We start from the raw sequence: 40802 nt of genomic DNA, 5'->3' as shown, positions 1-40802 counted from the left end.
TGCCGGTCACGGCCCTGGTCACGTCCAGCACCAGGCGGTAGTCGTCAGGCGGCACGACCCCGAGGGCACGGGCCAGCCGCTCGTTGCTGACCTCGATGCCGCGTGCCGCGGCCTCCTCCGCCACCTCCGCGAAGTTAATGAGCTGGTACAGCCGGGCGCGGGAGAGGCCGAAGACCTCCAGCCCATACGCCTCGAAGGAGGCATGGGTGCTGCGGTAGAGGCGCTCGCCCTGGAGGGTGCGAAGGGCCTTCCCGGCCATGATGCCCGCGCGCACGCCGACGTAGACCTGCTCCTCCAGTTCGGCGCGGCGGGCGCGCTCTTCCGGGGTGAGGAGGTGGAGGACTTCAATTTCAGCGGCAGTCACGTGACTTCCTCTGCTTCTTCCGTCTCTTGGCACCGCGGCTTCCTCTAACCTGAGTGGACACCGTGACCACGGAGCCGTCGCAAACATGGGCCACACGAACGAGACCATCAGCAACGGACAACATGAACTTGAGACAGTTCTCGCCCGGCTTGATCTCTCCCTCGGCGAGCACCTGGCGAATAGCAGCTTCTGCGGCTTCGGATGGGGCGATGCCCCACCGCTGGGCAGCGCGGTCGAGGGCATGAAGGGTCACGGTGGGGGTTGCGGGAATCACGCCGGACCTCCGTCCTGCTCTGCCAGCGTGGCGAGGACCGAGCGCACCAGGGCCTCCGCAGGGTGCTGGCCGCCCTCCCCAATGTCCGGCACGGTGGGCCTGTAGTGCGCCAACGCACACCACTGCACGCTGTTCAGCCACAGGTGCGGCTGCCAGCCCTGCTGAACGCACCAGGACACCAGGGCGGCCTGGAAGATGGCGAGGCCGCCCCAGTTCCAGCGAATCTCACCGTCCGTGACCTGCGCCACCACGTCCCGCCGGTCGTCGAGCGTGACCGCGATCCAATGGGCTTTGACCTCCAGCAGCTCGGGGCAGCGCTCGGCCAAATCTCGCACCACATCCGGGAAGGGAGGGCACTCGCCACTCACAGCGGTCCCCCGTGTCCACTCACCATCTCGTCGCCCGCGTTCGGCAGCGGCTCCGGGCAGAGTGCCTCCAGCAGGGCGTCAGCGTGTTCCACGGCCTCGGCGGCGACATGCCGGGGTTCCCGTTGTGGTCCGGCGAGAATCAACGCCTGCTGGGCAGCGGAGGCCAGTTGGGCACGCGCCGACAGCACGGGCAGCACCGGGGCCGATTGCGGGTCGGCCATCAGTTCCACCACCCCTCGGCGTAGTCGGGATGGATGATCACCAGTTGGCCGCGCTCCTGCACTTCCGCCTCGCAGGCCAGCGTTAGCGCCTCAGCGTAGGCGTGCAGGTCAGTGGGGCCTGTGGCGACGGAGATGCCGCGCTGGACCCACACGCCCTCTTCCAAATGCCCGCGCGACACTGTGAAGGTCCGGGCGGTGAAGGGGGACTGCCTCCCAGTTGCATGGCTGTGGAGGTGCGACCAGCCCAAGCCCATGCGAGTGCGGTTGACCTGTTTGAGGAGGGCGAGATGGCCGCGCATCCAATCCTCGTCGCGGAGGGTGGCACCATCCACCGTCCACTCGACGAAGCTCAGGAAACTGGGCTGGCGGCTGCGCATAGTCCACCAGGGATGCACGGCGGCGAGGCGCTCGAAGATGGGTGCGAGGGGCGGCAGAGCGAGGACGGTCGGACTCACCCACCGGACAATGTCACCGTACTCGCTGCCGATTCGCCCCACGCCGTCGCTGTGGCCGCGCTGGTAGGCCTCGTCCCAGATCTCGCTGGCGCGGGGGTGGTCAGGCAGGCCGTGAACGCGCTCCAGCGCCGCACGCAGTTCGTCATCGGCGGGCAGAGGGTCCTTGCCCGCGTTGTCCCAACGCGAGTAGGCAGCGTCGCACTGTTCAAGGTGGGTGGCAAGGGCGTCGGGGGTCAGGAACTGATCGAGGTTCGTCATGGTCAGGCATTCCTTGTCAGGGCGTCGAGTTGCGCGTTCACTTCGGCCAGCACGTCGGCGGGCAGGTTCCAGAAGCCCAGGCCACCCGACACGGGCACAGGCCGAGGCAGCACGCGCACGTTGTCCAGCACCAGGGCCACGCTGCCGAAGTACCACTGCCGCTGCCCACGCGGGCAGGAATCGCCGGGCAGCAGGAGGCCGGTCACCTTGACCACGCTGGTGACGGCCTTGCTGGGCACGTCGCGGCGGCCGTACAGCACGCCGGTCAGCGACTGGATGTACTCGGCCCCCTTGCTGTCATAGGTGCCGCTGCTGTGGATGGCGAGGTCCTGGCCGACGATGCGGCGGGCCTGCGCGATGAGGTGGGCATGCGGCTCCCAGCGTTCGCGGTTCTCGACGCGCTTGCCGTACTTCTGAATGGCCGTAGGCCAGGGGGTAGAGAGAGACAGGGCTTTCAAGAGGGCATCCCTTCGTTGTTGATAAGGAGGGAGTCGCCTAGGGCGGCTCCCAGGACGGGTTCAGGTGGTAGCCGGAACAGGGAGGCGGGAGAGCAGTGCGGCCAGTGCCTGTGCCTCGGTGATGTGAACTGCGCCGCACTGCTCTCCGGCGGCGTGGGCGACGGTGACACGCCACATCCCCGCCTCGGCCTGGCTGTAAGTCACTGTCCAGCCCAGCGCGGCGAGTTGCGCGCGCTCGTCGAGCGCTAGAGCCTGTGCCGTCTCCGGGGCTTCTACCAGGACGGGCTGCTCTGGCTCGGCAGGTGCCTGCCCCCGGTCCAGCACCCAGAGCAGTTCCTTCTTCGCGCGGGTGAGTGCCACGAACTTCACGCACCGCTCGCCCTCCATCTCCTGGGGCGTGGCGGCCCGTGGGTGCGGCAGCAGCTCGCCGCGCAGGATGGCCACCCGGTCCGCCTCCAGTCCCTTCGCGCGGTGGACCGTCGAGAGGGTCACGGCGGGGCGGCTGTCGTCGAAGATGCCGTTCAGGGCCGCAATGAATTGCGCCGTAGTGCTGGGGGTGGCTTTCGACTCCACAATGCGCAGTACTTCCAGCTTGTCGTCGAGGTCTTCCAGCGCGCGGGCCACCTTGTCGACGTCGCCGTCGTAGCGCCGCCGCAGGCTCGCCGTCTGCTTGTCGCGATAGGCCGTCAGTCGGGCGGGGAACACCTCCATGTCGGCCCGCTTGCCCATGATCTTCTCGATCAGGCGAATCAGACCGGCGGCGATGTCGCGGCCGCGCACGGCTGCGTTGACCCCTTCCGCAATCAGCTCGTAACAAGTGGCAATGAGGGGAGCTGTGACGCGGCAGAGAATCAGGTCGCCGGGGGCCACGTGCTTGTGCAACTCCTCGCGCTTCACGTCGCGCACGACGCCTTCCGGCGCACCAGGGGCGGGCAGGATGTCTTTGGTCACGGTCTGCGCCAGGCGCACGTGCGAGACCGGGCAGCGGTACGTCACCGACAGGGGCAGCTCTACGGCTCCGAGCCGCTCCTTGATCACGTCCATGCTGTGGTGGTCCGCGCCGGCCCAGCCGTAAATGGCCTGGTTCCGGTCTCCGATGGCCATCACGCGCCCGCCGCGCTTCACGGCGGAGAGCACCACCTCAAGTTGTGCGGCATTCAGGTCCTGGGCCTCGTCCACGATGACGAAGTCGTAACCGCGCGGCCGCAGCTTCCACTTCGTCGGCAGGTAAATCATGTCTGTGAAATCGATCAGGCCCAGCTCGCGCGCCTGCTTCTCGCTCTCGGCCAGCACCGCAGGCAGCAGGTCCAGCACGGTGTCCTCGCACTCCACGTCCAGTTCGATGCCGTAGCGCTCAATCATGGCGCGGACGGCCTCACGGGCCGCTGGGTCAGTCAAGGTCAGACGGCAGAAGTCCGCGAGCTTGACCACACCCTCGTGGACGCACTGGTACGTGTCGGCATCTTGAATCAGCAGTTTGTCCACGAACGGCTGGGCGACTGCCTTGAGCTTGTCGCCCTTGATGTTGGGCTTGCCGCCGGGCAGGGCGCGGCGCAGGGCCATGTTGCCCAGGCTGTGAATTGTGCTGGAAGCGCAGCCGGTGGGGAGGCGGTCTTTCAACTGCTCTGCGGCGTGCTTGTTGAAAGCGAGGAAAAGGGTCTGCTGACCCTCGAGCAGGGCGGCGCATTTCACCGCCGTGGTGGTCTTGCCCGCGCCGGCGGTAGCCGCCACGATGGCGTGACCCTGGCCGCTCTGGACCCACTGGAAAATCTGCTGCTGGTATTGACTCGCCTGGAACATGATCGGTCCTTCTGGAGCACCTCTGGCGGCACTCCGGGCCTTGAAGAGGGCAAAGGGTTGGTCGAGAAGCCGTCGCGGCTTCCATCGGCAACGCTGCTGCGCTGGCTCTACGCGGTGTTCCAGGGGGACGTGCTGCTACGCTGTTCCATGTCTCTGACCTCTTGGGATGGGGACTTCAGGGGGGGCGCACTCGTTCTTGGCGGTTCGGGAAGCGCCCTTTCCTGATGCGCCCATCATAACCTATACGTTTATAATTAGCAATACGGTTATATGGATGGCAGGGACTTCCCGTTGCGGCTCTAGTCGGGAACCGGCGACCTCCTAGCCGTCACGCGCCCACCTCGTTCCAGCCGGGGCCGTACTTCTCGATCATCTGTTCGTCTGCCCGGGCGGAGAACTCGCGCCCCTGAGCGCGCCAGTCCTCGGCGGTCGGTGTGGTGCGGCTGGGGGCCACTGCGCTGGCTGCGCAGGTCCATGCGGGCATTCCAGCCATCACGCCAGGCCTGCGCGTGAAAAAGAGTCCGGCCTTTGCCGACAACCTCGCCGCTGGGCAGGGCGAGTTCGTGCCGCTCGGGGCGGGAGGGGGACGGTGCCGGGGTGATGGTGAGGGTGGTGTTCGGTCGGTGCTGGGTGGTCATAACGCCCTCCGGAGAGGGGGCCGCGCTGGGCGGCCCCACGTGGCTTCAGTCGGCGGCGGCCTGCTCGGGGGCGAGTTCCTGGGCCAGGCGCTTCAGGGCCTCCCAGCCACGCAGCTCCTCGATGTCCATGGCGTCGATTTCCTGCCGGACGAATTGCAGGTTGCTCGCCGCCGCGTTTTCAGCGGTCGGGTCATACCCCAGGTCTTCGAGCAGCTCGCCCGCTTGCACGTCGCTCAGACGCAGGACCAGGGCTTTGGCGTCTTCGCGGTACTGCACGTCATCCGGGTTCGGCCCGGACAGTTCCGGGAAGCGGGCGATGGGTGGCACGTACCCGCGCGTGGCCAACTCATCGGCGTATTCGAGGATGGCCGCGCGAATGTCCTTGTTGGTGCTGAAGTTCGCTACGTTCTGCGCGATGTAGCCCAGACCCGCGTCAGCAGCCAGATCCAGCAGGCGGTCGCGGGTGTAGGCCTTCAGGTGGTCGTCGGTGAGCCTGAACTTCACGACGGCCCGTACGTCCGCAGCGAGGCGTGTGGGGAACTCGCGTGCAGGCTTCTCCGGCGAGTACTTGTCCCAGTTGCCGTACGCCTGGGCGATCAGGATGCCCTGCAAGTCCAGAAGGTCTTCCAGGCTGAGGGTCAGCAGTTGCGACAGGAACTCGTACTCAGGAGCGTCGCTGCGGTTCCACATGCCCGCCCAACGGGACCCCAGCAGCGGCTGTCCACTGACGGGCTTCGCGCTGGGTTTCAGGTTCCCGCCGAGCTTCTCGTCCAGCTCCAGCAGCCGGGCACGCACCTCGGGCAGTTCCACGCCCTCGACGTTCTGCCAGTTCACGCTGATGGCCGAGGCGTGGGCGCTGAGCAGGGTCAGGATGGTGAGCGCCACCGCACGTTTGTGGTCCCCCAGCAAGGCTGTCCGGAGGGCTGCTGCCCGCGCCGCGTGCCCATCCACCCAGCCCGATTTGCGGATGGCTCCGCCCTCGCTGCCGGTCGCTTCTGCCGCTGTCTCCTTCCGCTCGGCAGCGCGCTGCTTGGCCTCATGGCTTTTCAGGTCTGCCGGGCGAACCCGACGGCGTTCACTCACCTCGCCGGTCACGGTGCTGATCAGAATCAGCGTTCCACACAGTTCCTTGAGGTCGCTGCGGTCAGCGTAGTTCTCCAGGTAGTAGGGAAAGTGGTCACGGTCTACCCGCATCACATCGACGAACCGCTGTTCCTTCTTGCCGCCGAGTTCTTTCTCGCGGGCCTTCACCCAGTCCATCTGTCGGGCAAGTGCGGCCTTGGGGTCAGCAAATCGGGCGGGCTGGTCACCGTAGAGGTCCTCAACGATTTCCAGGCCGCTCGCCGCCACGTCAAACTTCGCGTACTCCACCAGGAAGCTGCCGCGCTTGATCAGGTGGTGGAGGCTGCTCACGCCATCGCCCCGCTTGGCAGCCTCCAGCACGTGCTTCCGCAGCGGACCACCGGCCTGCGCGATGACCTGCGCCTGCCCCAGCCCGATCTTGCCGTCCGCAAACAATTTCCGCCCGTCCTCGCCCAGTCCCTCGGCCAGCACCAGGCGCTGGGCCACGGTGCGCCCGCTGTACCCGAAGCGCAGGGCGATGTCCTCCGGCGTCGCGCCCAGGGCCACCATCTGCGCGAAGGCGTCGGCCTCCTCGATGGGCGTCATGTTGCGCCGTTCGACGTTCTCGGCGGTCGCCAGTTGCAGCGCCTCCAGGTCGCTGAGGGGTTGCACCCGCACGGGCACCGGGTAGTCGGCGGGAATGCGGCCCTGCTCGGCCAGCAGCTTTAGGGCGCGAAGGCGGCGGCCACCGGCGACGATTTCCACGTCACGCCGGTTCTCGGTCACCCGGCCCACCAGGTTCTGCATTAAGCCTTTGTGCGCGATGCTCTCGGCCAGCTCCTCCAGCGCGCTCTGCTCGAACACTTTGCGGGGATTCAGGGGCGAGGGCACGAGTTCATGGAGTCGGAACACGTTGGAGGTGCTGTCGGCCAGGATGGACATGACGGCGGGCGAGAGAGCGGGCTGCTCGGGCAGCAGGACGGGCGTACCCGGCAGTTCGGCAGGCGTCGGCGCTGCCGTTGCCTCGTTAGCCACAGGTTCGGACATCTCGGCTACCGGTCCGTCCAGCAGGGTGAGGTTCCGGAACTTCACGACGGTGCTGTGTCCGTCGTCCTCTACCGTGCAGCACTCGCTATTGCCCGGCTCGTGGCTGACGACGACGCCAGGGAACTCCTCGACTGCCCCCGGCTCCACGCCGCTCGCCGCCTGGAAGCGGACGCGTGCGCCAACGGGGAACTGGGTACGCCACTCCTCCAACTGGGTCAGCCATTCGGCAGATACTTCATCGCGGGCCTGCTCCGGCTCGGGCTGCGCCCAGGTCGTGGCCTTCTCCAATGCGGTGATGGGCACCCACAGGCGGGTGTTGTCGGCGTACAGCAGTTGGGCATCGGTGGCCTTCAGGCCAGTGATGACGGCCAGGTCCGGACGGCCGGTCCGCACCCGAACGTCATCGCCCAACTGGAAGTCCGGCGCGGCAACGGCCGGGGCTATGGCCGCTTCCACGGCCCCCTCGGAAACGTCAACCCGCCGCAACTCCTGCAACGTCCGAATCCATAGACGCCCAGCTTTGTGGTTGGGCACCATCGCAATGCCTTTGAAGGGCACTTCCTGCTGATCGACTTCGGCAATCTGGCCGCGCATCGTCTCCCCGTCGATCTGGTACTCGACCCACTCGCCCACCCGGAACGTCTCGCCGGTCACGCGGCAGGTCGCCTCCTGCTGCGCTGCCGCTGCCGCTGCTCCGGTGGATGCGGTGGCCTTCTTGCTGCTCTTGCGGGGCTTCTTAGGCTGTTCGGCGGGTGCGGGCATGGCGGCCTCCTCAGGCTTGGCAATGTGAATCAGACAGGTGGCGACGCTGGTGCCGCTCGCCTTGAACGTGTCGGGGGCGAACTCGTGCAGGGGGCTTTGGGCGTGCTGCTCACAGAACTCGCGGAACGCGGCCACGCGCTTCCGGCTCAGCCAGGCGAAGCCGCCGGGCACGACGGCCACCAGCTCGCCGCCCGGGCGCAGGCACTTCAGGGCGTGTTCGATATGGGTGATGTACGTCTGGGTGTCACCGTCCACCGTGAACGGCGGATTCATCAGCACGTAGTCGTAGGGTGTCTCCGGGGTGAAGGCCAGGAAGTCGCGGCCCACGACGCGGTAGCCCTTCTTGCGGATGACCTGCGCCCGGTCCTCGTCCAGCTCGATGCAGTCCGGGTAGACGCCGTGCCGGTTCCACAGGTCATCCGCGATGGCCCCTTCACCGGCGCTCGGCTCCAGGAAGCGCGAACCGTTCGGCCACGGCCAAATGCGCTTGACCATCTCGGCAATGACCGGCTCGGGTGTGGGGAAGTAGGCCAGGGGGTTGCGCTTGGGCAGCTTGTCCCCGTCCAGCACTCCGGCAAGGACCTGGCGCACGTCGCTCTGGAACAGGTGCGCCTTCGCCTTGCGGTCCCACTTGCCGCCCAGTGCTTGGAGAGCCTTTGCGGTGGCCTGGTAGGTGGCGCGGTCGAGCTGGTCCGCGAGGGTCAGCGCCAACCCGTCCTCGCTGAGCGTGGCGGCGCTCAGGGCGTCCTGCACAGTGGGAGCGAGGGCGCTCACAGCCGCTCCGTATCGACGCCGCCCTGGGGGCGGTTCAGGCCCGAGACGCGGCTCTCGATGTCGGCCAGGATCGCCTCGTGCGTCGCCAGTTCGCGCAGCAGCGCCGGGGCCGTGATGCTCTCCTTCAGGGCCGCGTAGCGGTCGGCAGCCTCGACGCGCTCAGTGGGGTCGTTGTTTGGGTTCAGCGCGTAGTGCAGGGCGTTCTCCGCCGCGTCGCGCAGGGCGGGCTGGCAGCAGTCCATCGGCTTGCGCCAAAACTCACGCGGTCCGTCCTTTGTGGGCAGCGTCAGGTACACGATGCCCGGAGCGCCGCAGTGGGGGCAGTCCATCGGGGCCGCGAACTTCCGGGGGGTGCGCCGCGCTTCGCGCTGCTGCTGCTGCCGCTCGATGCTGCGCTGAAGGCCACGCTTCGCATTCGGGTGAGCGTTCAGGAGTTGGGCGAGGCTGAGGACCTGGGGGTCCACCTGCGTAGGGGTCATGTGTTCGGTGGGGTTCGTCATGGCTTCGCTCCTTGCAGGCGGGCACGCACGAGGTCGTTCACGCTCGACTTCGTGGGGATGGTGGCGGGTTGGGCAGGGACAATCTCCGCGTCCAGCAGCGCGATGAACGGCGTGCGCCACTTGTGGAGCTTCCTGGCCTTTGCATCCGCCTTCGCGGCCAGGCGCAGCTCCGCAATGCGCGCCGGGGGTAAGTCACCCCAGGCCACACGGTCGGGGTCCTCAGACAGCAACTCTTCGTAGAAGGAGTGGCCCATCTCCCGGCGCAGAACCACCTCGCCCGGCCGCGCTGCCGCCGCGTCCGGAACTTTTTCGGTGCTGGTGGCATTGTCTGCCCCAGCGTTCGCCGTGGCATTGCCCTGACCTGTGAACGTCAAGGCGTTCGCCGGGCTGGCCCCGTCAGGGGCCCCGGCGCGTTCAGCGCCGCTGGGGTTCCGTCTCCCTGGCTTTTCCTGATGCCCTGGGACAGCGGCGGCGGTGGACGAGAGTGACAGATTCGTGGCACTGCCCTCTTCTTCTTCTGTTTGTAGGCTTTGCGTAGGCTCTGCTGTGGGCTTTGATATAGATGCAGGGTTTTCCGTACGACTTGCCGTGGGGTTTCCCAACGTACTGTCGCGGGGTTTGTCCGCATCCAGATGTTGGGTTTCCCCACATCTTGTCGTTGGGTTCTGGCTTTCAAACGCCAGCCTCTCCAGGGCTTCCGCGACCGCTTCCCGGTTGGCGCGGTAGTAGTTCCTGGCCGGCACACCCTTACGCTTGACCTCGATCATGCTCGCGCAGGACTTCACGCAACGGCGCACCTGGTCCGGTGAGAGCAGCAGTTCCTCGGCCCACTCCTCGTGACTCTTATGGAACCAGCCGTCAGCATCCGTCGTCCGGTCGCCCCAGTACAGACACTGCGCGAGGAAGGCAGCACTGGTGTAGTCGCCGGTGAGCTGCACGAAGGGCACCGGGATGGGGATGGTGTTCTGGCGGCCCAGGAATTGGGCGACGAGGGACATCGCGGTGTTGCGGCTCACGCCGCCCTCCTCGGCAGCCAGCGCCCGCCCACCGCCATACAGCGGCAGTTCGGCGTCAGCAGCGGCAGCGGCACACCGGCATGTCCGGCAACAGCGGGTACCCACTCGGCCGCCTTGCCCCGCTTCCCCGGCTCAGGCTTCTCGCCCCGGGATTTGGTCCAGACGTCGTCGTGGGCCTCCCAGCCCAGCGTGCAGGCCACCATGCCGTCCCACTCCGGCTCCCCGTGGCGGCACAGCCCGCACACCTCGCCGTGCAGCGCCAGCCGGTCCTGCGCGGTGGCCGGCTGGCCGGTTATCTCGGCCACCAGCGCAGCCCGCGCCTCCTGGTCGAGCGTGCTGGGCATCGGCCCGGCCACTGTGGCCGCCAGATAGACCGCCTCGCTGACCTCGTGGTCGTTGTAGAGGTAAGTCGGGGCCTTCGCGCGTTTCTTGTGCCAGGTCGAGGCGGTGGTGCCGCAGCGTTTGCAGGTGCGTGACGTGCCACCCTCCTGCCGCCCGGAGAGGAACACCGTCCCGCCCCACTCGTGGGTGCAGGGGTGCTGCCAGTCCGCCCGGTCGCGCAGGTGGAAGCCGTCCACGCCCTCACACAGCCAGGCCTTGAACACCGGCTCAACGAACCCCGCGTCGCGCGCCACCACGTCGCACTCCGTCCGGCTGGGCAGTCGCGAGGCGTTGCGCCACAGCAGCAGTTCACGCCGCCCACTCCCCCGCACGACCACCTTCAGGTGCAGGCCGCGCGCAACGGTGTGCCGGACAATGTGTCCCTGCGTGGCCTGCTCGAACATGCTCGCCAGGACGTCCGTGAGGGGGGTCATCTCAGTCCGCGGCATGGGCCACCTCCTCCGGAGACACGGAGATGGAGTTCAGCCGGGCGAACACCCCGAACAGCGCGATGGCCGCGCCGTTGTATGCCGCCGCCGCGAGGTCCAGCGTCGGGAACAGCCCCAGGTACACCTGCTCGCCGTCCTTGTGGATGACGGCCCGGTACTTCCCCCGGTAGCGGCTGACGCCCTTCACCCGCGTCTTGTTGTTGCGGTGGACGCAGCGGTTGTAAGAGTTCTCGCGCTGCGTGCAGGGGCGCAGGTTCGCCCGCCGGTTGTCCAGCCGGTTGCCGTCGATGTGGTCCCGGTAGCGCCCGCCCCTCTCGTCGGCCAGCAGCTGGTGCATGGCGACGGTCGTACTCCGGCCCTGCTCCAGGGCGCGGTACGTGCGGGCGTAGCCGCACTTGTCCAGGTGCCAGCGGTGCTGCGAGAGGAGGGCATGGTCCGCGTCGTCGCAGAGCGCCACCTTGCCCTCACCCCGCTTCCCGTGCAGCTTGATCTCGGCCATCTCAGCCCACCGCCCCCAGCGCTTCCGCCTCGCCGGGCAGCCCGGCGGGATTCTCGCGCCACTGCGCCAGCAGCGTCTTGGGCTTCAGGCACCGCTGAAGGGCGTTCAGGGCCTTGCGGCCCTCCGCCTCGGTCAGGTCAGCGCTCGTGGCGAGCGGCACGTCCCCACGCTCAGCCAGCCAGGACGTGAAGGCGAGGCGCTGCTCCCGGTCCAGCCCCCAGCGGGGGCCTTCCAGGTGAGCGGCAATCTGGCCCTTGGTGGCCTTGCTGATGGGGTCAGTAGGGGGCGTAGGCGGCAAGTCGCCCTCCGCTTCGACTTCACGGGGCGTCGTGGTGGACTGCCGTGGGGGATGCACGCTGTTCAGGGCAGCCTTGAGGCACTTATAGACCTCGCGCTGGAGGTCCAGGTCCTCGGGCAGCTCGTACCGGAGTTGCTCCATCGCCTGCACGATGTGCGCGCCGCCGGGGGTACGCTCGTGCTCAGTGCGCGCCCACTCCGGCAGTTCGGGCACGCGCACCGGCTCGCGCTTCTTGTCGTCCCAGTCCACCCACTGCCGGGGCAGGTCGTACAGGTAGCGCCCGATGCCGAAGTGGACTGCGCAGCGCTTCAGCGCATCGGAGGCCGCGGCCTTGAGCGTACCCGCCTCGCTGGCGGTGTCTGCCTCCCCGATGTCCGAGCGGGAGACGCCCAGCACGGTGAGCGTGCCCTTCACGGTAGGGATGGGGGCAGTCGGGACGACCTCAATGTCGAAAGCCCACAGGTCCGGGCAGATGGCGTCCAGCCGGTCCATCACAGCGCGGGCGTCGATGTAGGCCATCAGCAGGGCGCGGCTGCGGTCCTTGGTCATCGCGCCGGGCTTCCAGTTCACGAGGTGGGCGGGGAAAGGCGCACTCAGGCGCTTCTGAATGTCAGAGAGTTTCACGGCAACTCCTGGGGCACGGCGGCCTGAATGCGGCGGACGACGAACAGCGCGGCCAGCGCGCCGGCGTATTCGGTGGCAGCAACCAGCAGCAGTTGGGGGTGGTCGGCGGCAGCCCAGGCCATATGGAGGCCCAGCACTGCGAACGCAGCGGCCAGCAGCACCAGCGGCGTGACCAGCAGCAGGCCCAGCGGCCCGAAACCGAGCTGAGAGCGGAGGTAGGCGCGCATCACAGCCGCCGCTCGAGGCAGGACGAGCAGATGAGGCCTGTGCAGGCCGTGCCACAACCGGCCTCACTGCACGTGCCCAGGGCCGGGGTCTGCTGCACCGGCGGCGTCTGTGGGTGGCCGCATTCCGGGCAGCAACACTCGCCCACGTCGTAGGGCGTGCTGCAGTTCTTGCACCAGGCGCTGGGGCGGTAGCCCGAGCCGACCGTGGGGCGCAACGGGGCGGGCAGGGCCTCGCGCAGCAGCTCGAGCTGCTGGAGGTTTCGAGAGGCGTGGTCAGTACTCACGATGCCCCCTCCCCTTCTCCCAGCAGAAAGTTGCAGACATCCCGCAGGGCCAGCAGTTCGATGCGGCTCAGGTTCTTGCACCCGTGCGGCACGTCGTCTTCATGGACGTTGGTTTCCGGCTCCCATAGGGTCAGGCGGTAGGGCTGTTCAGGGGCATACATGAGGGCATGGGGGTCGCGCTCCAGGCGCAGCACCTCGACCTGCCGGTAAACCTTGCCGCCGCTCACGCCGCCACCGCCTTAAGGAACGCACGCACCTTCGGCACGTTCAGCGCCCAGGCTTTGTACGCCACCTCCGACAACCTGTCGTTCTCGCGCGGCCAGGTCGTCGGGACCTTGATGGGCCGCAGCCACAGGTGGACGCCATGCTCGATCTGCACGCGCTCGATGGTCTGGTGGAGTTCATCTTCCAGGCAGGTCATGTGCCGCATGAGGCAGACGCGGCCGCTCTCGGTGTTGCCCAGCCAGCCGGGCGAGAACACCAGGTGCAGCCAGCCAGGGCAGGCGCGGTCCGCGTGGTACCAGACGCTGTGGCGGAAGAGGCGGCGCGTGTTGTCCACCAGGGTGGACACGGGCACCTTGAGCGCCGGGGGGATTGTGGCGCGTGGGCCACAGAAGTTACTCTGCATACGTACCTCCTGCCTTCGCAGAGCCGTGGCACCGGCTATGACGCGAAGGCACTTTCTTTTCAGCTCGCCCGCTTCCGGGGTTCGAGCTGCTCAACACGTGCCTGAGGCGCGGGGTGAGTGGGGATAAGGGCGGCCACCGCCCGCAGTTCTGCCTGCTGTTCGCGGGCCAGCGCCGGAGACGCGATCCGCTGGATGACGACCGGCACTTTCACGCCGTCTCCAGCAGGTCGTCCACGCTCTCGGCCCCGAGAGCGGCAGCCAGTCGGCGCAGGACAAAATGGTCAACGCGGCGGCAAGGCTGACGTTCGAGCTTGCCCAGGGTCATGCGGTTGACCTTTGCGGCCTTTGCAACGGCTAACTGGCTCTGCTTGCTGGCCTCACGGAGCGCCAGGATTCGCTCCGGGCTGGTTTGGCTGGGGGTGGTGGCCATACAAAAAGTCTAATGATTAGACTTTAAGCAGTCAAGATGGTCTATCGTTAGCCACCCGAGAAATGACGATACCCCCGATGGAGGGGGCGGGGCTGTCTCTGGGCACCCTTGACCCGCCCGCTTATCTGGCTAATGATTAGGCAATGAGCAACGAACGCGCCAAGATCACGCGGCGGCGAAAAACTCCTCGCCCGCCAGTGGTCCATGACGCGGTCACACGGGGGCAGATGGCAAAGCATCTGCTCGACAAGCTGGAAATCCTGGTCAGCGACTTCGCTCAGGCCACCGGCATTGGCCGCTCGACACTCCAAGGCTACCTGGCGGGTCGCCAGGACATCGCGTCGATGTTGCGGCCCAATGCCCACCGGTTCCTGACCGGTCTGGGCATCAGCGACGCCGAGGGGTGGGAGCTGTTCAGCATCCCCGAAGAGAAGCGGCCGGAATGGCGGAGCGATCGGCCCCCACCGCTCGGGCACGGACCGGCAGAAACAGGCGAGCGACCCGACGAGCAGATCGTGCTCGAGGGGCCGCTGTTTGGCGAGATGAGTTTGCCTGCCGACGTGACCATCTACTACGCCCCGGAGGGCGAGGGCCGGTTCTACCTCATGCAGTTAGCCGATGGGACGATGTTTGCGACGAGTCGGAGCGTAGCTCCAGCGGGAGGCCGGGTGCTGGGTGCCCTGACAGGCGCGCGCTTCGGGCGCTCGCCAACCACAGCGCCACCTGGTGCCGCCGGGCTGAAGAGCTGAAGGTTGCCAGCCAGCCCTTGCCGCTCTCCGAGCGGCGCTTTTCCATGCCTGCAACGTCGCGCAGTAGCTGCGCTTCCTGGTCAGTTAACACCGTGCCGAGCGGGTACAAATGGAACACCTCCGATGCCTCCACGATAGCCGTGGCGCGCGCCGGAGGCGTAACAACTGCGTAACAGGGTTCAGCAGCCCAGGCAAGGGTCCTGCGCCTGCACAGACGACGCGGCAGACGAAGTACCAGACGACGGAGGCAGCTTGGAGAGGGGCTCAGCGCTCGCGATGGACCCCGAAAACATCAGTGTGGCCAGAAGCAGGGCTGCAATCTTTTTCATGTCATTAGCGTAAATCGCCACACCCCCGTTATGCAAAGGCCTGCGTCAGCTCCGTCGGTAACATCTGCTTGACATTGTCCGTCAGCCGTTCTACTGCCTCGAAGAGGGCGCGCCGCCACGGCTCCACCGGCTCACCGGCCTCCGCCACGGCGACCGCGCAGGCCTCCAACTCGCTCACCACACGGCCCCAATTGGCAGGTGTAGGTATTTGGTGCTGGGCGAGCTTCTTGACGAGCCGACCCTGTTCCACGCGGGCCAGTTCGTCGTCCGGCAGGCCGAGGGCGTGTGCGACCAGGACCTTGCCCGACCGGCCGGGTGCCTGAATGGTCTGGGACCCGTACGCCACATGGTCACCGTAAAGGACCGCCAGCCGGTCGGTGCGCGGCGAGTAGGAGAGCCGCGTAGGCGCATGCGCAAGCAGGAGATACCGCTCAGGCGAGGCCAGACGGACCAGGGCCATCACGTCGCGCGCCGTGCGGCAACGCGTCAGCGCCTTTTCCACCGCGCGCACGTGTCGGAGAGGGGTTTCCAGCAGTCTCCGGTGCCGCAGCGCCCCCCAGCGGATGGAGGCCCACAGCGCCGCCTGGTCGGCCGCGTCCGGCTGTGCCCCGAGGACGGCCATGATGTCTTCCATGTCGCGCTGCCCCCGTGCGTACATCGCCCCCACGACCAGCCGTCCGTATGTCCGCTGCGGCTCATGCTGCACGTCGAGGAGATCGGCGGCATCGTCCTGGGCCGCCTTGTACCGCGCCAGTCCTGCTGCGACCGTACCGTACGCGCGGTCGTGCGGGTCATAGGGCCGGATCTGCGGCAGGTCCAGCAACTCGTGCAGGAAGGCCCGCAGGCCGGTCGTCAGGGCGTCGTCGGCATCGGGCGGCCCCAGAACCGCCAGGGCGTCCCGGTAGTCGCCGAGAGCCATCAGTGACTCCGCGCTCGAGCGCAGGCCGAGGCCGCGGCGAGCAACCGGCATGGGGGCCAGCAGGAGCTGCGCCATCGCTTCAGGATCGGGACGACCGGCCTGGGTATCGTGTCGGCCCGCCAGGAAGGCCAGGTAGTTCGCGCGGTCGGTCATGCCCAGCGCCTCGGCGTGCTCCAGCGCAATCTGAATGTCCGCGTACGCTTCCCGGTGGTGCCCGAGGCCGCCGTGCGCCACGCTCAGGGCGGCGTAGGCGTGGCAGGCCTCCTCCTGGGCCTGCTCGCTCGCTCCCCGCCGTTTGTAGTTCAGGGCCAGCACCTGCTCGTATTGCCTGAGCTGCGCCAGCAGCAGCATCCGCACGCCCCTCGCGGGCGCTGGCAGGCTGTCATCAGCCAGCGCCTCGGCGGCCACCGCCATCTCTGCGGGAGTGCCGCTGAGCAGCAGGTAAGCTCGCCGCACATCTGTCAGGGGGTCCACGCCGGGTAGGCGGGTCAGCAGTTCACGCCAGGGCGTGGCCGCCCGCAGGCGATCAAACGCCGCTGGGTCGGCCAGAATCTCTTTCACATGTCTCACGTTAGGGGAGCAGGTGTGATGAGGGTGGGATGACAAGGTCATGTCTCACGTTAGCCATTCCTCAGTCTGATTGTCTAGTGATTAGACATTGTGCAGATACCTGAATTGTTGCCCTGGGCGCGTGATACGCCAGATTCCATGACAACCACTCTCGCCGTGGGCGGCATTCGCGTGAGCACTGACCAGCAGCAGGATCGTTACGGACCTGAGAGGCAGCGCGCGGACATCCTGCGAGAGGCGCAGCGCGCCGGGCTGAACATCACCGAGTGGGTTGAGGAGTCAGTCAGCGGTGCAGATGATGACCGGAGTTTCGAGAACAATTACTTCCGGATGGCCCGCACACATCCAGGCCTGCACGTGATTTGGAGTCACCCGAACCGCGTCGGCCGACATGTCGAAGTGACCGTGGGAATCGCGCGGCGATTGCACCGGCTTGGGGCGACCGTTCATATTGCCGGCATCGGTTCTTTAAGAGACAGGCGCAATTGGAAAGAATTCCTACGTGATGCTGTAGACGCGGAAAATGATTATTCGAATATCATTTACAACCTCGGCAAGGGCAAATTCGATAAGGCGCGTCGCAACCTTTGGCCGGAGGGACGGCAGCCGTACGGTTACCGCCTGCTGCGGGATGAGCGGGGCCAGAGCACTACGCTGGAGCCTCGCGTCGAGCATCATGCGGTGTACACCCGTGCACAGGACCTGTGCCTGGAGGGGATGGGGTGCGACACGATTGCCAATCTGTTCAATCAAGAGAAGCTCCCGGCACCACGTGAACATGGAAAAGCCCGGAAGTCGCCCGGCTGGTCTGCCAATCCGATTCGGCGGATGCTCCGGAACCCGCGCTACCTGGGCAGCCTGGTCTACCGGAGTCCAGACGGCGAGCAGACCACGGTAACCTATCCGGCTCTGACAACGCTGGAGCGATACCAGGCGGTGTGCGCTGCACTCGAAGGCCGACGAACACAGCGCCGCCCCCGCTCGCCCTTCCCTGCCTTGTTCGGGGGGCATCTGAGGTGCGCCGAGTGTGGCAGCAGCATGATGGTCCAGGTGTCGCGCAACCGCGACGGCGTTCCGAATTGGGCGCGCTACACCTGTCGCCACCACAACATGCGCAGCATGCGTATGGCGCGGGAGCAGCCGCTGTGTAGCCACACTGTGCGGCACCGCGTGTCCGAGTTCGACGAGCTGGCCTGGGACACGGTCGTCGCCAGCATGAGCGACCCTGGGGTGCTGAGCCAGATGCTGACCTCCAAACTGCCAGATGTCCCCAACCATCAGGCCAGAATTGACGAGATCGACGCGGAGATGGCAAACATCCTGGACCTGGTTGTGAAGTATGGGCTGCCCGACAGTGCCGCGCGCCTTCGCCTCGACCCCCTCAAAGCCGAGCGGGCGCGGTTGGCGGGGGAGATGCAGGTGCAGCCACCGGCGCTCACGCAGGACGCGGAGGCGATGGCCGCCGCCTTCGCACAGCACCTTCGGCGGTTTCAGACGCTGGCCGAGCGACGTGCGGCCTTGAAGCGGTGGCAGGTGTGCCTGTTCCTCCATAACGGCGGCCTCGTCAGCATGAAACTCGCCGTCGGGGAGTAACGACTTCAACAGGAAGCCGTCCCAGAGCCGCGCTGGGACGGCAGAGCTGACCACCACCTATGGAACCAGCATGGTTAAAAAGGTCTGAAGGCTGATGCTGGAAAGTTCGGCCGCGTTCACCCGCCCAGCCTACCCGCTCCCGGCCCGCGTCGGGGTCAGGGCCGGACGTTGACGGTCAGGGTGCCGTCGGCCTGGAAGCTGCGGCCCGCGTGCTGCTGGGTGCCCTGGACCACCACCGTATAGGCGTTCAGGGGCGTATTCGGGGCCACGGTCAGGCGCAGCGGTACGGCCTGGCCCGCCGGGGCCGCCGCCTGGCCCAGCGTGACCGTGATGCCGGGGGTGCTGCTCTGCACCCGCAGGGCAAAGGTGCCCGGATGCGACGTGGGGGTGTAGCCGCCCACCCGCGCGGTGAGGTCCAGCGACTCGCCCGCCCCCACATTGACCTCGTTCACCGAGCCGCCGCCGACCGGGGCGATGACCACGTACCCCCCCGCGCACCCGCTGGCCCGCAGCATGCCGATGTCGTGGACGCCCACGGCGAGCGCGGGCAGGAAGGACGCCACCACCAGCCCCAGGCCCAGCGCGGCGCGGCGCGGCCGGCCCCAGTTCGTCGCCGTAAAGGCCAGGCCGCCCGGCCCCAGCAGCAGCGGCACCAGCAGCGCCAGCACCACCCGCCCCTGACAGGGGCCGCTCAGCAGCGCCAGCCCGGCCGCCCGCACCAGCACGAACAGCAGCGCCCCCGCCCCCCAGCCCAGCAGAAACGGGGGAACCAGGGAGGGGCGGGGCGCGGCGGGGGCAGGGGCGGTCATGCGGGCAGGCTAGCGCGGCGCGGGCAGGACAAAGAAGGCCCGCCGCGCCGCGCCCGCACTCCTCAGTTCTCGCGTTCGGCCTGGGCCACGCAGCCGGGGCAGACGCCCATGAACTCCAGCCGCACTTCCGTGACCTGAAAGCCCGCCGGCAGCGCCGCCGCCGGGATGCTCGGCACCGCGCCCGCGTCCACGTCGAAGATGGCACCGCACCCCCGGCAGACCGCGTGGTGATGGTCCTCGCCCGCGCGCCGGTAGTCGTAGCGGGTGGCCTGCCCGGCGCGCTCAATCGTGACCACCACGCCGTCACGCACCAGGGCGTCCAGGGTGCGGTAGACGGTGCCCAGGCTCACGCTGGGCAGGGCCTCGCGCACCTGACCATGAATCCAGGCGGCGTCCGGATGTTCCCGCGACGCGCGCAGCACCTCGATCACGGCTTGCCTCTGCCGGGTTTGCCGCACCATCGTCATGCGGCGAGGATAGCAGACGGCCGGAGGCGGCCCTGACGCGGCGCTCACGGTTGAAGGGGGCCACGGTTGAGCTGATGCCGGGCGGCCTGCGTCCCCCCTCACTTCCTCTGTGCCTCTGGACCCGGTTCATTGCCTTCGTTCAGTCTTTGGGCTAGAACACTGAACGTGCCTGCCCGTCTGATGCCCCTCCTGACCGACCGGCCCCAGACCGGGGATGCCCTCGGCGCGCGGCTGGGCGTGAACCGGGTGACGGTGAACACCCTCGCGCGGCGGCTGGCGGAGGAGGGCGTGCCCGTGACCGTCTCGCGCGGGGGGTACGCGCTGGCGGCAGGCACACCGGCCCCGCAACTCGTGCCGCTCACGGGGGCCTTCGGGCAGGCCATGCGCTACCTCGGCACCGTGGGCAGCACCCAGGACGAGGCCCGCGCCTGGGCCGACGACCCGGACCGGCCCGCCCCACACGGTGCGGTGGTGGTCGCGGAACGCCAGACCGCCGGACGCGGACGCCGGGGCCGCACCTGGGACACCACCCACGGAACCCTGGTCTTCAGCGTGCTGCTGCACGGGCCGCTGCCCCTGCCCGACCTGGGCCGGATGCCGCTGGCGGCGGGGGTGGCCCTGCAAGCCGCCTGCGCCGGCCTTGATGTGGGGAGCGGCCTGAAGTGGCCCAACGACCTCCTGGCCCCGGATAGCCGCAAGCTCGCGGGCATCCTCCTCGAGGCCGACCTGCGCGGCGAGGAGGCGCGGCGGGCGGTGCTGGGCATCGGCGTGAATGTCAGCGCCGCGCCGCCAGGGGCCGCCCACCTGGGCGAGTTCGCGCCTGGCCTCACCCGCGCGGACCTCCTCGCCCGGATTCTGGCCGAGCTGGAGCATTGGCTGGCCGCGCCGCCCGACGCCGTGCTGGAGGCGTGGCGGGCGGCCAACATCACCCTCGGGCGCGAGGTGCGCGTGACCACGGCGGGCGGGGAACTGAGCGGCATGGCGCTGGACCTCGACCCCCAGGGCAGCCTCCTCGTCCGTACCTCTGCGGGCACCACCGTCACCGTCCACGCGGGTGACGTTCAACTTGTCGGCACCCTCGCCCCCTCACTCCCCATCCGGGAAAGCACCCCCCAGGAGAACCTATGACGCAAGCCACCCACCCCACCCTCGCCCGCACGCTGGCCCCCACACCCAGCCTCGCCCGTGACCTGCTGCTCGTTCTGGGCGGCGCGGCCTTGGTGGCCCTGGTCGCCCAGGTCGAGATTCCGCTGAAGCCCGTGCCCGTCACCCTCCAGACACTCGCGGTGCTGCTGGTCGGCGCGGCGCTGGGCTGGAAGCGCGGCGCGGCGAGCCTGACCACCTACCTGCTGGCGGGCGCGGCGGGCCTGCCGGTCTTCGCGGGCGGCAGCGCGGGCCTCGCCAAGTTCGCGGGGCCGACGGGCGGTTACCTCCTCAGCTACATCTTCGCCGCCGCCCTGGTCGGCTGGCTGGTGCAGCGGTACGCGCTGGACCGCAAGCCCCTGGGAGCCGCCCTCGCCATGCTGGTCGCCAGCGTAGTCATCTACGCCTTCGGTCTGACCTGGCTGGGGGCCGTGACCGGCCTGAAGGGGCAGGCACTCCTGAACGCGGGCCTGACGCCCTTCCTGCTGGGGGACAGCCTGAAAATCGGGCTGGCGGCGCTGCTGCTGCCGGGGGCGTGGGCTTGGGTGGGGCGGCGGTAAGAGATACAGCGGTAAGAGATACAACAGCCCAGGCTGCTGCAAGAGAGCAGAGAAAAGCAGAGATAGGATATCCTATCTCTGTCTCAAATCACCCTGTAATAGCACTTCAGATGTTTTCTGGGCGTTTTCCCGTAGTACCCCAACGCCATAACCATTCTAAAGGCCCACTCTGGTGATGCTTCAACCATAACTTACTAAAGATGAAGTTGAAGGCATAAGCTATTAGGCAGGCCGGGATGATAAGCCAGAATGGACCCTCCCTCCATCCAAGCCACCCCAGCAAGGCAAAGACAAGGGTTTGCAGAATATAATTACTCAGACTCATGCGCCCGAGAAAGGATAGTGGGCGTAGATAGGCTGGCAAGTGTTTGTAGTTCCTTACCAGAAACCATACGCCAGTCGTGAGGGCACCAGCTCCTACCAGACCCGTGAGGGTATTAAGATCGAAGGCGAACCCAGCCACAGGTAAGAGGGCATCCGCCTGCGGACCACGAGCGTAAGTCCAAACTGTCAGCGTTGCGGCTAATAGAGTCAGAAATGGAAATAACCAGCGTAAGGTAGGCTGAATACGATTGGACTTCTCAAATATTTGCGCACGCTGCAAGGATAAGCCGAGTAAAAACATAGCGGGTGTTAGTAGAATTGGAGTGGTACACAAGGCGAGCAGTGTGAATATTAGAGATGAAATCAGAACGAACTTTAGGGGTAGGTAATCAAAAGGAATTAGTAGCAGACCAAAGATAGCGTAAGGAAGGAGGACCTCCCCTGGCTGAAGTAGGCGATGAAAAATGCCAAAGAGTGCCATTATCCCTAGGCGTCGTAGAAAAATTCGCGAAGCAGGCTGTCCGCGCTGACGTGTTCGCATTAGCAGCATTCCGGCTGTCACTCCAAAGAGCATCGAGAAAATTGGGAAAAAGTGACCACGAAAAAGCAACTCCGTCCATTTATAGATGGAAAGACTAAGGTCTGTATCGATGTTCAGCCGCAAGATAGAAGAGGAATTAATAATAGGTATCCCAATCAGGGAGACTCCCCTAAGGACGTCCAGAACTTCCAAGCGGCGAGTTTCCCTGTCACGAGCATCGTTGCTGCTCGGAACAGCCACTAAATATTTTTCCATACTTGGATCCTAGGAAGGCTTGCGGAAGTTTTCGTCATCCGAAAGATGGAATCCAGCCTCTTGGGTGTGGCGCTGCTTCGAGTAATTACGGTATAGAGAAGTGGCATTTCGATTTGTATAAGTCCTTGAAAATTTTACCCGACTTATTTTGATCGTAATTGAAATTTGCTGATAAATATGGTGCTGTGACTTGCAGATTAAAACCCCCACCTTCACTCGGGTGGGGGCTTCTTCTTCTGGCGGGTTGTCGATGCGTCCCGTGCGGAGGCCCCGCCCGAAGCGTGCGCCCAGTCTGCGCCGGCAGCGGGGGCGGCGGCATCCGCCGAAAGGTGGAGGGGCGGGTAGGGGAGATGGCGGACGGGGCGCGCGGTTACTCGTCCGCTTCGCTGCTCCCGGTGGGGTGGGCGGGGCTGACGGTGGTGCTGCGGACCAGCCTGACGCCCTGGGAGGTGCGGGTCGCCAGCACCACGATGACGCTGCCGTCGGGCTGCGCGATACGCTGCGGCTCGCCGTCCGCGGCCCGCTCCAGCAGTTCGCTGAGGTGTTCTTGGGCAGCGGCATAGGACCAGGGAGCACGGGATTGACTCATCGGAAGACCTCCAGAAAAGGATGTGGTCCCCAGGCTGACATGCCCGCCCTCTCGCTTTCCTTACTCGCCCCACCACAACAGAAAAACGCCCCCGCCCATTGCAGGCAGGGACGCTTTTCCTCTTTCCTAACCCCTAACGCCTAACCCCTCACTCCGCTACAGCGGGCACAGTCGCCACGCCAGGCACGTCGGTCGTGCGGCCTTCCTTGATGGCCCCCAGCACACGGTCGCGGATTTCCTGTTCCATCTCGGGGCGCTCGGCGATGTAGGCGATGGCCTTTTCCTTGCCCTGGCCGATGCGCTCGTCGCCGTAGGAGTAGAAGCTCCCGGCCTTCTTGATGATGTCCATGTCGGAAGCCAGCGTCACCAGGTCGCTGAGCTGGTCGAAGCCCTTGCCGTACATCAGGGTCAGCTCGACTTCCTTGAAGGGCGGCGCGACCTTGTTCTTCACGGTCTTGACCTTCACGGTGTTGCCCACCGCGTCGTTGCCCAGCTTGACCGGCTGGCCGATCTTGCGGACATCGAGGCGAACGCTGGAGTAGAACTTCAGCGCGCGCCCGCCGGTGGTCGTCTCGGGGTTGCCGTACATCACGCCGATCTTCTCGCGCACCTGGTTGATGAAGATGGCGGCGGTCCCGGTCTTGCTCAGAATGGCGGTCAGCTTGCGCAGGGCCTGAGACATCAGGCGCGCCTGGAGGCCGGGCAGGCTGTCGCCCATCTCGCCCTCGATTTCGGCGCGGGGGGTCAGCGCGGCCACCGAGTCCACCACGACCACGTCGATGGCTCCCGAGCGCACTAGCAGTTCCATGATCTCCAGCGCCTGCTCGCCGTTGTCGGGCTGCGACACCAGCAGTTCGTCGGTGCTGACGCCCAGGCTGCGGGCATACACCGGGTCGAGGGCGTGTTCGGCGTCGATAAAGGCGCAGGTGCCGCCCGCCTTCTGGGCCTGCGCGATGATGCTCAGGGCCAGCGTGGTCTTGCCGCCGGATTCGGGGCCGTAGATCTCGGTGATGCGCCCGCGCGGAATGCCGCCCACGCCCAGCGCGAGGTCGAGGCTGAGGCTGCCGGTGCTGACGGCCTGCACGTCGAGCTTGCTCTCGGCCCCCAGCTTCATGATCGAGCCTTTGCCGAAGGCCTTTTCGATCTGGGTCATGGCCGTCTCGATGGCCTTCATGCGTTCCTTGCTGTCGCCGGGCGTGCCGAAATCCTTGGGGTTGTCCTTGCTCATGGCGTCTCCTCCGGAGGGGTGGGTTGTGGGTGGTGGGCTGTGGGTTGTGGGAGGGCGTTCTCGCTGGCCGCTCCCCGGAAGCGGAAGGTGCTCACGGTGTCGTAGATCGGGCCGGTCTTACGGAGGGTGCTGCGAATCAGCACGGCGTTCCCTGCCTGCCAGCCCAGGTCGAAGGTGAGGGGCGGAATGCGCGGCGCGGGACCCTTTTTGCGCGCCAGGGTGACATGCGCCTTGAAGGGGAGGTTGTCCGTTTCCAGCCCCAGCGCGTGAATGCCCTCGCGCAGGCCCGCCGCCAGTTCGGTCAGCTCCCCCGCTTCCACCTTCACGAACCACACGCGCGGACTGCCCTCGTTGGGAAAGTAGCCGGTGCCGCGCAGCCGGACCTCCAGCGGCGGAATGTCCAGGGTCAGCGCCGCGCCCAGCCGCTTGAGGTCGTCCACCTTTTCCGGCGGCACGGCGGGCAGGTAGGCGAGCGTGATGTGGAACTGATCCGGGCGCACGGAGCGCCAGTTGCCGCGCAGATGCCGCTGCGCCTCCGCGAGGGGGGCGGCCACGTCCTGCGGGACCTTGAGGGCGTAGAAGAGGCGGAGGGTGCGGTCTTCGGGGGGCGCAGTGCGCGGGGGGCGGGGCGCGGGAGCCTCTGCCGGTGCCTCGGCACGCGCAACGGCCTGAGGTTTCGCGGCGGGCCGGGGCGTCTTCCTGATCTTCGTCATGCGCCGCCTGCTTCCTCGCCGGGTTCGGGCAGGCGCAGGGTGCGGTAGGCCAGGGCGAGGGCGGCCACGGCAGCACGCTCGCGCACCTGGGCGGGGTCGCCGGGCCAGTTGACGTGGATTACGTTCCCCAGGTCCTCGGCACTCAGGGCGGCGTAAGCCTGCCCCGCCTGCTCGCCGCCCGTGGCCGTCACCACGGCCAGGCCCACATCGGCCCCCAGGTGTTCCCGCGCGCCCGCCGCCAGTTCGCGGGCTGCCGCCTCGCTGACCACGCCCGCGTCCCGCAGCGTGACCGGGGTCAGGCCCAGCGTGATCAGGCGGGCGTGATCCACCGTCACGGCGGCGTCCAGAAAACCCGGCTCGTCGGCCAGCAGCAGGCACAGCGCGCCGCCGCTTCCGGCCTCGATGATGCCCAGGGTGCGGCCGTCCAGCTCACGGGTCACGGCTCCCGCCAGCGTGTCCGCGTCCTCGCCCCAGGTCCAGCGGGCCAGCTTGCCGCGCACCGTGTCCAGCACCGGGGCGGCCAGGGCCTGTGCTTCCTCGGCGGTGGGTGCGCTGGCCGCCACCCGCACGTCCACCCCCGTGCGCCGGGCGTAGGTGGCGACGCTGGGATTGGCCGCCTTCGTCAGGTCGCCCAGCAGCTCCGCGACATTGCTCTCGCCGATGCCCTGGGTATGGAGGGTCACGGCGTGCAGCGCGTGGTCGGGCAGCGGCAGCCGGGGCAGCACCTGCTCGCGCCACATCTTCTGCATCTCGCGGGGCGGCCCGGGGAGGGCCACCACGACCTTGCCGCCCGTCCGCACGAACCAGCCCGGCGCGGTGCCGACCGGGTTGGGCAGGGCTTCCGCACTGGGAATCAGCCACGCCTGCTTGCGGTTGACCTGCGGCATGGTGCGGCCACGGGCGCTGTACAGCCCCTCCAGCCACGCGAGCAGCTCCGGGTCTTCCTGCGGCGTCTCGCCCAGCACGTCCGAGATGGCCTCGCGCGTCAGGTCGTCGTCGGTGGGACCGAGGCCGCCGCCCATGATCACGAGGTCGGCGCGGGAGAGGGCCAGCCGCAGCCCCTCGGCCACCCGTCCCAGGTTGTCGCCCAGCACGACCTTGCGGCGGAGCGTGACGCCGCGCGCCGCGAGTTCCTGCGCGAGAAAGGCCGCGTTGCTGTCGACGATCTCGCCGAGCAGCAGCTCTGTTCCCACGCTGATAATTTCTGCTAGAAGCATAACAACCTCGCCTGAGTATAGGAGATAACGAAACGGGGATCCAGTAGGAACATGCCTGAAGTGTACGGGTGGGGGAGGGGGTGCAGGGGCCAACGAGGGGAACCTCCGGGGCCGGCCTGCCGTACTTCAGGGCATGTTCGCCTTGCTGCCCCGGGGGGACCGCCTCGCGGCCCTCGCTGTGCTGGAGGAGCGCGCTGCCCGCCTGGCCCCGGAGTTCCTGCCGGTCCTGCGCGCGGCGCGGGCCACATCCCTCACCGCGCCGGAGTTGCGGCGGCTGGAGCAGCGGCTGGCGTGGCGGATTCTGCTGGCCTGGCTGGGACGTTTCCGCTGACGCTCCCCGGACCCTGGCCTACCTCACCCCGCGCCCGGAGTGGCCCCGGTACACTGGGCGGGTGAAGAGGTCTGCCGTGAGTGGGGAGTGGGGAGTGGTCAGTGGATCGTGGTTTTTGCCTGTCCCACTCCCCACTGACCACTCCCCACTCACCGCACCGCAGGTGCGCCCATGAGCGCCCTCTACCAGCGCGCCCGCCCGATCAACTGGGATCAGGTGGTGGGGCAGGAACACGTCAAGGACGTGCTGCGGGCCGCCCTGGAGCAGGGGCGGGTGGGGCACGCCTACCTGTTTTCCGGGCCGCGCGGCGTGGGCAAGACCACCACCGCCCGCCTGATCGCCATGACCGCCAACTGCACCGGGCCTCTGCCCAAGCCCTGCGGCGAGTGCGAGAGCTGCCTGGCGGTGCGGGCGGGCAGCCATCCGGACGTGCTGGAAATCGACGCGGCCAGCAACAACTCGGTGGACGACGTGCGCGACCTGCGCGAGAAGGTCGGCCTCGCGGCGATGCGCGGCGGCAAGAAGATCTATATCCTCGACGAGGCGCACATGATGAGCCGGGCGGCCTTCAACGCGCTGCTCAAGACGCTGGAGGAGCCGCCTTCGCACGTCATCTTTATCCTGGCGACCACCGAGCCGGAGAAGATCATCCCCACCATCCTGTCGCGCTGCCAGCACTACCGTTTTCGCCGCCTGACGCCGGAGGAGATCGCCGGCAAGCTGGCGGGCCTGACCGGGGGCGAGGGCGTGCGGGCCGAGCCGGAGGCGCTGCACCTGATCGGCCGCCTCGCCGACGGCGCGATGCGCGACGGCGAGAGCCTGCTGGAGCGGATGCTGGCGGCGGGCACGGCCGTCACGCGCGCGGGCGTGGAGGATGCCCTGGGCCTGCCCCCCGGCGAGCGTGTGCGCGGTATCGCGGGGGCGCTGGTGCTGGGAGACGCGGGCACCGCCCTCACCGGGGCCGCCGAGCTGTACCGCGAGGGCTTTGCCGCCCGCACGGTCGTGGAGGGGCTGGTGGCGGCCTTTGCCGACGCCCTGCACGCCGAACTGGGCCTGGAGGGCGAGGCCCTGGAGGGCGCGGACGTGCCCCGCCTGCTGCGGCTCCAGGCGGCCCTGGACGAGCAGGAGGCCCGCTTTGCCCGCTCGGCCGACCAGCTCAGCCTCGAACTGGCCCTGACGCACGCCCTTCTCGCCGCCGACGGTGGGGGAGGGGGCGCGGTGAGTGCGGCGACCGCTCCGCCGGCCAGCGTCCCCGCCGACATGACGCAGCGCCTCAACCGATTGGAAAAGGAACTGGCGGGCCTGCGTGGGAGTGGGGCGCGACCTGCCCCGGCAGGTGAGGTTCCGGCCTTCGAGCCGGGCGGACGCGCCGCTGCTGCCGCCGCCGAACCGCCGCCCACCCGCGCCGCTGCTGCTCCGTCACCTGTCGCCCCCGTTTCGGTACACGGCAACTGGGCCGACGTGACCCGGCAGGCCAGCATGCAGATGCGCGCCTTTCTCAAGCCCGCGCAGATGCACGCCGAACCCGGTTACGTCAGCCTCACTTACGACGAGAAAAGCAGCTTTCATGCCAAGCAGCTCGCCGGGAAGCTCGACGAGGTCGGTGCGCTGGTCCTGAAGGTCTTCGGTCCCGTCACCTTCGAGCTGTTCACCCCCGACGGCAACCGCCGCGTGAATCTGGGCGGCGGAGGTGGGGGTGGCCCCGACGGTGGTGGCGGGGGAGGCGGAGGAGGAGGGACGCCCGCTCCCTCCAGGCCCGCCGGACCCGCACCCACCCCCGCCCGCGCACAAGCGCCTGCCGCCGCGCCCGTCACGGACGAGATTCCCGCCTTCCAGCCCGCCACGCGGCCCCGCGCCTCGCGTGGCCCGGCCTTCGAGCCGGTGGAGTCGGCCCCCGCCGAGCGCCCACGGCCAGCCCAGGCCGAGGCCCGGCCCCAGGCCGCCCAGACACAGCGGCCGCCACCCACCGCCCGCGCCGCCACCGCGACCCTGGAGACGCCCGCCCCCCTGCGCCCTGCCCCGCCGCCCAGCCCGGACGACGTGGCCCCCGCGCCGCTCCCGGACGCGGCTCCCGCCCCCTGGGAGGAGGAACACGCCGCCGATCCGCCCCCCGCGCCCGCTGATGCCCAGGCCGGGGACCGCCTGCCCCCACCCGGCGCGGCCCGCGAGCCGTACATCGTGGAGGTGATCACCGAGGAACCCGACTGGGGCGACATCGGCGGCGAGGTCGGCGGGCCGGCCCCCACCCTGGAGGACGCCCCCTTCGCGGACGCGGTGCCCGCGCGGCCTGCCCCGGCCCCCCGACCCGCCGCCCGCCCGGCAGCCCAGGCAGCGGCCCCCGGCCCGGCCCGGCCCGGTGACATCCGCGCCCACCCGATGTACGAGGAAATCAAGGGCCGCTTTTCCGGGCGGGTGCGTGAGATTGGCAAGAACCGCAACCCCCAGCCCGCCGCCGCCCCCGAGAGCGAGGGGGAGGAGGCCGAAGCCTAGACCGGGGAGCCGTCCGCCTTCTGCGGCAGCGTGTGGGAAGGCGTTCCAGGTCCCTCCCCCTCTGAATGAAGCCGGGCGCTTCACGTTTGCCCCGCGCGGCTGCGCTACGCTGCCCGCACACCGTGAAGACCTCTGCCTTCCTCGCCGCGCTGCTGAGCCTGACGCTCGTGCCCCTGGCCGCCGCGACCGACCCGGTTCCCCTGCCGGAACCTCCGCCGGATGTCGTGACGCCCGCCCCCCCCAGCACGCCGGAGACTCCGGCCCCGGCCACTCCGGCCGCGCCCGTGCCCGTGGTCCCGGCCGTGCTGGTTCCCGCACCTGCTCCGGCCCCCAGCAGTCCCGCTCCGGCCAGTCCAGTTCCCGGCAGTCCGGCCCGCACCAGCCCGGCTCCCACGGCCGCGCCCTCCAGCAGTGCTGTGCCCTCTATCAGCAACGTGCGGGGGCTGTGGGTGGACGCCTTCGGGCCGGGCCTGAAGACACGCGCGCAGGTGCAGCGGACCGTGGAGGACGCCGCGCGGCTCGGCGTGAATGCCCTGTTCGTGCAGGCGATTCGCCGGGGCGATTGCCTGTGCCGGCGCTCGGTGCTGCCCACAGTGACCGACAGCGACCTCGAAAAGGGCTTCGACCCGCTGGCCGAGATCACCCGCCTGGCCCACGCCCGCGGCATGCGCGTGATCGCCTGGGTGAGCGTGACGGGCGCGGTGAATGCCCGCGTGCCCAACACCAACCCCGCCCACGTGGCCCAGCAGCACGGGCCGAAGGCGGGCGCGGCCTCGTGGCTGTCGCGCCGCCCCGACGGCTCCTGGCAGGAAGGCGCGGACGGCTGGCTGGACCCCGCGATTCCCGCCGCCGCCGACCACATGGCCGCGGGCGTGGTCAGCCTGGTGCGGAACTACCCGGTGGACGGGGTGCAGCTCGACCGTATCCGCTACCCCGACGGCGGGGCCTGGGGCTACGACCCCAAGACCCTGGCCCGCTACCGCGCCGAGACGGGCACGAAGGGCACCCCTGCCCCCACGGACCCCCGCTGGCAGGCCTGGAAGCGTGAGCAGGTGACGCTGCTGGTGCGCCGCATCGCCCTGGAGGTGAAGGCCGTGCGGCCCACCGCCTGGGTGACGGCCGCGACCATCACCTACGGCCCGCCGCCCGCGCCCGGCGACCTCGCCGCCTTTCACAAGACCCGCACCTACGCCGACGTGCTTCAGGACTGGCCGACCTGGATGCGCGACGGCCTGCTGGACCTGAACGTCCTGATGAACTACAAGCGCGACGCGGTGGGCGAGCAGGGGGCCTGGCTGGACGGCTGGAACGCCTTTGCCGCCAGCGTCCGCGGTGGGGCCGAGGTGGCGGGCGGCACGGCGCTGTACCTCAACCCACCCGCCGTGACCGCCTCGCAGGCGACCCGCACCGTGAAGTCGGGCCTGGGCTGGGTCGGGTATTCGTACCGCACGCCCACGCTGGACGTGTACGGCACCCGCCAAAGCATGCCGGAAGGCCTGACCGCCATCCGCGCCGTCCTGACCGCGCCGGGGGGTGCCCTCGCCGCGCCGACCGCCTGGACCAGCCAGCCGCACACCCTGCGCGGGCTGCTGGGGCGCGTCGTGGGGACCGTCACACCCGGCGGACGGCGGGTGGAAGCCCTGCGGAACGGCCAGGTCGTGGCCCGCACCACCACCGACGGCACCGGCTACTACGGGTTCCTGAACCTGCCGCCCGGCCCGGTCGAGGTGCGGGTCAGCGGCCAGCGCTGGGCCGAGCCGGTGCCCGAGGTGGGCGTGATTCGCTACCCCGACCTGCTGGTACGTGACGTGCTGCCCTCCGCGAGCGGGAAGCCGTAGGGCGTTCATACGGATTCCGTCCAATTCCTGAACAGTCGGGAGGGCACCGCCTGTTCATCCATCTCCCGAAATCCGCCCTTGTTCCTTCTCCCTCTGGTCGGATTGCCGGGTGTTTTCAACACCCTTCAATCGGAATCAGTATCATTGCCCGCGCCTGTCTCCTCACGGCTCCCTGCTACCCTGACCCCATGAACGTGCCGCGCGCCGCCGCCTCCCTGATCGCGGGCCTGAGTGCCGCCCTGATCGCCTACAGCGCCTTTTATGTGCGGGGCGACACGGGCGGCGTGATGCGTTACCTGCGCGAGCGGGGCGACGTGCGTGACCTCACCGCGAGTGGGGCGGGCGCGGCGGAGGTGACGGCGGCGCACCGGAGGTTGGAGGCGCTGGGGGCACAGATTGCCGACCCCGACTTCGCGCTGCGGATGCTGCCCGCAGCGCTGCTGGTGGGCCTGCTGGTGGCTGGGCTGGTGTGGTGGGTGTTCGGGTCGCGGGCGGAGCGCTCCGGGCAGGGCGACGTGCAGGAACGCATGGTGCTGCGCCTGGCCTACCGCAAGGGCGGACGCTTCACGGTGGAAGACCTGCGCGCCTCCTCGCCCCTCTCGGACGAGCAGGCGCGGAGTGTCACGCGGCGGATGCTGGACGCGGGCCGCCTCACGCGGGAGGGTGACACCTTCCGGCTGGTGCGGTGAGCGGCGGTGGCCCTTTCGCCGCAGGACCTCGCCCGGCTGCTGAATGATGCCCAGAACGGCCCGCACTACAGCCTGCGCGCCGCGCTGGCCCTGGCCGACGGGCAGCCGCCGCCCCGCATCGCCGGGCTGGTAACGGGCCTGACCGGCAGCAAGCGGGCGCTGTGGGCCAGCATCGCCCGCGTCACGGGGTGCGCCGTCCCGCCGGACGACGCGGGCCTCACCCGGCTCTCGGCGTGGGAGGTGGAGGTGGTGCACAGCCTCGCCCCGGAGCAGTTGGGCCTGCGGGTGGGTGGCCGCCCGGTCGGGGAGCTGCTGCTGGAACACGCTCGGGAAGTGCTGTGGACGGCGGGGCAGATAGCGGCGCAGGCGAACCGGGTGCGCTTTGCCTGAGCGGGCGGGGCCAGCCGGAAGGAGCAAATGCCAGGCGAGGCTTTGAGGGCTGCCCGGAGGGGCTGATACGGATTCCGTCCAATTCCTGAACAGTCGGGAGGGCACCGCCTGTTCATCCATCTCCCGAAATCCGACCTTGTTCCTTCTCCCTCTGGTCGGATTTCCGGGTGTTTTCAACACCCTTCAATCGGAATCAGTATGACAACCGAAACTTGCCCTCGCTGGCGGCTGGAAGCTGACCGCTCCCTCATACGGGATTGCTCTGATTCCAGAACATCCGGTGCCGTCCCGGATGTTCTTCCATCGCCGCAACCCCGTCCTTTTTGCTTCTCGCTCCGCTCGGATGATTCGAAGGAATCATCGCAATTTGGTATCAGCCCTCCCGCAGCCAGGGCCAGCGCTGGCGGTAGTCGGCCACCTTCGCGGCGTAGAGGGTCAGCGTGTGGTTGCGGGGGTTGGGGCGCAGGTGGCCCGCAGCGAGGTCGGCCAGGCCGTGGGGCGCGTACAGTTCGCCCCGTTCGTCCACGCCGACGCAGGTGCATTCCACCAGAAACTGGTCGATGCCCTCGCGCACGCTGCCCAGGGGCGGGCGGGTCACGCCGTGTTTCTGCCCAAACCACAGGTGGACGCGGGCCTGGTTGCGGACCTCCACGCGCACGTTCAGGTCGGCAAAAAGGGCATCGGCGCGGCGAATCACGGCGTCTTCCGCCTCGTAACTGGTGTCGGCGTCCCAGTAGAACAGGTCGTAGTCGCGGATATGCACCTGCGGGGGCTGCCCGCTCCGCACGTTCCACACGGTTCCGAACAGCGCCCCGGCGACCAGATGCGCCTGCGGTGCCTGGAGTTGTGGCAGGCGGTCCAGAATCGCCGCGTTCACCGGGTTCAGGCGGATGGTGTGCAGGAACTCCGCCTCAGTCACGGGCGGCCTCCAGCACCGCCGGGAAGTGTGCGGTGCAGGCCCACTCTCTCTCCCAGCCCGGCCAGGTATGCCCCAGGCGCAGCGGCGGGAGGAGGTGCGCCGGCAGCTCCAGCCCCCGTGCCCCGGCGATGGCCCCGACCACGCAGGCCACCGTGTCGCTGTCGTCGCCCAGCAGGGCGGCGGGTTCCACACAGCCCAGCCACGTGTCGGCCCGCGCGTGGGCGAGCGCTGCCTCCAGCGTGTCCAGCACGAACCCGCTCTGAGACGTGACGTGTCCCCCCAGGCCCGAGCGGACGCGGGCGCGGACCTGCGCCCGAGCCTCGCGCTCCCGCTCGCGTAAGGCGTCGTTGGCCTCGCGGGTGTTCAGGCTGAAGATTCCAGCGTCCAACAGCACCCGCCGCGCGTCCAGACCGTCCAGCACGTGCAGGGCAGCCTCTGCCGCCTCCCGGTAGGGTTGCCCGGCGTGCAGCGCCTCCAGAAAGGCCGTCAGAAACACGCTGGCGTGGACGCAGCGCGGGTCCGTGTGCGTGAGGGCCGTGACGGCCGCCGACTCGCGCGCCAGGGCCTCCCCCGTGCAGCCGGCCACCCACACCGCCGCAATCCGCATCAGGCCGCCGTTCCCCGCACTCTGAAACCCGCTCGCGGCCCAGGCCCGCGCGCCACCGTCCAGCGTGCCGGGGCGCAGGGCCGCGCGGGTCAGGCCGCCCACGTCCGGCGGCCCGGCATCCAGCCACGCGCGCAGGGCGTCCAGCACGCCTTCCAGCCCCCTGCCGCCCGCGTAGCCCAGCAGGGTCGCCAGCGTCATCTGGCTGTCGTCGGTGCCCTCGCCGGGCGCGAAGCCGAACACGCTGCCGGGTTGGTAGCTGGTGATGCGCTCGCCGTAGCGGGCGCGGATGGCGTCCGGCGTCTTGAACTCGGTCGCGGCTCCCAGCGCGTCGGCGGCGGTCAGCGAGAGGAGGGTGTGGAGGTGGGGGCCGGGCATGGGGCAGGCTAACGCCTGGCGGGGGAGCGGATGGCAGAAGGCCGATGGCCGAAGGCAGGCGGAGGCTACGGCGTATTTGCCTTCTGCCTTCTGCGTTCAGCTTTCCGCCCCCTGCCCCTCTAGCCACGGAAAGCCCCAGGGGTCGTTCTGCGCGAGGGCGTCCACCCGCGCCGCGTCATGCATGCGCACGGGCAGGGGAAAGTCGGCGGGCATGACGGGCACGCGCAGCACGGGATGGACCGGATTCGGGTTGACCCAGTGGGCCTCGCGCACCGCTCCCAGGCCGGGCCAGGCATAGGGCGGCATCTGCTCGAAGCCGTCCGGCGGCAGCACGTATACGCAGCCGGGTGCGAGGAGAGCGCGGCCCTCGGTGATGGCCGGGTCACGCGGGGCGAGCGACAGAAAGTAGCGCAGGGGCGACCAGCCGCCGCCCGGTTCCTGCACCTGAAGCGCCATGTTGAGCATGCGGCGCACGCGCGGGCGGTCGCAGAGGGCGTACATCATCGCCCACAGCCCACTGGAGGCGGCAAAGACGCCCGTGCGCTTGCTGAAGTCGTCCGGGCTGAGGTCGTGCGGCTTGCGCGGTTCAAACTCGGTCAGGTCGCCCCGAGCCGAACCGTGCAGCAGCCAGCCTTCCCGCGCCAGCCACTCCAGAAACAGCCAGCGGGGAACGCCTTCCGGCAACAGCTCCGGATTCCGTGCGTCCCACGCGGCCTGAAAGGCCTCGACCTCCGACCCAGGCAGCTTCGGCATTGGGGCTTTGAGCATCCAGGGACGTTCGGGCCTAGTCACCTCCCACCTGCTCCTCCAGCAGGTATTGCAGCCGCGTCTGCGCGTTCTCCTGACTCCCGTACACACTCCGCAGCAGCTCGCCGCCTGGTGCGAAGGCCAGCCAGTGTGGCGTGCCCTCTGTCTCCCACGCGCGGGCGAGGTCGCCGGACAGGTCGAGGGCGACGGGGAAGGGCAGCCGGGCGTAGTCCTGCGCGAAGCGCACCAGCGTCGGCTCCACGTCACCTCTGGGCAGCAGGCGGTGGCCCCGGCTGGTGTGCAGGGCGAGCAGCCCCACCCGGTCCCCGAACTCGGCGTGCAGCCGCTTCAGAAAGGGAATCCCGCGCGACACGCAGCCGGGGCATTCCAGATTGAAGACCATCACCAGGCCGGGCCGGTCCCAGTCGGCGGGCGGGGGGAGGGGGTCGCCGTGAACAAAGTCCTCGGGGGCGGGCCAGTCCATAGCGGGGAGCTTAGCCCCTCCGTGCCCCCGCGTCAGCGCCCCAGGTGCAGCACGGCCACGCTGCCCAGAATCAGGGCCAGGCCCGCCCAGGCGCGGGGCGTGAAGCGCACCCCTTCGAGGCGGCGACTCAGCAGCGCCGCGCCGACGATGCCCAGCCCGCCCCACACGGCGTAAGCCACGCTCAGCGGCAGGGCCTTCAGGCTCAGGCCCAGCAGCCCGAAGGCGCACAGCACCAGCGCGAGTGCGGCCACCCCCGGCAACGGACGGCGAAACCCATCCGACGCCTTGAGCAGCAGGTTGGCGAGGATGTCCAGCCCCGCCGCCCCCGCCAGACACAGCAGGGCCAGCACGGGGGTCATGCTTTCCCCCCCGCCTGTGCCTGCCTGGGCTGCGTGCCGCCGTGCAGCAGCCGCGCTCCCAGCAGCAACCCGCCCAGCGCCAGCAGTTGCGGCCCGGTCAGGGAGTCACCCAGCAGCCACACGCCCAGCAGCGTGATGGCGACCAGGCCCACCGCCTCCCAGACGGCAAAGGCCACCGCCACCGGAATCCGGCGGAAGGCCAGCGAAAGCAGCAGGTACGAGAGAACGATGGAACTGCCCGTGACGGCGGCGGCCAGCCAGGGCGTCTGCAGACCAAACAGTTTGAGGGCCAGCGTGCCCGTGACTTCACAGGCGATGGCCGAGAACAGCGCGATCCAGGCGCGCATAGAAAAAACACCTTCCTTAAGGGTTATGGCAAATACAAGTGATGTACAAAATAAGAAAAGGGGAGAATGTCAAAGGACCTACGTCCAGCTTCGGACGTAGAGGGTATCTGTGAGCAACTCCAGAACGGTTGCGTTTCGACACGCATCTCTGCGCATTTCTGTTTCACCCGGCACTTTGGAAAGAATGCGGACCACTTGCGGTCCGTGCGCGGCCCCTGCCCCGGTTGGGTGGACGGCGGCGACTGCTGGGCAGTCTAGCGGCCTCTGTTCAGGCGAAAGTCAGCCCGGCTCACCTTCTGGTCTAGACTGGGCGGGGCATGACTGGACCGCTGCGGGTGCGCCGCCTGATGCTGACCGCCCCGCGCACCTTCGCCTGGGAAGAGGTGGCCCTGTCCCCACCCGCGCCCGGCCAGGTGCGCGTCCGAACCCGGCTGAGTGCCGTGAGCGTCGGCTCGGAATTGAGCGTGGTGGAAGGCTGGCTGCCCGGCGGGAGCTTTCCCGTCCGGCCCGGTTATCAGACGCTCGGGGTGGTCGAGTCGGTGGGGGAGGGGGTGGTCCTCGCACCGGGCACCCGCGTGGTGACGACGCTGGGCCACGCGGGCGGCGGTCTGCACCCGGTCGGCGAAGTGCTGCCCGTTCCGGACTTTGTGCCGGGGCGCGTCGCCCTCGCCGCGATTCTGGGCGAGGAGACGCACAAGGGCATCCGGCGGGTCGCACCCCGGCCGGGGGAGCGGGTGCTGGTGGCGGGGGCGGGGCTGCTGGGTCTGCTGACGGTGTTCAACCTGACGTGCCGGGGGGTGCGGGACGTGACCGTGCTGGAGCCGGACCCGGAACGCCGCGACCTGGCCCGCGCCTTCGGGGCGGCCGGGGCCGTGGCACCGGGGGCGCTGCCGCACGACGCCTTCGATGTGGGCTTCGAGTGCAGCGCCTCCCCGGAGGGATTCGCGGAACTGCTGGGGCACCTGCGGCCCGGTGGGCGGGCCTGCGTGCTGTCCGACGGCAACTGGGGCGCGCTCGGTCTGCCTCCGGCCTTCCACACCCGCGAACTGACGGTGCTGGCCTCCAGCGACGGCGAGGACTACGCCGCCTATGCCCGCTGGCTGTGGGACCATCCCGACCCCGTGCTGGCGCGGCTCTTTGCCCGGACGGTGACGCCCGACGACCTGCCCGCCGCTTTCGGGAGGCTGGTCACGTGGCCCCGCCCCGTGTCGCTGGTGGCCGACTGGACGGGGGAGGGGTGAGGCCACAGCCGCCTTCCGGGGAGTGGGCAACCTTCAGGCGTGCCCTGGACCTGCCGGGCGTGGAAACGCTGGCCGCCCATTACGTCACCCACCGCTACATGCCGCACGTTCACGACAAGCTGGCGCTGGCGCTGATTGAGGGGGGCGCGGAGGGCTTTCGTTACCGGGGGGCGCAGCGGGTGGCCCTGCCGGGACAGCTGGCCATCGTGCAGGCCGGCGAACCCCATACCGGCGAGGCGGCGACGGCGGGCGGCTGGATGTACCGGGTCCTGTATCTCGACCCGGCGTGGTTCTCCGGGGAGGGCCTTTCCCCCACCGGGGGCTTTGCCGAGGCCGTGGTGAATGATCCCGAGTTGGCGGCCCTGGTGCGCCGGGCACACCGGGCGCTGGCCGCCCCCACGGCCACCTCGCTGGCGCGGGAAGCGCTGCTGCGGGGCGTGCTGGCCCTGCTGATTCGCCGTTATGCCGATGCCCGGCCGCCGGGAGCGCCGTTGCCCGACCACCGGCCCGACCACTGGGCGGTGCGTCAGGTGCAGGCGCTGCTGGACGCCTCGCCGGAAACGGCTCTGAACCTGAGCGACCTATCGGTGCTGGTGGGCCTGAGTCCCGCGCACCTCGCCCGCTCCTTCCGGCAGGTGGTGGGGATGCCGCCGCACACGTACCAGATGCTCGCCCGCGTGCGGCTGGCCCGCGACCTGCTGCATGAAGGGGTGCCCCCCGCCGACGCTGCCCTGCGCTCCGGCTTCGCGGATCAGGCGCACCTGACGAGGGTGTTCAAGCGGGTGGTGGGCGTTCCCCCTGGTGCTTACGTCCGGGACGGGAGAGCTTGAGCGCAGGATCGTTCAAGACGCCGGAACGGCCCGCCGTTACCCTCTGGGGGATGGCAAGGACCCCTTCATTCCCTTCCTTCTGGCGCGGCTTCCGCCTCATGTTTCCGCTGTGGCTGGGCATGGTGCCCTTCGCGGTCGCCTACGCCGTCACGGCGCGGGCGGCGGGGCTGGGGGTGTGGGAAACGCAACTGATGAGCCTGAGCGTCTTCGCGGGCGCTTCGCAGTTCGCGGCCGCCGGACTTTTCGCTGGCGGGGCCTCCGCCTGGGGCATCGTCGCCACCACCTTTTTGCTGAACGCGCGGCATGTGCTGTACGGCCTGAGCCTCTCCCGGCAGGTGCCCCTGACCCGCCCGCAGCGTGTGCTGGCGGCGCAGTTCCTGACCGACGAGGCGTACGGCATGGCGGTGGTGAACGGGCCACGCGAGCCGGGCGGCCTGAGTTTCGCCTTCTTGCTGGGGGCCGAACTCAGCCTGTACACGGTGTGGAATGCCGCGACGTTCGCCGGGTCGCTGGCGGGCGCGGTGCTGCCGGACCCCGCCGCCCTGGGCGTGGGTGTGATTTTCCCGCTGGCCTTCCTGGGGTTGCTGGTGCCGCTGCTGGTGGACCGTCAGGCGGTGCTGGTCGCGCTGGCGTCCGGGCTGGGGGCGTGGGGCCTCGCGCGCGTCTTGCCGGGCGGGCTGGTCATTCTGCTGGCCGGGGTGGGCGGGGCGCTGCTGGGGGCGTTCCTGGTCACGCGGGGGCCAGCCCGCCTGGAGGAGCGGGCATGAGTGCCGTCCTCGTCATCGGGCTGATGTGGCTGGTCACATACCCGGTGCGGCTGCTGGGCCTCAGCCTGGGCCGCTTGCGGCTGCCGCCCTTCTGGCTGGCCTTTTTGCGCTTCGTGCCCGTCGGCGTCTTTGCCGCCCTGATCGTCCCCGACGTGCTGGGCAGCCCTGAGTGGCCCCGCCGCCTGGTCGCCGCGCTGCTGGGGGGCCTGCTGATGTGGCGCACCCGCCACCTCGCCCTGGGGATTCTGGGAGGCTTCGCGGCGTACTGGGCGGCGCGGCTGCTGGGGGGGTAAGGGTTGTGGGTCGTAGGGTGTGGGCTGTGGGGGCTTCAGCGGAAGCCCGAGCCTCAGCTTGCCGACAACCCACACCCCACAGCCTCCCCCCGCCGCGCTATGCTGGACGGCGCATGACGGGTCAGGCGGCAGCAGTCATAGACGGAAAGTACCAGGTCGTGCGGGAACTCGCGCGCGAGGGGCACGTGACCCTCAGCGAGGTTCGCGCCGGGGAGGGGGTCACGCGCCGGGTGGCGTGGTTCGACGTGGCCTCCCCGGCAGCGCGGCAGGGCTTTCACGCGTACCGCGCCGCCCTGCGCGCCATCGCCCCGGCGGGCCTGACTGACGTGGTCGCCCGGCCCGGAGCCTATTACGCGGTGTGGCAGCCGGTGAGCGGCACACCCCTCGCGGAGGTCGCCGCGCAGCCCAAGCAGCAGGCGGAGGTCGCCCTGGCGGTGCAGGCCCTCGCCGCGCGGCTGGCCGAGCACGGCTACGCCCTCCCCGACGCCGACGTGGTCGTGGACGGCCAGGACGTGCGCGTAGCGTACCTGCGCCCGGCCCCCGAGGGCCGCACCCCCGAGGAGGCCCTGCGCCTGAACGAGGGGGCGCTCGCGCCCTTCCGGGGGGGGCGCGTGAAGCGCAAGCGGCAGCCGGGCGCATGGCTGACCTTCGTGCCGGGGCTGTTTTTCCTGGGGGGGGCCGCCTACCTGGGCGCGCAGGCCACCCAGGTCTACCTCAACCCCCCGGTCCATGAGGTGGCGGGCGTGACCGGCCAGTCCGCGCAGGACGCCGCCCGCAAGCTCACGTCGGCGGGCTTCCAGGTGGACTACGCCAAGGGGGACGCGGCGGGGCTGCCCATCGGCGCGGTGATTCGCCAGGACCCGGCGGCGGGCACCAATCTCCCGGTGGGCCGCCTCGTCACGCTGACGGTCAACAACCCGCCCTCCCTCAGCGTGCCCAAGCTGGAGGAACTCACGGTGGACCAGGCCCGCGCCTCCCTGCGCGACAATGCCCTCGCGCTGGGCAAGGTCATCCGGGTGGACGGCACCCTTACCAAGACGCCGGAAGGCCGCATCATCGCGCAGGTGCCCGAGGCGGGAGCCGACCTGCAACGCGGGCAGCCCGTGCAGGTGATGGTGTCTACCGGCGTGCGCGGCAAGGAAACCTGGCTGACCAACCTGACCGGCCTGACCTACGACGCCGCCCGCAAACACGCCCAGGTTGCCGGGCTGGTCGTGACCCGCGTGCTTCAGCAGGCCAGCGACGCCCCCGAGAACACCGTCCTGGAGCAGACCCCCGCCCCCTACGTGCGCGTGCCGGTGGGCAGCCCCGTGACCCTGACGGTCGCCACCGCCCGCTACACCCCGCCCAGCCAGCCCGCCGGAAGCCTGCCCCTGCCCCCGCCCTACGTGCCGCCCGTGCCCGAGGAGACTGACCCGGCGCAGACCGGTTCCGACCAGACGGACCAGGCGACCCCGGACCAGAATGGCCCCGGCCAGGTTACCCCGGACCAGGGCGGCCAGACGGAACCCTCCACCGGGACTCCCGCGCCCACCCCGCAGGAGATTCCGGCCACCCCGGCCCCCGACACCTCCTCCCCGTCCACGCCGGGGGCGAACGCGCGAACGGTCCACTTCCGCTACGCCTTCCCCGGCGACCTGCCCGCGGGCAGCTACACCGTCGCCGTGCGCGACGCCGACGGCGAGCGCGAGGTGCAGGGCGCGACCGACAGCACGCAACTGGCCGGGGCTGTGGCCGAGGGCGACGTGCAGGTGCGCGGCGACGCCACGTTCATCATCCGGCAGAACGGCAACGAGTACGCGACCGTCACGCCCTGAGGGTTGTGGGGTGTAGGTTGTGGGCTGTGGGAAAGGCCCCCGACCACCCACGTCCCACCACCCACACCCCATGATTTACCTCGACTACGCCGCCACCTACCCCATGACGCCGGAGGCGCTGGCCGCCTATCTGGAAGCCGCCGCGCTGCCCGGCAATCCCGCCTCCGTCCACGCCGCAGGTCAGGCTGCCCGCGAGCGGCTGGAAGAAGGCCGCGCCCGTGTCGCCGCCGCTCTCGGCGTGGATGCCCGCACCCTGATTGCTAACGGTGGGGGCACCGAGGGCGACAATCACGTGCTGCTGGGTGTGGCCCAAGCCTGGGAGGAAGCGCACGGACAACCCGGCCACCTCGTCACCACCCTGACTGAGCATTCCGCCGTGCTGGCCCCGGCCCGCTGGCTGGAGTCGCGCGGCTGGGCCGTGACCTTTCTGGCACCGGATGTGCAGGGACGTTACA

The 40802-nt window shown here is 69.1% G+C and carries 49 protein-coding genes and 1 pseudogene (1 of these 50 running past the window's edge); 15 read left to right on the top strand and 35 right to left on the bottom strand.

Going from position 1 to position 40802, the window contains the following annotated elements:
* The 21 genes and pseudogenes from ABEA67_RS14125 to ABEA67_RS14030 all read right to left on the bottom strand — a co-directional run.
* On the bottom strand, positions 1–364 hold a 364-nt coding region (locus ABEA67_RS14125; protein WP_345466295.1), incomplete at its 3' end, for a hypothetical protein.
* Positions 351–638 carry a hypothetical protein gene (locus ABEA67_RS14120; RefSeq protein ID WP_345466293.1) on the bottom strand — a complete coding sequence of 96 codons (288 nt, stop codon included), beginning with the start codon at positions 636–638 and terminating at the stop codon, positions 351–353. The genes ABEA67_RS14125 and ABEA67_RS14120, both read right to left, overlap by 14 nt.
* Complete coding sequence (locus ABEA67_RS14115) at positions 635–1006, bottom strand: hypothetical protein (protein WP_345466291.1); 372 nt, start codon at positions 1004–1006, stop codon at positions 635–637. The genes ABEA67_RS14120 and ABEA67_RS14115 overlap by 4 nt, the downstream gene beginning before the upstream one ends.
* Positions 1003–1227, bottom strand: a complete 225-nt coding sequence (locus ABEA67_RS14110; RefSeq protein ID WP_345466289.1) for a hypothetical protein — start codon at positions 1225–1227, stop codon at positions 1003–1005. The genes ABEA67_RS14115 and ABEA67_RS14110 overlap by 4 nt, the downstream gene beginning before the upstream one ends.
* A complete protein-coding gene (locus ABEA67_RS14105; protein WP_345466287.1) occupies positions 1227–1940 on the bottom strand; it encodes a hypothetical protein in 714 nt (237 codons plus the stop codon). Before ABEA67_RS14105 ends, ABEA67_RS14110 begins: the two co-directional genes overlap by 1 nt.
* A gap of 2 nt (positions 1941–1942) precedes the next feature.
* Positions 1943–2398 carry an ASCH domain-containing protein gene (locus ABEA67_RS14100; protein ID WP_345466285.1) on the bottom strand — a complete coding sequence of 152 codons (456 nt, stop codon included), beginning with the start codon at positions 2396–2398 and terminating at the stop codon, positions 1943–1945.
* Between the two features lie 60 nt (positions 2399–2458).
* Positions 2459–4198 (bottom strand): UvrD-helicase domain-containing protein, encoded by a 1740-nt coding sequence (locus ABEA67_RS14095; protein ID WP_345466283.1) that lies wholly within the window; start codon positions 4196–4198, stop codon positions 2459–2461.
* Between the two features lie 328 nt (positions 4199–4526).
* Positions 4527–4682: a hypothetical protein gene (locus tag ABEA67_RS14090; RefSeq protein WP_345466281.1), complete on the bottom strand. Its 156-nt coding sequence runs from the start codon at positions 4680–4682 to the stop codon at positions 4527–4529.
* 199 nt (positions 4683–4881) lie between these two features.
* A complete protein-coding gene (locus ABEA67_RS14085; protein ID WP_345466279.1) occupies positions 4882–8481 on the bottom strand; it encodes a ParB/RepB/Spo0J family partition protein in 3600 nt (1199 codons plus the stop codon).
* The gene (locus ABEA67_RS14080) at positions 8478–8981 is read right to left on the bottom strand and encodes a hypothetical protein (protein WP_345466276.1); all 504 of its coding nucleotides are present in this window, start codon (positions 8979–8981) and stop codon (positions 8478–8480) included. The genes ABEA67_RS14085 and ABEA67_RS14080 overlap by 4 nt, the downstream gene beginning before the upstream one ends.
* The gene (locus ABEA67_RS14075; RefSeq protein WP_345466274.1) at positions 8978–9997 is read right to left on the bottom strand and encodes a hypothetical protein; all 1020 of its coding nucleotides are present in this window, start codon (positions 9995–9997) and stop codon (positions 8978–8980) included. Before ABEA67_RS14075 ends, ABEA67_RS14080 begins: the two co-directional genes overlap by 4 nt.
* Positions 9994–10827: a hypothetical protein gene (locus tag ABEA67_RS14070; RefSeq protein WP_345466272.1), complete on the bottom strand. Its 834-nt coding sequence runs from the start codon at positions 10825–10827 to the stop codon at positions 9994–9996. The genes ABEA67_RS14075 and ABEA67_RS14070 overlap by 4 nt, the downstream gene beginning before the upstream one ends.
* Entirely contained in the window at positions 10814–11326 is a 513-nt protein-coding gene (locus ABEA67_RS14065; RefSeq protein ID WP_345466270.1) for an HNH endonuclease, read from the bottom strand. The genes ABEA67_RS14070 and ABEA67_RS14065 overlap by 14 nt, the downstream gene beginning before the upstream one ends.
* A 1-nt stretch (position 11327) precedes the next feature.
* Complete coding sequence (locus ABEA67_RS19475) at positions 11328–11486, bottom strand: hypothetical protein (RefSeq protein WP_425557201.1); 159 nt, start codon at positions 11484–11486, stop codon at positions 11328–11330.
* A gap of 140 nt (positions 11487–11626) precedes the next feature.
* Positions 11627–12248 (bottom strand): annotated as a pseudogene (locus tag ABEA67_RS14060) (Rad52/Rad22 family DNA repair protein); the annotation flags it as partial.
* Positions 12245–12475, bottom strand: coding sequence for a hypothetical protein (locus tag ABEA67_RS14055; RefSeq protein ID WP_345466268.1), 231 nt, complete (start codon positions 12473–12475; stop codon positions 12245–12247). The gene ABEA67_RS14055 and the pseudogene ABEA67_RS14060, both read right to left, overlap by 4 nt.
* Entirely contained in the window at positions 12475–12759 is a 285-nt protein-coding gene (locus ABEA67_RS14050) for a hypothetical protein (protein WP_345466266.1), read from the bottom strand. Before ABEA67_RS14050 ends, ABEA67_RS14055 begins: the two co-directional genes overlap by 1 nt.
* Complete coding sequence (locus ABEA67_RS14045; protein WP_345466263.1) at positions 12756–12986, bottom strand: hypothetical protein; 231 nt, start codon at positions 12984–12986, stop codon at positions 12756–12758. Before ABEA67_RS14045 ends, ABEA67_RS14050 begins: the two co-directional genes overlap by 4 nt.
* Entirely contained in the window at positions 12983–13387 is a 405-nt protein-coding gene (locus ABEA67_RS14040; protein WP_345466261.1) for a hypothetical protein, read from the bottom strand. The genes ABEA67_RS14045 and ABEA67_RS14040 overlap by 4 nt, the downstream gene beginning before the upstream one ends.
* A 59-nt stretch (positions 13388–13446) precedes the next feature.
* The gene (locus ABEA67_RS14035; protein WP_345466259.1) at positions 13447–13599 is read right to left on the bottom strand and encodes a hypothetical protein; all 153 of its coding nucleotides are present in this window, start codon (positions 13597–13599) and stop codon (positions 13447–13449) included.
* Positions 13596–13817 (bottom strand): helix-turn-helix transcriptional regulator, encoded by a 222-nt coding sequence (locus tag ABEA67_RS14030; RefSeq protein WP_345466257.1) that lies wholly within the window; start codon positions 13815–13817, stop codon positions 13596–13598. The genes ABEA67_RS14035 and ABEA67_RS14030 overlap by 4 nt, the downstream gene beginning before the upstream one ends.
* A 143-nt stretch (positions 13818–13960) precedes the next feature.
* On the opposite strand from ABEA67_RS14030, the gene ABEA67_RS14025 reads away from it, so the two are divergent.
* Positions 13961–14566, top strand: coding sequence for a hypothetical protein (locus ABEA67_RS14025; protein ID WP_345466255.1), 606 nt, complete (start codon positions 13961–13963; stop codon positions 14564–14566).
* A gap of 357 nt (positions 14567–14923) precedes the next feature.
* On the opposite strand, the gene ABEA67_RS14020 is transcribed toward ABEA67_RS14025, so the two are convergent.
* Positions 14924–16375 (bottom strand): hypothetical protein, encoded by a 1452-nt coding sequence (locus tag ABEA67_RS14020; protein WP_345466253.1) that lies wholly within the window; start codon positions 16373–16375, stop codon positions 14924–14926.
* A 147-nt stretch (positions 16376–16522) separates the two neighbouring features.
* On the opposite strand from ABEA67_RS14020, the gene ABEA67_RS14015 reads away from it, so the two are divergent.
* Entirely contained in the window at positions 16523–17977 is a 1455-nt protein-coding gene (locus ABEA67_RS14015) for a recombinase family protein (protein ID WP_345466251.1), read from the top strand.
* A 155-nt stretch (positions 17978–18132) separates the two neighbouring features.
* Here ABEA67_RS14015 and ABEA67_RS14010 read toward each other — a convergent pair whose 3' ends face one another.
* Together ABEA67_RS14010 and ABEA67_RS14005 are read right to left on the bottom strand one after the other, a co-directional pair.
* Positions 18133–18786 (bottom strand): hypothetical protein, encoded by a 654-nt coding sequence (locus tag ABEA67_RS14010; protein WP_345466249.1) that lies wholly within the window; start codon positions 18784–18786, stop codon positions 18133–18135.
* Between the two features lie 62 nt (positions 18787–18848).
* Positions 18849–19253: a Fur family transcriptional regulator gene (locus ABEA67_RS14005; protein ID WP_345466247.1), complete on the bottom strand. Its 405-nt coding sequence runs from the start codon at positions 19251–19253 to the stop codon at positions 18849–18851.
* A 165-nt stretch (positions 19254–19418) separates the two neighbouring features.
* Between ABEA67_RS14005 and ABEA67_RS14000 the strand changes: the two genes are divergently transcribed.
* Together ABEA67_RS14000 and ABEA67_RS13995 are read left to right on the top strand one after the other, a co-directional pair.
* Entirely contained in the window at positions 19419–20381 is a 963-nt protein-coding gene (locus tag ABEA67_RS14000) for a biotin--[acetyl-CoA-carboxylase] ligase (protein ID WP_345466245.1), read from the top strand.
* Positions 20378–20956, top strand: a complete 579-nt coding sequence (locus ABEA67_RS13995; RefSeq protein WP_345466243.1) for a biotin transporter BioY — start codon at positions 20378–20380, stop codon at positions 20954–20956. The genes ABEA67_RS14000 and ABEA67_RS13995 overlap by 4 nt, the downstream gene beginning before the upstream one ends.
* Before the next feature lie 106 nt (positions 20957–21062).
* Here the strand turns inward: ABEA67_RS13995 and ABEA67_RS13990 are convergent, their stop codons facing one another.
* From ABEA67_RS13990 to ABEA67_RS13970, 5 genes are all read right to left on the bottom strand, one after another.
* Positions 21063–22076, bottom strand: coding sequence for a DUF418 domain-containing protein (locus ABEA67_RS13990; RefSeq protein ID WP_345466241.1), 1014 nt, complete (start codon positions 22074–22076; stop codon positions 21063–21065).
* Positions 22077–22446: 370 nt separating this feature from the next.
* On the bottom strand, positions 22447–22665 hold the full coding sequence (locus tag ABEA67_RS13985; protein ID WP_345466239.1) for a type II toxin-antitoxin system prevent-host-death family antitoxin: 219 nt from the start codon (positions 22663–22665) through the stop codon (positions 22447–22449).
* A 148-nt stretch (positions 22666–22813) separates the two neighbouring features.
* The gene (gene recA / locus ABEA67_RS13980; protein WP_345466236.1) at positions 22814–23893 is read right to left on the bottom strand and encodes a recombinase RecA; all 1080 of its coding nucleotides are present in this window, start codon (positions 23891–23893) and stop codon (positions 22814–22816) included.
* Positions 23890–24606, bottom strand: a complete 717-nt coding sequence (gene thpR / locus ABEA67_RS13975) for an RNA 2',3'-cyclic phosphodiesterase (RefSeq protein WP_345466234.1) — start codon at positions 24604–24606, stop codon at positions 23890–23892. The genes recA and thpR overlap by 4 nt, the downstream gene beginning before the upstream one ends.
* On the bottom strand, positions 24603–25823 hold the full coding sequence (locus tag ABEA67_RS13970) for a CinA family nicotinamide mononucleotide deamidase-related protein (RefSeq protein WP_345466231.1): 1221 nt from the start codon (positions 25821–25823) through the stop codon (positions 24603–24605). Before ABEA67_RS13970 ends, thpR begins: the two co-directional genes overlap by 4 nt.
* Before the next feature lie 133 nt (positions 25824–25956).
* Here ABEA67_RS13970 and ABEA67_RS13965 point away from each other — a divergent pair, with 133 nt between their 5' ends.
* From ABEA67_RS13965 to ABEA67_RS13945, 5 genes are all read left to right on the top strand, one after another.
* Positions 25957–26154 carry a hypothetical protein gene (locus ABEA67_RS13965; RefSeq protein ID WP_345466229.1) on the top strand — a complete coding sequence of 66 codons (198 nt, stop codon included), beginning with the start codon at positions 25957–25959 and terminating at the stop codon, positions 26152–26154.
* 171 nt (positions 26155–26325) lie between these two features.
* The gene (dnaX, locus tag ABEA67_RS13960) at positions 26326–28644 is read left to right on the top strand and encodes a DNA polymerase III subunit gamma/tau (protein WP_345466227.1); all 2319 of its coding nucleotides are present in this window, start codon (positions 26326–26328) and stop codon (positions 28642–28644) included.
* Positions 28645–28766: 122 nt separating this feature from the next.
* Complete coding sequence (locus tag ABEA67_RS13955; RefSeq protein WP_345466225.1) at positions 28767–30482, top strand: glycoside hydrolase family 10-like protein; 1716 nt, start codon at positions 28767–28769, stop codon at positions 30480–30482.
* A gap of 188 nt (positions 30483–30670) precedes the next feature.
* Positions 30671–31171, top strand: coding sequence for a hypothetical protein (locus tag ABEA67_RS13950; RefSeq protein WP_345466223.1), 501 nt, complete (start codon positions 30671–30673; stop codon positions 31169–31171).
* 6 nt (positions 31172–31177) lie between these two features.
* Positions 31178–31561: a hypothetical protein gene (locus ABEA67_RS13945; RefSeq protein ID WP_345466220.1), complete on the top strand. Its 384-nt coding sequence runs from the start codon at positions 31178–31180 to the stop codon at positions 31559–31561.
* Between the two features lie 373 nt (positions 31562–31934).
* On the opposite strand, the gene ABEA67_RS13940 is transcribed toward ABEA67_RS13945, so the two are convergent.
* The 6 genes from ABEA67_RS13940 to ABEA67_RS13915 all read right to left on the bottom strand — a co-directional run bounded on the left by ABEA67_RS13940 (position 31935) and on the right by ABEA67_RS13915 (position 35399).
* Positions 31935–32480, bottom strand: coding sequence for a nucleotidyltransferase family protein (locus tag ABEA67_RS13940; RefSeq protein WP_345466218.1), 546 nt, complete (start codon positions 32478–32480; stop codon positions 31935–31937).
* Positions 32473–33462, bottom strand: coding sequence for an ADP-ribosylglycohydrolase family protein (locus tag ABEA67_RS13935; RefSeq protein ID WP_345466216.1), 990 nt, complete (start codon positions 33460–33462; stop codon positions 32473–32475). Before ABEA67_RS13935 ends, ABEA67_RS13940 begins: the two co-directional genes overlap by 8 nt.
* Before the next feature lie 96 nt (positions 33463–33558).
* On the bottom strand, positions 33559–34215 hold the full coding sequence (locus ABEA67_RS13930; protein ID WP_345466213.1) for a hypothetical protein: 657 nt from the start codon (positions 34213–34215) through the stop codon (positions 33559–33561).
* A 31-nt stretch (positions 34216–34246) separates the two neighbouring features.
* The gene (locus tag ABEA67_RS13925) at positions 34247–34693 is read right to left on the bottom strand and encodes a peroxiredoxin family protein (protein WP_345466210.1); all 447 of its coding nucleotides are present in this window, start codon (positions 34691–34693) and stop codon (positions 34247–34249) included.
* A gap of 32 nt (positions 34694–34725) precedes the next feature.
* Positions 34726–35052 (bottom strand): DMT family transporter, encoded by a 327-nt coding sequence (locus ABEA67_RS13920; protein ID WP_345466208.1) that lies wholly within the window; start codon positions 35050–35052, stop codon positions 34726–34728.
* Positions 35049–35399 (bottom strand): DMT family transporter, encoded by a 351-nt coding sequence (locus tag ABEA67_RS13915; protein WP_345466206.1) that lies wholly within the window; start codon positions 35397–35399, stop codon positions 35049–35051. The genes ABEA67_RS13920 and ABEA67_RS13915 overlap by 4 nt, the downstream gene beginning before the upstream one ends.
* A gap of 317 nt (positions 35400–35716) precedes the next feature.
* On the opposite strand from ABEA67_RS13915, the gene ABEA67_RS13910 reads away from it, so the two are divergent.
* The 6 genes from ABEA67_RS13910 to ABEA67_RS13885 form a co-directional block, all read left to right on the top strand.
* Positions 35717–36640, top strand: coding sequence for a zinc-binding dehydrogenase (locus ABEA67_RS13910; RefSeq protein ID WP_345466204.1), 924 nt, complete (start codon positions 35717–35719; stop codon positions 36638–36640).
* Positions 36637–37470 (top strand): AraC family transcriptional regulator, encoded by an 834-nt coding sequence (locus ABEA67_RS13905; RefSeq protein WP_345466201.1) that lies wholly within the window; start codon positions 36637–36639, stop codon positions 37468–37470. Before ABEA67_RS13910 ends, ABEA67_RS13905 begins: the two co-directional genes overlap by 4 nt.
* A 98-nt stretch (positions 37471–37568) precedes the next feature.
* Positions 37569–38237: an AzlC family ABC transporter permease gene (locus ABEA67_RS13900; protein WP_345466200.1), complete on the top strand. Its 669-nt coding sequence runs from the start codon at positions 37569–37571 to the stop codon at positions 38235–38237.
* Positions 38234–38530, top strand: a complete 297-nt coding sequence (locus tag ABEA67_RS13895) for an AzlD domain-containing protein (protein ID WP_345466199.1) — start codon at positions 38234–38236, stop codon at positions 38528–38530. The genes ABEA67_RS13900 and ABEA67_RS13895 overlap by 4 nt, the downstream gene beginning before the upstream one ends.
* Before the next feature lie 113 nt (positions 38531–38643).
* Positions 38644–40347, top strand: coding sequence for a PASTA domain-containing protein (locus ABEA67_RS13890; protein WP_345466198.1), 1704 nt, complete (start codon positions 38644–38646; stop codon positions 40345–40347).
* A gap of 70 nt (positions 40348–40417) precedes the next feature.
* Positions 40418–40802, top strand: partial view of a cysteine desulfurase family protein gene (locus ABEA67_RS13885; protein ID WP_345466196.1) — the 5' portion only. It continues 749 nt past the right edge of the window; 385 of the gene's 1134 nt are visible here — the first part of the coding sequence; its start codon is at positions 40418–40420; its stop codon lies off the right edge, out of view.

This window comes from Deinococcus carri (assembly GCF_039545055.1).
Classification (GTDB): domain Bacteria; phylum Deinococcota; class Deinococci; order Deinococcales; family Deinococcaceae; genus Deinococcus; species Deinococcus carri.
The sequence above is the reverse complement of the archived record's forward strand: the minus strand, read 5'-3'. Positions and strand labels throughout refer to the sequence as shown.

Coding starts and splice junctions, on each gene's coding strand:
- ABEA67_RS13920 (WP_345466208.1), bottom strand. CDS start 35,052: ATGACCCCCGTGCTGGCCCTGCTGTGTCTGGCGGGGGCGGCGGGGCTG.
- ABEA67_RS13895 (WP_345466199.1), top strand. CDS start 38,234: ATGAGTGCCGTCCTCGTCATCGGGCTGATGTGGCTGGTCACATACCCG.
- ABEA67_RS13890 (WP_345466198.1), top strand. CDS start 38,644: ATGACGGGTCAGGCGGCAGCAGTCATAGACGGAAAGTACCAGGTCGTG.
- ABEA67_RS13985 (WP_345466239.1), bottom strand. CDS start 22,665: ATGAGTCAATCCCGTGCTCCCTGGTCCTATGCCGCTGCCCAAGAACAC.
- ABEA67_RS14010 (WP_345466249.1), bottom strand. CDS start 18,786: ATGACCGCCCCTGCCCCCGCCGCGCCCCGCCCCTCCCTGGTTCCCCCG.
- ABEA67_RS14080 (WP_345466276.1), bottom strand. CDS start 8,981: ATGACGAACCCCACCGAACACATGACCCCTACGCAGGTGGACCCCCAG.
- ABEA67_RS14090 (WP_345466281.1), bottom strand. CDS start 4,682: ATGCCCGCATGGACCTGCGCAGCCAGCGCAGTGGCCCCCAGCCGCACC.
- ABEA67_RS13965 (WP_345466229.1), top strand. CDS start 25,957: ATGTTCGCCTTGCTGCCCCGGGGGGACCGCCTCGCGGCCCTCGCTGTG.
- ABEA67_RS13910 (WP_345466204.1), top strand. CDS start 35,717: ATGACTGGACCGCTGCGGGTGCGCCGCCTGATGCTGACCGCCCCGCGC.
- ABEA67_RS14070 (WP_345466272.1), bottom strand. CDS start 10,827: ATGCCGCGGACTGAGATGACCCCCCTCACGGACGTCCTGGCGAGCATG.
- ABEA67_RS14015 (WP_345466251.1), top strand. CDS start 16,523: ATGACAACCACTCTCGCCGTGGGCGGCATTCGCGTGAGCACTGACCAG.
- ABEA67_RS13930 (WP_345466213.1), bottom strand. CDS start 34,215: ATGCCGAAGCTGCCTGGGTCGGAGGTCGAGGCCTTTCAGGCCGCGTGG.
- ABEA67_RS14005 (WP_345466247.1), bottom strand. CDS start 19,253: ATGACGATGGTGCGGCAAACCCGGCAGAGGCAAGCCGTGATCGAGGTG.
- ABEA67_RS13935 (WP_345466216.1), bottom strand. CDS start 33,462: ATGCCCGGCCCCCACCTCCACACCCTCCTCTCGCTGACCGCCGCCGAC.
- dnaX (WP_345466227.1), top strand. CDS start 26,326: ATGAGCGCCCTCTACCAGCGCGCCCGCCCGATCAACTGGGATCAGGTG.
- ABEA67_RS14105 (WP_345466287.1), bottom strand. CDS start 1,940: ATGACGAACCTCGATCAGTTCCTGACCCCCGACGCCCTTGCCACCCAC.
- ABEA67_RS13995 (WP_345466243.1), top strand. CDS start 20,378: ATGACGCAAGCCACCCACCCCACCCTCGCCCGCACGCTGGCCCCCACA.
- ABEA67_RS13925 (WP_345466210.1), bottom strand. CDS start 34,693: ATGGACTGGCCCGCCCCCGAGGACTTTGTTCACGGCGACCCCCTCCCC.
- ABEA67_RS14065 (WP_345466270.1), bottom strand. CDS start 11,326: ATGGCCGAGATCAAGCTGCACGGGAAGCGGGGTGAGGGCAAGGTGGCG.
- thpR (WP_345466234.1), bottom strand. CDS start 24,606: ATGACGAAGATCAGGAAGACGCCCCGGCCCGCCGCGAAACCTCAGGCC.
- ABEA67_RS13900 (WP_345466200.1), top strand. CDS start 37,569: ATGTTTCCGCTGTGGCTGGGCATGGTGCCCTTCGCGGTCGCCTACGCC.
- ABEA67_RS14030 (WP_345466257.1), bottom strand. CDS start 13,817: ATGGCCACCACCCCCAGCCAAACCAGCCCGGAGCGAATCCTGGCGCTC.
- ABEA67_RS14040 (WP_345466261.1), bottom strand. CDS start 13,387: ATGCAGAGTAACTTCTGTGGCCCACGCGCCACAATCCCCCCGGCGCTC.
- ABEA67_RS14025 (WP_345466255.1), top strand. CDS start 13,961: ATGAGCAACGAACGCGCCAAGATCACGCGGCGGCGAAAAACTCCTCGC.
- ABEA67_RS13970 (WP_345466231.1), bottom strand. CDS start 25,823: ATGCTTCTAGCAGAAATTATCAGCGTGGGAACAGAGCTGCTGCTCGGC.
- ABEA67_RS14095 (WP_345466283.1), bottom strand. CDS start 4,198: ATGTTCCAGGCGAGTCAATACCAGCAGCAGATTTTCCAGTGGGTCCAG.
- ABEA67_RS13915 (WP_345466206.1), bottom strand. CDS start 35,399: ATGCGCGCCTGGATCGCGCTGTTCTCGGCCATCGCCTGTGAAGTCACG.
- recA (WP_345466236.1), bottom strand. CDS start 23,893: ATGAGCAAGGACAACCCCAAGGATTTCGGCACGCCCGGCGACAGCAAG.
- ABEA67_RS14055 (WP_345466268.1), bottom strand. CDS start 12,475: ATGCGCGCCTACCTCCGCTCTCAGCTCGGTTTCGGGCCGCTGGGCCTG.
- ABEA67_RS14110 (WP_345466289.1), bottom strand. CDS start 1,227: ATGGCCGACCCGCAATCGGCCCCGGTGCTGCCCGTGCTGTCGGCGCGT.
- ABEA67_RS13990 (WP_345466241.1), bottom strand. CDS start 22,076: ATGGAAAAATATTTAGTGGCTGTTCCGAGCAGCAACGATGCTCGTGAC.
- ABEA67_RS13950 (WP_345466223.1), top strand. CDS start 30,671: ATGAACGTGCCGCGCGCCGCCGCCTCCCTGATCGCGGGCCTGAGTGCC.